The organism is Dietzia sp. 111N12-1, assembly GCF_001658045.1.
GTDB lineage: Bacteria > Actinomycetota > Actinomycetes > Mycobacteriales > Mycobacteriaceae > Dietzia > Dietzia kunjamensis.
In genome coordinates, this window is sequence record NZ_LSSV01000030.1 from 1 (window position 1) to 54916 (window position 54916).

Sequence of the window (54916 nt, forward strand, 5' to 3'; positions counted from 1 at the left end):
CCCACGGATGCAGCAGAAGAGCCCGATTTGCCGTTGCCCGCCCCGGTGACACCGCACTGTTCACTGACACCTCTGGCGTGTACGAGCTGGAGGTCGACTGACTCTGCGGCGAAAGGCGCCTGAGGACGAGCGGGGACAATGACACCATGGACGATCTGCTCATCGCGCCGGGGCCCGGGGCACCACACGGCCTCCGGATCCCGGCGGTCGAGCTCGTCGAGCAGTTCTCCCGCTCCTCCGGCCCCGGCGGCCAGGGCGTCAACACCACAGATTCGCGGGTCCAGCTCAGCCTCGATCTCGCCACCACCACTGCACTCGAAGAGACGCAGCGGGCCCGGGTGCTGCGCAATCTCGCCTCTCAGCTCGACGACGCGGTACTGACGATCGCGGCCTCCGAGGAGCGTTCCCAGCGGCGGAACCGGGCCGCGGCCCGCGTCCGTCTCGCCGGGCTTCTTCGTGAGGCCGTTGCCCCGGCGGGTCCCCGTCGACCGACGCGCCCGACCCGGGGTTCGCAGCGCCGCCGACTGGAAGCCAAGAGCCGGCGCGATGCCATCAAGGAAAACCGCCGACGTCCCGACTCCGACTAGGCCCGCCCGGGCGTTCACGGGCGTCGAGCAGGTCGATTCCGTAGTCGGCCACGACGGCCCGCATCTCGGCCAGGTAGCGCTGCGCCTGTTCGGTGAGCGGGATTCCGGAGTGGCTGATCCATCCGATCTCGATGCTCTGGTCCACTTCGAGGGGGATGGCGACGATCTCGGGATCCAGGTCGTCACTGATGATGCCGGTCGAGATCGTGTAGCCGTCCAGCCCGATCATGAGGTTGAAGATGGTCGCACGGTCGGACACCCGGATCTCCCGGGCACTGGAGAGTGTGGAGAGGATCTCCTCGGCGAAGTAGAACGAGTTGTTCGCGCCCTGGTCGAACGTCAGCCGCGGAAGGTCTGCGAGATCCTCGAGCGTGACGTGGTCCCTGGTGGCCAGGGGGTTCTGCCGGGAGATGAACACGTGCGGGGTCGCCGTGAACAGCGGGTGGAACACCAGCCCGGAGTCCCGCAACAGCTTGTCGATGACCTTGCGGTTGAAGTCATTCCGGTAGAGGACTCCCACCTCACTGCGGAGTGTCCGGACGTCCTCGATGATGTCCCACGTGCGGGTCTCCCGGAGCGAGAACTCGTACTGCTCCGCGTCGCCGGACCTGACCATCCGGATGAACGCCTCCACGACGAACGAGTAGTGCTGTGCGGATACCCCGAGCAACCGCCGTGAGGGTGGCTGGCCGAGGTAGCGCTGCTCCAGCAGCGACATCTGTTCGACGACCTGTCGGGCGTAGCCGAGGAATTCCGCGCCCTCGTCGGTCAGCGTCACTCCCCGGGCGGACCGGGCAAGCAGGGTGCGCCCCACCCTGGATTCGAGGTCCTTCATCGCGGCGGACATGGTCGGCTGGGCGACGTAGAGCAACTCCGCAGCGCCGGTGATCGAGCCCTCCGCGGCGACCTCGATGAAGTAGTGCAGCTGCTGGAGTGTGATACCTCTGGATTCCCGGCGCATAGCTACAGCCTATAGAGATCCATAGCAAACGTTAGTTACCCGATACCTGAACTGGGACTGCAGGATGGGGATACAGAATTTCCGCAGCGCCGAGCCCGGCCGACCAAGCCCTGAATTGGACGTACATGTCGAACGAACTCACGTTCAGCATCACCACCACCCGCTTCGACGAGAACTACTCTCCGTCGGAGAGCTCTCGGACCACCACGAACTTCGCGAACCTGGCTCGCGGCGAGCATCGGCAGCAGAATCTCCGCCGAACCCTGTCGATGATCAACCACCGATTCAACGACCTCGCACGCCGGGATAACCCGACCGGGGACCGCTATTCGGTCGAACTCGAGATCGTCTCCGCGGACCTGCAGTTCTATACGGACGATGCCGATCACGGGTTCCCCCTGATCGAGGTACTGGATATCCAGATCGTCGATCACCAGACCGGGCACCGCCTGCCGGGCATCGTGGGCAACAATTTCTCGTCCTACGTCCGCGACTACGACTTCAGCGTTCGGCTGCCGTCGGTCAATGAAGGAAGCTCCGAGTTCACCGTGCCCAGCGACTTCGGTGTCCTGCACGGAAAGCTGTTTCAGCACTTTCTCGACTCCGCGGCGTACGGGGAACGATTCGAGGTGGATCCCGTGATCTGCATCAGCGTGTCGACGAGCAGGACCTACCACCGGACCGGCTACCAGCACCCGGTCCTCGGCGCCGAGTACCAGCAGGACGACTACTCGTTGACCGACGAGTACTTTCACAAGATGGGGCTCCAGGTCAGGTACTTCATGCCACCCGGCGGGGTCGCCCCGCTCGCGTTCTATTTCCGCGGCGAACTGCTCAACGACTACTCGGACCTGCAGCTCATCGGCACGATCAGCGTCATGGAGACGTTCCAGAAGATCTATCGGCCGGAGATCTACAACGCGCACTCGGCCGCAACTGACGTCTACCGGCCGTCCTTGGATCAACAGGACTACTCGCGCACCCCGATTGTCTACGACCGTGACGAGCGCAGTCAGCTCGCGAAGAAGCAGGGCGCGTACACGGAAGAACACTTCATCAAGCCGCACCGAGAACTCCTCGAGCAGTGGGCCGCCCGCCACGCCGTTCTCGTCGGATGACCACCGGAGGAAAGTCGACCATGAACCGGATCCTGCCCACGTCCACCGTCGGCAGCCTGCCCAAGCCCTCGTGGCTCGCCCAGCCTGAAGTCCTCTGGTCGCCCTGGCGGTTGCAGGGCGACGAGCTGAGCGAGGGCAAACAGGACGCGCTGCGTATCGCAGCCCACGAACAGAGCAACCGCGGCATCGACATCGTCAGCGACGGCGAGCAGACCCGTCAGCACTTCGTCACGACCTTCATCGAGCATCTCGACGGCGTCGACTTCGATCGGCGCGAGACCGTCCGGATCCGCAACCGCTACGACGCGAGCGTGCCCACAGTAATCGGCGACGTGAGCCGCTCAAAGCCCGTGTTCGTCGACGACGCGAGGTTCCTCCGGCAGCAGACCGATCAGCCGATCAAGTGGGCGCTCCCCGGCCCCATGACGATGATCGACACGCTCTACGACGGCCACTACAAGAGCCGTGAGAAGTTGGCGTGGGAGTTCGCGACGATCCTCAACCAGGAGGCCCGAGATCTCGAGGCCGCGGGGGTCGACATCATCCAGTTCGACGAGCCCGCGTTCAACGTCTACTTCGACGAGATGAAGGACTGGGGCGTGGCGGCACTGGAACGAGCAGCCGAGGGACTCCGCGCGGAGACCGCGGTACACATCTGCTACGGCTACGGGATCAAGGCCAACACCGACTGGAAGGCCTCCCTCGGGTCGGAATGGCGACAGTACGAGGAGTCGTTTCCACTACTGCAGCAGTCCAGCATCGACATCATCTCGCTGGAGTGCCACAACTCTCGTGTCCCGATTGACCTCGTCGAGCTAGTCCGGGGCAAGAAGGTCATGCTCGGGGCGATCGACGTGGCAGACGAGCGCGTCGAGACCCCGCACGAGGTCGCCGCCACTCTCCGGCGGGCACTCGGGTTCGTCGACGCGGACAAACTCCTGCCGAGTACGAACTGCGGGATGGCGCCCTTCCCACGGGACATCGCGCTCGCGAAGTTGAGCGCGCTCAGCGCGGGCGCTCGCATCGTTCGCGAGGAGATTTCTGCCGCGTCCCTCACCGAGGCAGTGAGGTAGCCAGGGTTCAGTCATCCGGATCCCGGGCGACCCCGTGGCACAGCTCGCGCGTTCATCACGTCAGCTGGGCTGAACCGCGCGCAATTTCAAGGGCTTGTCAGTGGCCCCTGGACGTCGTACCGGACCACCACGAAGTCACGGTTCCGCTCGCACCCCGTGAGTTGGAGATCGAAGGCACCGCCGAACAGCGGCTTTCCTGAACCGAGGGTCACGGGCGCGATCGAGACCACCACCTCGTCGAGCATCCCGGCCCCCGCGAATTCTGCCGCGATGCCACCACCCCCCATCACCCACACATCGCGGCCGCCGGCCGCGGATTCAAGAGCTCCGCGATGATCCACAGGGTCCCCGGCGACGAAGGAGACATGTTCGTTCGCCGCCTCCAGACTGCGGTGGGTGAACACGAAGGTGGGGATCTCCGGCAGCCACTCACGGTCGTGCTCGAGCACCCACATATACGTGGACGAGCCCATGACCTGGGCTCCCACATCGACGAGGAACGCCGCGGTGCTGCCCGGCCCGTTCTCGTCGATATCGTGCTTGAAAAGCCAGGCCAGGGAGTGCTCATCGTCGGCCAGGAACCCATCGAGGGTCGAGGCTGCGAAGTAGCGGTAGCGGGTCATGGAAGCCCTCCTGAGGCGCGGCGGTTCCGCGTGATCGGATCCGGACCGAGGTGTGCGATGTCCCGGTTTCCGCATGGTAAACCCGCATCCCACCGAGCCCCGGCACACACCGTTCTCTTGTGCGGCGAATCGCGGAGGGCGATGGTGCTGTCATGAACATCGAACGCATCGTTCCCGATCTGACGGTCTGAGTCTGATCACCGCCGATGACACAAGCCCCGGAGAACCCAGACGTCTCAATCTTCGTGGACGACGTTCAGACCGCGTACGACCGCACCGTGGCGGCAGGTCTCCAGATCGTGCACCGGCTCAGATCAGAGAAGTGGGGCGTCGTCCGGTTCTTCTACCGCGACGCATCAGGCAATGTGGTCAACGTCGGCATGCATGCTCGGTGACCGGCCGACTCACACGTTGAACCGGAACTATCTACTGGGACTTTGCCGAGACGGTCGCTTGATGGCGGTTGCTGAAAGATAGGGCTTGACCTGCGGTCACGTAGTGGCCGGTGTTGGTCCGCGCAATCCCCGGGTGGATCTCCTGCGTACTCTCTGCGTACCGGGGACACGAGAGCACCCCCCGGCGTAGTGCTGGGGGGTGTCTCCGCACCGGTGACGGGTACCGGTGCAACCGCCGCCGTGGAAGGGTCGACGACGGTGGTCTGTTATCCGGTCGTGCGCTTCAAGATCACCTCGAAGTGATGGTCCCGGCCGGCCACGGTGTGCCGCTCCACGTCACCGTCGACGTCGTAGTCGACTCCGCGCCACACGACACGGTCGGCGGGCTTGATCTCCGTCCGTGGCCCGGTCAGCATCCGGTACCGGGTCGACACCATGTCACGGTGCGCCACAGTCTCGGTGGAGCCGAGCGGCGACATGGTGCACCGGACGGGGATCTCCACGTCGGCGTAGATCGGGGAACCGTACCGGTCGCGGTCGACGATCTCCCGCCGCTCGAGGACGGCCCGGTCCTGGAACACGATCACAGGGCACGCACCCTGTACCGGTTCAACACCGCGAGCTCCACGAGGGTGAAGCCTTGGAACGCGCCGCGGATGGACACCCCGCCGGTGTCGTACGGGATGCCGGTCGGGTTGGTGACCAGTCGTGCCGCGGCGGTGAGGATGACGTCGTCGATCCCCTCCCGGTGCGTGTGGACGACCGTCAGGTCGACGCCTTCGCCGATGTACTCGTCGCCGTTGGGGTCGATGTGCCGGCCGCGGGTGTACGCGGCGACCATTGACGTCACGGTGCGTACGGCGGCGTCGGCCTGGGCCACGAGTACCTCGTCGGTGTCGTCGTGGCCCAGGAACGCGAGGACGTCGGTGCCGGTGGTCATCACGGGGTGGCCGCGGTGAGGACGACGACCCCCTCGGGGTGGATGAGGCCGAGGTCGTAGCGGGTGACGACGCGGATGCCGGTCTCGTCGGTGTCGGCGTACTTCTGGTCGAGGATCTTGACCTGCGGGTCGATGTCGCGGACGACGGCGAGCTGCTTGGTGTCCATGAGCAGTCCCTTGCCGGCGGGCATCCGGTTCGACACCGTCACGGGGACACCGAAGAGGCGGTACTGCGTGTCGGAGGTGATGTCCGACTCGAGGATGTACCGGCCGTCGCCGTCCTTGACCTTGCGCAGGGTGTAGAAGTCGCCACCGTTGAAGATCCACCGGTTCGGCTGGACCTCGGCGGCGGTGGCGAGCGCCAGGGCGTCGAGGAGGCTGTCCGGGTCCGCGAGGTCCAGGACCGCGTCCTGGGTGCCGGCCTGGTTGAGGACACCGGTCACGGTGTTGTCCGTGCCGTCGCCGTTGAGGAGCGCGTCGTCGAGCTTGGTCTTGACGTCGTGGACGAGACGCTGCTGGAGAACACCGGAGACACCCATCTTCGCCTGACGGATCAGCTCATTGGTCACGCGGACGATCGCCTTGATGGACTTGCGGTTCGTCGGCATGAGCGACAGTTCGTCGAAGTCGGCGGTGTAGTCGTCGGGGATCTGCTCACCCTCTCCGACCCATGCGACGGCGGTGGAGCCGGTCAGGCGCGGGATGCGCAGCGGCTCGGAGGAGTTGAAGATCGTGGCGCCGCTGGAGAGGACGACGGACGCGGCCTCGAGGGGCTGCACGAGCATCGTGGAGACCTGGTCCTGGATGGTGGACGAGGCGGAGGTGGTGGTGTTGACCATTGGGGTCACCCTTTCGGTTGCGTGAACGGATAAGGCACGTTCACCGCCGGGGTGACAGACGAGGGGGACGCCGGGTCCCACATAGTGAGATTGTACCCGACGTCCCCGACATTGTCGTCACGTGACGTCTACAGCGTGCCTCTCATGGCCTCGAGGAGATCCGGTCCCCCTCCGGTCTTGCCGCGGTTGCCCTGCCCGACGTCGCCAGCCACCCGGCGGGCCCGGAGGTGGGGCTTGCGGGTGAGGAGGTCGTCGACCGCGGCGGCGAGGGCGTCCGGGTCCTCGAGGTGGGCCTCGTCGAACTCGAGGTCCGTGGGGTCGGCGAGCTTCCCGGTCTGCCCGACGAGTGCGGTGTGGAGCCGTTGGGCGAGCTGGTCGGCCTTCTGGGCGCGTTCCCGGTAGCGGGCGTTCTCCTTGCGGAGATCCTTGACGACCTTGGCGGGAAAGGTCTCCGGCTCGGTCTCCTCGGTGTCACCACTTGGTGACACTCCGTCGTCATCTGGCTCGTTCTGGATGGCGCTGTTAACGCCATCTAGCTCGGTCACGTTCTTCTCGTCTGCTAGAGGTGCGGAGCGCAACTCTTCCAGATCGGCCTTCTCTTCTGGAGCAGTTGCGGTCTGCAACTGCTCCAGATTGGCCTTCTCGTCTAGAAGAGCTGCAGGCTGCAGCTCTTCTAGAGCAGATGGGGACCCCATCTGCTCTAGATCGGTGTCGTTCTCGGTCATGGTTTCCCTCTCGTCGCTCATGCCACACCCGCCCGCTCGCGGGCCTCGTCGTCGTCGATCACGCCGTCGTTGTGGAGCTTGACGGTCGCGTCGGCCTCCGCTGCTACCGAGCGGGCGGACGGGTCTGCCCACCGCACTCGGACGTCGTACACCTCCGGGTCATGCCCATCCGCCACAGCGAGGAGGAGTCGGCCCACCTGCTCCCAGGACCTGCCGAACGCCTGCTGGCGGGCCTCTGCCTTCGCGGTGAGCGCGGCCTCGGCTGCCCTGGTCTGCTCCGCGCTGGCCGGGTTCGCCGTCATCACTCCGAGGTAGTGGCCGGGGAGCCCGGTCACCGCTGAGATCGACTGGACGATCACGTCCACCGCGGTCCGATAGCTGTCCAGGCCGGCGCCTGAGAGCTGCCCGAACTTCGTCTCCGGGGCCTCCGAGATCATCGTCTTGTCCGACTCCGGGATCGGGTTGATCGGGTTCCCCTCGTCGTCCTCCGCGACCTCGAGGCCGGTGGCCCACCGGCGGGGGCGGGCGTAGGACTCGCTCGTGACCATCATGTCCGCGAGGATCTTGTTCAGCGCGTCCACCGGGCCGATCACGTCAGCGAACTCGGACGTGCCGTCCACGACTCCGGGCCGGTCAGCGTTGACCAGCGGCACCACCGGGACGACACCGAGGTCGTTGGGGACCGAACGGACCGCGGACAGGGCCTCCGGGTTCAGCGGCTCCCCGACGAAGTGGACGATCTCGTCGTGCCGGTACACCACGACGTGCGTCTGCTCGGTCCGTCCGTCCGGGGTCGGTTCGATCCATCGTTTCACCGCGCCGACGACTTCACCGGTTGCCGGGTCGCGGGCCACGCTCATGGAGTGCGGGGACTCGATGGTGACGCGGGGCCGGCCACGACGGTCCGCCCACACCAGCGCGTAGGCCGATCCGAGGACGAGCGCCTCCCGGTGCGCCTGGGCGGCGAGCTGGTCCAGGTCCGATCCGGTCCAGAGCTGCCACAGCTTGTCGGAACGCTGGCCGGCGACGTCAAACCCGGACACCGTCAGGCGTTCGGAGATCGCGGACACCAGGAGCCGAGGGACGTTGACGGCGAGCCGGTCGAACTTCGTGCCGATAGCCTCCCGCGCCTCCGGGGTCAGGTACGCCAGCGGCTGACGGCCGGCGTAGTAGCGCTCGAGGAGGGACAGGGCCGGTGCCCTGTTGTCGATCTTCTGGAGCATGTCTTTCACTGCTGGTCTCATCTGAAACTCACCACTTTCTTTCGTTGCTTCTGGGTTGCGTGCCATGCCGCTCGGTCGAGCGCCACGATTGCCGCCACGGCGGCGTCGATCTTCCGCGGGCTACCCCGCTTGTCTTTGGAGACGAGATCCCCCTGCGGGGTGCGTTTCGCTACGCAATGCGCGAAGTGCGAGGCCATGCGGGCATCCCCGTCATGCGTCACCTCTCCGGTAGCGATTGCCTGGAACATGCGGTCGGTTGCCGGGGCCATACGGCCAGCGTGCGCCGTGTTCCATTCCAGGACTTTCTTCTCCCCGTGCCGGTCGGCCCACCCCTCGATCTCGGATCTCCATCCCCACGGATCGGCGGCGAGCTCGAGGACGTCGAAGTCCTGGAACGCCACGTCCACCGCCGCGTCCACGTCGGAGCGCGGCACCCGCCACCGCGGATCTCCGGGATTTTCCCAGAGCCCCACGACGAACAAGTGCGGGTCGTCGACCGTGCAGCCGATCAGCGCCGTCGAGTCACCCGACGCGCTGCCGTCGAACGCCAGGACCACCCGGTCACGCTTACCGACCCGGCGGTCCTCGTCGGCACGCTGGTCGAACACACCGAACGGGAGCCACGACTCCGACCCCGACACCCACTGGCCCAACCTGAGCTGACGGAACACCGGCTCCCGTAACGTCCGCTGAGCCGACGCCAGACCGTCCTCGGAGAGGAAGTCACCGAGGGCCGGGTTCGCGGCTGCCCACGCCTTCCGGTCGTCCGTCGCGCACCCCTCCGGGGCCATGAACTCACGGAGGAAGAACGACGGGTCGTCACCCTTCCGGCCATGCTCCACAAGCGACCACATGATGCAGTCGGGCGTCGTCGAGGGAGTCGAGATCGCCAGGACGAGACTCTCCGGCCGCTTACCAACGACCGAGGTGACCGCCTCCCAGACCTCCGGAGTGACCACATGTAACTCATCCACGACGAGGAGGGACGGGTCCCACCCATGCAGCGCGGCCGGGTCCGCCGGCAACGCCCGGATGCTCGAGTCGTTCTCCGGGACCTCGATCCGATCCCGATACACGTGCGCACGCTCCGCGAGCTCCGGCGACAACTCGATCATGCGACGCGCCAGGTTGAGGACGATCTTGGCCTGCCGCTCATCCGAGGCCACGACGAGGATCTCGGCGGACGGCGGACCCACCCACAGCTCCGCGACCGCGAGCGCAGCGGCCAAGGCACTCTTACCGTTCGCTCTCGGCAGGCTGACCACCGCGGTACGCACCCCATCGGCGTACGCGCCACGCACGATCTCCGTCTGCCACGGCCGCAACCGCAGCGGCTTCAGCGCACCGACCCCCTTCGGCACATTCACGTACGTCTTGACGAACCGCTCCCGACGACGAGCACGGTCAGTCGGCCACCCCTTGAACGACAGCGGCGCCGCCTCGATCTTCGATTTTGGCCCGGCCTTGATAGCCACTCATCCCACCCCCTCGGAGGTACCCCTCGGGGTATGTGAGGCAAACTTAGCCTCCCGGCGTGGGTCCGGGTCGCTATCCGCTGGGGGTGTCCCCCCTGGGGTCTGGTTGGGTCGCTGACGGCCTCTCTCGCGGTTGTGGTACCCACATACCACTTCGACGGTTGCGAGCGTTACAGGCAAGCCTGCGGCTTTCCGTCGCCATGCCTCTTCGGAGTGGTCGAGTTGGAGGTCGTGCGGGGTTCCGCAGTCTGCGCAGAATGGTTGGAGCTTGCGGGCTCGCTTGGAGAGCCGGTCCCACTGGGAGTCGTAGCCTCTCGCTCTCGGGCTTGTCTTGCGGTTGTGGCGTTCCCGTTCGACGGGTGGCGCGCACTCGGAGCACCGCGGCGTGTCGACCGGTGTGCCGCAGTCGAGGCAGGGGCGGAGGGTCATGCCGGGTCCTCGAGTCCGGCCACCTTGTGCAGGTAGCTGGAGAGGAACTGGAGACCGAGCGGGGTGTGGACCGCGGGGACCATCTCCTGGTAAAGGGCATGGACCGCGGGGACCATCTCCTGGTAAAGGGCATGGACCGCGGGGACCATCTCCTGGTAAAGGGCATGGACCGCGGGGACCATCTCCTGGTAAAGGGCATGGACCGCGGGGACCATCTCCTGGTAAAGGGCATGGACCGCGGGGACCATCTCCTGGTAAAGGGCATGGACCGCGGGGACCATCTCCTGGTAAAGGGCATGGACCGCGGGGACCATCTCCTGGTAAAGGGCATGGACCGCGGGGACCATCTCCTGGTAAAGGGCATGGACCGCGGGGACCATCTCCTGGTAAAGGGCATGGACCGCGGGGACCATCTCCTGGTAAAGGGCATGGACCGCGGGGACCATCTCCTGGTAAAGGGCATGGACCGCGGGGACCATCTCCTGGTAAAGGGCATGGACCGCGGGGACCATCTCCTGGTAAAGGGCATGGACCGCGGGGACCATCTCCTGGTAAAGGGCAAGGACGGCGAGCACGAGTTCGGTGGGCCGGTGGCAGTCGTTGACTTCACCGAGGATTGCGCTGATGCCGTCGGTGTCTCCTCGTCCGTGGTGCGCGACGAGAGCGGCGGCGCGACGATGGTCGGCGGCGGTGATGGTCAGGTGTTCTTGGTCGTCACTCATTGGGGGTCTCCTGCTCGGCGTGGTCATGAAGTTGATCGGCGAGGGCGACGGCCTCGTCCGGGGGAATGAGATAGGTGGTGCCGCCGATGGTGAGGATCACCCACCTGTGTCGGCGGGAAACCTCGGGGTGGACGACCGTTTCTCGGCGGATCACGAGGCGGCTCCTCGGGCTCGGCGGGCGATGTAGTCGGGGCAGGTGTCGTCGTGGTGGATCTCCATGACGTAGACGCCGGGGGCGTGGGTGACGAACCTGGTCTCGGAGTCGCAGTCGGGGCACCCTCCCGCGATGGGGTGGGGGCCGAGGGCTTGGAAGATGTCGCTGATGCTCATGCTGGGACCCTTTCGGTGGCGAGGAGGTACTTGGTGCCGTCCTGGACGACGTGGCCGTCGGCGAGGACGACGGGCCGGCGGCGGTCGGCGCTGGTCGACACTCTCGGTGTGGGGTTGCTGCGCATGAGCCTCACGCCGTCTCCCTCCCGTATGCCTCGACACCGACCAGGCAGGCGTCGCATTCGCCGCTGTTGGTCACGCGGTCGACCGGGTGGTCGGGGCATCGGCGGATGAGCAGGGCGGTCAGTCCGTGCTTGAGGGGCCGGGACTCGACGAGGCGGATCTCGGGGTGCGGGGTGGTCATGATGCTCTGCGCCTCTCTAGGCGTCGGATGATGAACGGGGACAGGAAGCCGTCGCCGACGAGCCGTGTGGCGATCTGCTCTTCCTCGGCGCTGAGGTCCGGGATGGCGTCGGAGACCTTGAATAGCTCCTTGAGGACCTTGGGGTCCGCGAGCCGCTCGTCGACCGCGACGAGTTGCGTGGCCGGTGCTCCCTCGCGCGCGCCTGCGCGCGTTGGTGAGCTTTGATTTGATCCTTTGATCTGATCAGGATCTGTTGGGTGGACATCTAGGTGTCCTCTGTTCCTGTCTCTGAATGTCCTCTGTTCTGTCACGGATGTCCTCTGTTCTTCCGCGAATGTCCTCTGTTCCGGGCTCGGAAGTGGGGACACTGATGTCCCCTGTTCTTCGGCCGGGAGTGGCGCTTCCGGGGGCGTCTGCTGGGTCGCCGAGGGGTAGCTGAGCCGATACTCCGAGGCGAGCCCTCGACGTCCCCCGGAGCGGCCTTCCCGGGTGCGTTCGATCCACCCGGACTTGATCAACTGGTCGATGTGCCGCGTGATGGTCCGCGGGGTTGTGCCCTGCGCTTCGGCGAGTGCGGTCCGGCCGGGGAAGGCGTGCTCGCCGAGGGCGTCCGAGTAGTTGAAGATCCCGATGCCGGTCGTGAACGCGGGAGACTGGGCCATCTCTGCGTAGAACGCCTTCATCCAGTGGAACTTGTATCCGTGGCCGGCCAACGTTGTCCCCCCCTCGGGCCTGGTCGTGTGCGGGTCTCAGTGAGTGCGGCTGGTCGAGCGGTCCCGGTCGGCGGCGGGATCGCCGGTGTGCCGCATCACGAGGCCGTGCCCGGGTCGGTCCGGCGGCGCGCGTGCTCGCTCATGCCTGCCCCTCCTGGATCTCGGCCCACTGCCCCGCGAGGGCGAGGAGGTCGAGCGCCCACCGGCTCAGCTCGGCGGGGCTCTCGGCCAGCCCCTCACCGATGCGGACACGCATGTCCATCCGGGTGGAGACGGCGTGCTGGTCGACCTCGAGCGAGGCGGTCATGCCCTTGTGGTCGGCGTAGATGGCGTCCAGGTAGCGGACGCAATCGGTGCCGTCCGGTGTCAGTTCCCAGTCGGTGTGCTTGTGGACGGTGGCGAACTCGGGCAGAGGCACCTCGGCGGGTCCCATGACTCGGCGGACGCGGGCCTGGTCTCGAGCGCAATCGCGCATGTACTCGACGAGGTCGATTCCCAGGCTGGCGGCGTGGTCCTCGGGCCAGCGAGCGAACTTGGCGTCGAGGTCGTCGAGGTCGGTGTCGGTGAGGTGCTTGGCGGTTGCGCTGTCGAGCCAGGGGCGGCTCGGGGTATGGTTGGTCATCACGATCTCCTGTGCATGGGTGGTCGGTCGGACGCCTTCGGTGGGCGACGGAGTTGCAGCTCCGCCACCGGGGGCGTTCTTTGTGTCCGTGGGCATTAGCTGGCCTCCTCGAACTGGCGGTCAATCCAGTCCAGGACGTCCTGCTCGCGCCAGTAGCGGCGACCTCCGATGAGTGCCGACTTGGGCGCGGTGCCGGATTGGATCATCCAGTTGAGGCCGGCTTCCGACTTGCGGAGCATCGGTGCGACCTCCTTCTTCGTAAGCAACTTGGGTGCCACGGGGTTACCTCCTCCTTCCCCAACACCTTGTTGGGGCTTCCACGAATCAGCATACACCACAACAAGTGGCAGGGCGCAACATCATGTGGCATCCTTCTTGCATGCCCAGCCCTGATCCGCATGAGATGCCCGACACTGACAAGGTTTTTGGGAGACGCGTTGAACGTCTCCGAGAACGTAATGGCTGGTCACAGACGGAACTCGCCAGGAAAATGAAGGAGCGTGGTTTTGACGCCTTCCACCAGACGACAATCTCGAGGGTTGAGAAGGGCGAGAGGCCTGTGCGTCTCGGGGAGGCTGTGGCATTCGCCGACATCTTCGGTCGGCCGCTGGAGTCGATGCTTGCCGCTCCCTCTGGGGAGGTTGCACCCGACTCCGAGATCATGGCCGCCTTCATCCGGCGAACGGTGAACTGGCAGAACGACGCCATTCAAGCGATCACAAAGCACATGTGGTGCATTGCGAATATCCGGGAAGCGCGAAAGGAGTTCTTGGAGCTAGGGGGAGAACGAGCCCCGGACGATGAACTCCTCGCCCTTCTCAAGGAGTACGACGGGCTGTTCGACCGGGACAACGAGTTCCTCGTCGGACAAGCAGAGAAACTCTACGAGGAGGTCCGAGAACTCGAGTACTTCACGCTAGTCGACAAGAAGCTGGACGAACTGTGGCCAGGCTCTCGGGCCGCCGCCCGGATGCGAGCTGAACGCAGACGGATGCGAAAGCGAGTGGAAGCGGAGATCGAGGGTCCGCACGATGCGGAGGAGTAGGCGGTCTGGGGTCGAGGATCTGTGGACCTCTAAGCGCACCGGCGAACCGACCCGGCTCCACGGTCAGGGCAAGCGGTGGCGTGCCCGCTACGTGGACGACAGCGGGCAGGAACACACCAAGCGGTTCCCGCGGAAGCGTGACGCGGAAGCATGGCTCGATGAAGTGACCGCAACTCTCGTTGTCGGGAGCTATGTGCCCCCGGACCGCGGGCGCATGACGTTCAGCGCGTACTACGCCGACTGGGCCACCCGGCAGGTGTGGGAGTCCAGCACCGTGAAGGCTATGGATCTCGCGGCCGGCGGGGTGACGTTCGGGGACGTACCGTTCCCAGACCTCCGGCCGTCCCATATCCAGACGTGGGTCAAGTCGATGCAGGACCGGGGCCTCGCGCCGGGGACGATTCGCACCCGTTTCAACAACGTGCGCACGGTGTTGAAGGCTGCGCACCGAGACCGGTACCTGGGTGCCGACCCGACTGTGGGCGTGCCTCTCCCCCGCCGGCGTCGCGCCGACATGGCGATGACTATCCCCACCGAGGTAGAGGTGAGCACGCTACTCGAGAAGTCGGAGGAGGTGTTCTCTCCGTTCGTCGCCCTATGCGCGTTTGCGGGTCTCCGGCTGGGTGAAGCGGCCGCGCTACAGACCGGGGACGTGGACTTCCTCCGCGGCGTGATCCATGTGCGGCGTCAGGTCCAGCGGGCGAACGGTGGAGAGGTGGAGCTGCGTCTGCCGAAATACGGATCGGAGCGCGACGTGGCGGTCCCGCGGGCGCTGACCGACATGCTCGCCGTACACACCACGAAGGTGCTCGCAGACGGTGAGCCGGAAGCGTGGCTGTGGCCGGGTGAGCGCGGTAATCCGTGGCACCAGAACACGGTGACTTACTACTGGCGGAAGGCCAGGGAGAAGGCGGGGCTGGAGTATCGGCTGCACGACCTCCGGCACTTCTACGCCTCGGGCCTGATCGCCTCCGGGTGTGACGTGGTGACCGTCCAGCGGGCGTTGGGGCACCGCTCCGCCACGGTCACGCTGAACACCTACAGCCACTTGTGGCCGGACGCCGAGGACCGTACGCGGGCGGCGTCGAAGTCGCTCATGGAGTCGGTGCTGGAATCTCCTGCGTACTACCTGCGTACCGGAGGGCCTGTTTCGTAGTCTGACCAGCGCGTTAGTGCCGGTATCACACGTTGAACCGGAACTCCACCACGTCGCCGTCGGCCATGACATAGTCCTTGCCCTCCATGCGCACCTTGCCGGCGGCCTTGGCGGCGGCCATCGAGCCGGCGGCGTCGAGGTCGTCAAAGGAGACGATCTCGGCCTTGATGAAGCCATTCTCGAAGTCGGTGTGGATGACGCCGGCGGCCTTGGGGGCGGTGTCGCCCTTGCGGATCGTCCAGGCGCGCGACTCCTTGGGGCCGGCGGTGAGGTAGGTCTGCAGCCCGAGGGTGTGGAAGCCCGCGCGGGCCAGTGCGTTGAGGCCCGGTTCGGTCTGGCCGATCGACTCGAGCAGCTCCATGGCGTCCTCCTCGTCGAGTTCCTGCAGCTCGGCCTCCACCTTGGCGTCGAGGAACACGGCGTCGGCCGGCGCCACGGCGGCGCTCAGCTCAGCCTTGCGCTCGTCGCTCGTGAGCACCGACTCGTCGGCGTTGAAGACGTAGAGGAAGGGCTTGGCGGTCATGAGGTGCAGGTCGCGCAGGAGGCCGCGGTCGATCTCGTCCTGGGCCTTGAACAGTGTGCGCCCGTCCTCGAGCACGGCCTGCGCCTTGCGGACCTCGTCCAACAACGCCACGAGGGACTTGTCCTTGCGCGAGTCCTTCTCGAGCCGCGGGATCGCCTTCTCGATGGTCTCCAGGTCGGCCAGGATCAGCTCGGTGGCGATCACCTCGATGTCGGCCATCGGATCGACCTTGCCGTCGACGTGGATGACGTCCGGGTCGTCGAAGACGCGCACGACCTGGCAGATCGCGTCGGCCTCACGGATGTTGGCGAGGAACTTGTTGCCCATCCCTTCACCGGTGCTGGCGCCCTTGACGATGCCCGCGATGTCGACGAACGACACGACGGCGGGCAGGATCCGCTCGGAGCCGAAGATCTCCGCGAGTCGGTTCAGGCGTGGGTCCGGCAGATCGACCACGCCGACGTTGGGCTCGATGGTGGCGAACGGGTAGTTCGCCGCGAGGACGTCGTTGTTCGTCAGGGCGTTGAACAGGGTCGACTTACCGACGTTGGGCAGTCCGACGATTCCGAGGGTGAGGCTCACGAGGGCACAGTCTACGGACAGCACCCCGGCTCCTCCCCCGCGGCCGTCGGGCGCCTCGTCAGGGAGCACACCACCGTGACCTCTGACATCATGTGACCCATGACCGACGAGCCGAAACCGCGTCCCCCCGTCGAGGACCAGGAGCAGCACGTCGACCGTTCCGTCCTCATCGGACTGGGCGGGCGCTGGGTCACCGACTGGGCCCTGCGACTGGCCATCCTTCTCGTCGCGGGCTGGTTGGTATCGAGGATCGGTGGCGCCCTGTGGGTCGGCATCCTCCCGATCCTGTTGGCGCTCATCGTCTCCACGGTGCTGTGGCCGCCGACGGGGTGGATGGTGCGGCACAGGGTCCCCAAGACGCTGGCCTCGCTGTTGTCCATCATCGCGTCACTCGGCCTCGTCTCGGGCGTGGTCGCCCTCATCGCCCCGTCGATCGTCGAGCAGAGCGTGCAGCTCGCCGACCAGACCTCGGAGGCGATCACCCAGGTCCAGGACTGGTTGCGCGGACCGCCGCTGAACATCCGGGACGAGCAGCTCGACGGGGTCCTCGAGCAGCTCAGCTCCACCCTGCAGGACCGCGGTGACCAGATCGCCTCGGGTGTGTTCAGCGGTGTCAGCGCGGTGGGGTCCTTCGTGATCACCCTCGTGCTGGTTCTGGTCCTGACGTTCTTCTTCATCAAGGACGGGCCGAGGTTCCTCCCGTTCGTCCGCCGCATCTCCGGGCGCACCGCCGGCCGTCACCTGACCGAGGTCCTGACCCGCGCCTGGAACACCCTCGGCGGCTACATCCGCGCCCAGGCGATCGTGTCGTTCGTCGACGCGGTGCTCATCGGTCTGGCTCTGGTGATCCTGGGCGTACCGCTGGCGTGGGCGTTGGCCGTCATCACGTTCATCGCCGGGTTCATCCCCATCGTCGGCGCCTTCACCGCGGGTGCGCTCGCAGTCCTCATCGCCCTGGTCGCCAACGGCTTCACGACCGCGATCATCGTCCTGGTCGTGATCATTCTCGTGCAGCAGCTCGAGGGCAATGTTCTCCAGCCGATCGTCCAGTCGCGGGCGATGAACCTGCACCCGGGGGTCATCCTGCTCGGCGTGGCCGCGGGTAGCACGCTGTTCGGCATCATCGGCGCGTTCCTGGCCGTCCCGCTCCTCGCGGTACTGGCGGTCGCGCTGCGCTACATCAACGAGCAGATCGACCTGCGTACCGGTGATGTGACCGCGTCGGATCTGGCGTCGGCGACAGACGAGGGACGTCTGACCGCGTGGCTCGCCGAGCTGTCGAGCTCGCGCTTCGCACCTCTGCGCAAGAGCAGTACCGCGATCATGGCCGGGATGATCGACGAGCGCCCCGACATCGCCGGGCCCCGGCGCCCGGTCCCCACCAGTGCGGGCGCAGGGGTCACCGTGGAGGCCGACGACGACGAGGTGGGCGGCGGCTCCACCACCGCCGCCCCGGGGTTGTCGGATGAACCCCCGCCGGCGGCGGGCCCCGTCGATCCGAAGGCGGTCGACGGCTACCGCCCGTCCCCGCAGGAGCAGGAGGCGGAGAAGCCCAACCCGCTACGGCGGTTCGGCCGTTTCCTCGCCCGCCGACTGGGAGGTTAGAGTCTTCTCCCGTGACTAGACGCAGGAGTGGACGGGTACCCGCGGACGAGCGGTCCGTGCTGTCCTCGACGCGGGGGCTGCCTGCCTGGACCGCGGTCCTCCTGGCGGTGGCGATCTCGCTGACCGGCGTGGCCATCGACTCGGTTTCCGGGGACCTCGGCGCGGGCTTCACGGTCGCGTTCTTCCTCGGCTGCGTGGTGTCCGTGCTCGCGGTCGCGCGGCGCTCGGTGTTCGTCGCGGGGGTGCAGCCACCGATCATCATGGCCCTGCTGGTCCCGCTGGTCTACGTCGTCTCCGGGGTCGGTTCGGGCGCGGACGTCTTCTCGCGGTCCCAGCTCGTGTCGATCATCCTGCCGCTGGCGACCCGCTTCCCTCTGATGATCACCACGACCGTCGTGGTGGTGGCGATCGCCCTGATCCGTGCTCTGGTGCTGGAGCCGCGGCCGCGGGTCGCCCGCCCCGCGGCGCCGCCCATCCAGCGCAGCGCCCCGGCACACGCCCGCCGTTGAGGCGGGGTGCGACGGGGCGCTGACGGCTACCGCGTCCTCCCCGCCACCTACCGTCGGGCGGGGGCGCGTATCAGACCTTCTTGGGAACCCGCAGTTCGCGGGGCAGCGAGAACGTGATGGTCTCCTGCGCCGTCCGGACGGTGGAGACGTCACCGAAGCCGTGGTCGGCGAGCAGGTCCACCACTCCGCGGACGAGGATCTCCGGCACGGACGCGCCCGAGGTCACGCCGACGGTGGTGACGCCCTCGAACCAGGACGTGTCGATCTCCTTGGCGTAGTCCACCAGGTGCGCGTCGCGGGCTCCCGCCTGCAGCGCGACCTCCACCAGTCGCACGGAGTTGGACGAGTTCTGTGACCCCACCACGATCAACAGGTCGCACTGCGGGGCCATGGTCTTGACCGCGACCTGACGGTTCTGCGTGGCGTAGCAGATGTCGTCGGACGGCGGGTCGATGAGCGTGGGGTACTTCTGCTTGAGGCGGCGCACCGTCTCCATGGTCTCGTCCACGCTGAGCGTGGTCTGCGAGAGCCAGATCAGCTTCTCGGTGTCCACGGGGATGTCCAGCGCGTCCACGGACTCGGGGCCGTCGACCAGCGTCACCACGTCGGGCGCCTCACCGGCGGTCCCCTCGACCTCCTCGTGGCCCTCGTGGCCCACCAGCAGGATGAGGTAACCCTCGCGCGCGAAGCGCTTGACCTCGGTGTGGACCTTGGTCACCAGGGGGCAGGTGGCGTCGAACGTCTTGAGTTCGAGCTGGAGAGCGCTCTCCCGGACGGCGGGCGAGACGCCGTGCGCGGAGAACACCAGGTTCGCCCCGTGCGGGACCTCGTCGGTCTCGTCGACGAAGATCACGCCCTGGTCGGTGAACGACTCGACCACGTGCTTGTTGTGGACGATCTCCTTACGGACGTACAGCGGCGCCCCGTGCTTGGCCAGGGCTTTCTCGACCGTCTCGACGGCTCGGTCGACGCCGGCACAGTAGCCGCGCGGTTCCGCGAGAAGTACCCGCTTGGTAGCCGGTTCGGCGATCATGTCGGTCTGCTCGGTCATGTCCCCAGGGTACGGTTCATACTGGATTTCGACCATTACGCCTCCCTTCACGCCCCCCGGCAGAGAGGTCCGCATGCTCCGACCCCTGTTCCTGACCCGTGCCTCGATCGGTCTCGCTGCCACCGCGGCGGAGCGTGTCGTGGCCCTGCCCGGCCGTGCGGTCGAGGCGGTCACCACGCTGCCCGCGATCCCCGTGCGGGTCGCCGGCGGCCTGGTCCAGTCCTATCTCCACGCCGGTCAGACCCTCACGGACCTGGCCGTCAAGGGCGACAAGGTGCTCGCCTCGGTGTTCCCGGCGCGGTCCGACCAGCCGGAGTGGGCGACGTTCGACGAGGACGAGGCCGACCCCGACGAGGTCTTGGACGTGTCCTACCGGGTCTACGGGTCGTCCTCGAGAGCCGCCCGCGACCGGGACGACGACCCCGACGTGCCGACCGGCCGCGTCGCCCCCCGCGACGCGTGACGGCCTCGTCCCCGCGCACGCCGAGCAGCGCCGAGCAGCCGTGGCCGGTCCGGGTGGTCTCGGACCAGATAGCGGCGTGGATCCACCGGCTCGGGGCGGTGTGGGTCGAGGGTCAGATCACCCAGCTGAGCCTGCGCCCCGGCACCCGCACCGCGTTCCTCACCCTGCGTGACCCCTCCGTCGACAACTCGCTGACGCTCACGTGTCCGCCCAGGCTCATCTCGGAGTCGCCGGTGCCGGTCACCGAGGGCAGCCGGGTGGTCGTGCGGGGGACGCCCCGCTTCTACACGGGCCGCGGGTCGTTCTCCCTGCAGGTTTCGGAGATCCGCCCGGTGGGCGTGGGCGAGCTCCTCGCCCGCATCGAGCGGCTCAAGCAGGCGCTGTCGGCGGAGGGGCTGTTCGATCCCCGACTCAAGCGGCCCCTGCCGTTCCTGCCCACGTGCGTCGGCCTGATCACCGGTCGGGCGAGCGCCGCCGAACGCGACGTCGTGGAGGTGGCCCGCGGCCGCTGGCCGGACGTGCGTTTCGCCGTGCGCAACACCCCGGTGCAGGGGGTGTCGGCTGTGCCCCAGATCCTGGACGCGCTGGCCGAGCTCGACGCCGACCCCGTCGTCGACGTCATCATCCTCGCCCGCGGCGGCGGGTCGGTCGAGGACCTGCTCCCCTTCTCCGACGAGGCTCTCATCCGCGCGATCTCGCGGTGCCGCACCCCGGTGGTCTCCGCGATCGGCCACGAGCCCGACTCGCAGTTGTCGGATCTCGTCGCCGACCTGCGGGCGGCCACCCCGACCGATGCGGCCAAGCGGGTCGTGCCCGACGTGATCGAGGAGCGTCGTCGTATCGCCGAGGCCCGGTCCCGTACCGCCCGGGCGCTGCGCGGTTGGGTGGACCGGGAGCGCAACCAGCTGGCGGCCGTGCGGTCGCGGCCGTGCATGGCGAACCCGTACGGGATCGTCGAGTCGCGGGCGGAGATCGTCGCCGAGGCACTGCGCGCGGCCCGACGCGACATCACCCGGATCATCGACTCGGAGTCCACGTCGCTGGGCCACCTGTCGGCGCGTCTCACCACGCTCGGGCCCGCCGCCACCCTGGCCCGTGGCTATGCCGTGGTGCAGTCCGTCGCCGGGAGTCACGACGGCCGGGTGGTCTCGTCGATCGCCGACGCCCCCCCCGGATCGCAGCTGCGGATCCGCGTCTCCGACGGCTCCATCTCCGCGGCGGCACTCGGGTCGACACCCGCCGCCGGCCGCCCCACCCCTTCCACCGAACCGACCGAGGAGCAGTCCTGATGTCCGACGAGCAGACCCCCGTCTCCGAGCTGGGATACGAGCAGGCCCGCGACGAGTTGATCGAGGTGGTCCGCATCCTCGAGGCCGGCGGTCAGGATCTGGACGCCTCACTGGCGTTGTGGGAGCGGGGCGAGGAACTCGCCGAGCGGTGCACCGAACACCTCGACGGCGCGCGTGCGCGCATCGACGCCGTCCTGGGTGACGACGACGAGGGCGACTCCGGCCGGGGGTGATCCCGTCGCCCGGCCGGGCGCGAACGCCTACCGCCGCCCCGGTGCGATCACCGCGGGCACGGCACGCCGGGCGTCTACGGCGCGGGCAGCGGCTCGACGTCCTGTACGGCGGCGGCGAGTGACTCGAAGTCGGACGTCGGCGCGGAGCCGGTGACGGCCACGCGGACGTCGTCGAGGTCGAGCACCCACACCGGTCGGACGTCGTCCCCGGTGAGGACGGCCCACTCGCGCCCGGAGACGGGCACCATGGTCCGGCTGGGCCGCGGCCCGCCGCCGAGCGACCGGAACGCGTCCTCGGGGGCGTCGGACTGGACGAGTTCGATGTAGCTGCGCTCGCCCGTCACCCAGCCGACGTGGCTGGAGGTGGTCCCGGCGAAGCCCTGGACACGGCCCGAGTTGGCGGTCCACCCCTCCGGGACCTCCGGCGAGCGGATCGGGAAGTCCAGGCTCCGGGCGTCCTGCTCCAGCGACGCCCGCGCGTCGAAGTCGGGGATCTGGCCCTGCTGCGGGCCGGACGGGCTGAAGGTGCACAGTCCGGCCACTCCGGCGAAGACGCCGCAGATCACCATGAGCACCACCACCGACCAGAACATGTCGCGGTTGCCCTGCAGGATTCTCGGTTTCGCCTCGGCCACGCCTGCGAGTATCCCACCCACCCGGGGCGAGTCCGGCGCGTGGCCCCCGGCGGGGTGGCCGAGGTGGAACAATGGGCGCCGACATCCCACCGCGGCCGTGCGCGCCACCGTCGCGCCCGTGCCACCTTCAACCCCAGCCAGCGTTCACGAGGAGCCAGACCACCTATGTCACCCACCAAGCGTCCCGATCGAAACCTCGCAATGGAGCTGGTCCGTGTGACCGAGGCCGCCGCCCTGGCCGCCGGGCGGTGGGTCGGTCGTGGCGACAAGAACGGTGGCGACGGTGCCGCGGTGGACGCGATGCGCGAGCTCATCTCGACCGTCGACATGGACGGCGTCGTGGTGATCGGCGAGGGCGAGAAGGACGAGGCGCCCATGCTCTACAACGGTGAGAAGGTCGGCACCGGCGAGGGGCCGGCCGTCGACGTGGCCGTGGACCCGATCGACGGCACCCGCCTCATGGCGGAGGGTCGGCCCAATTCGATCGCGGTGATCGCCGTCGCCGAGCGCGGTTCGATGTTCGATCCGTCGGCCGTGTTCTACATGCGCAAGATCGCCGTGGGCCCGGACGCCGTGGGCAGGATCGACCTCGCCAAGTCCACTGAGTGGAACATCCGCTCGGTCGCGGAGGCCAAGAACATCGACGTCGGGGACATGACGGTGTGCGTGCTCGACCGGCCGCGCCACGCCGAGCTCATCGCCGAGATCCGTGCCGCGGGCGCCAAGGTCCGGCTCATCATGGACGGCGACGTCGCCGGCGGTGTGGCCGCGGCCTCCGACGACAGCTCGGTGGACATGCTCATGGGCATCGGCGGTACCCCGGAGGGGATCATCACCGCGTGCGCGCTGAAGTGCATGGGCGGCGAGATCCAGGGCCAGCTGTGGCCGCAGGACGAGGCGGAGCGCCAGAAGGCGGTCGACGCCGGACTCGACGTCGACGCGATCCTCGGCACGGATGACCTGGTCAAGGGCGACAACTGCTTCTTCGCCGCCACCGGCATCACCAACGGCGACATGGTCCGCGGTGTGAGCTACCGCGCCAACGGCGCCGTCACCCGCTCGCTGGTGATGCGGTCCAAGTCGGGCACCGTCCGCCACGTCGAGGGGCGCCACAAGATGGAGAAGCTCCGCGAGTTCTCCGCCGTCGACTACGGCCAGGCCGCCGGCGGCAACTGATCCCTCCCGGCACCCCGCGCCCGCCGCTTCCGTCCTCCTGCACGGTGCGGCGGGCGCGCCTAGTCTGACCGGTATGGCCGATCAAACTGAATTCCGTATCGAACACGACACGATGGGCGAGGTCCGGGTCCCCGTCGACGCTCTCTGGCGGGCACAGACCCAGCGTGCCGTCGAGAACTTCCCCGTCTCGGGCAGCGGGCTCGAACGAGCGCAGATCCGCGCGCTCGGTCTGCTCAAGTCCGCCTGTGCGACGGTCAACGGTCGGCTGGGACTGCTCGACCGGGACAAGGTCGACGCGATCGTCGCCGCAGCCGGCCGCATCGCCGAGGGTGAACTGGACGAGCACTTCCCCGTCGACGTGTTCCAGACCGGCTCGGGCACGAGTTCCAACATGAACACCAACGAGGTCATCGCCTCGCTCTGCGCGGCAGAGGGCGTCACCGTGCACCCCAACGACGACGTGAACATGTCACAGTCGTCCAATGACACCTTCCCGACGGCGACCCACGTCGCGGCCACGGAGGTCGTGATCGCCGATCTCGTGCCCGCGCTGAACACCCTCGCCGAGTCCTTCGAGACCAAGGCCGGTCAGTGGCGCGAGGTGGTCAAGCCCGGGCGCACCCACCTGATGGACGCCGTGCCGGTGACGCTCGGACAGGAGTTCGCCGGCTACGCCCGGCAGATCCGCGCCGGGGTCGAGCGCGTCTGCGGGACGCTGCCCCGTGTCGGCGAGTTGCCGATCGGTGGAACCGCCGCCGGAACGGGCCTCAACGCCCCCGACGGCTTCGGCTCCGCTGTGGTCGAGGAGCTGCGCTCCCTCACCGGTCTGGAGGAGCTCCGTCTGGCGGCGGATCCGTTCGAGGCCCAAGCCGCCCGCGACGGCCTTGTCGAGCTGTCCGGGGCCCTGCGTTCCGTCGCCGTCTCGCTCACCAAGATCGCGAACGACATCCGGTGGATGGGGTCGGGCCCCATGACCGGGCTGTCGGAGATCCACCTTCCGGACCTGCAGCCGGGGTCGTCGATAATGCCCGGCAAGGTCAACCCGGTGCTGTGTGAGACGGTCGCGCAGGTCGCCGCGCAGGTCGTGGGGAACGACGCGGCCGTGGCGTGGGCCGGTGCGAGCGGCGCCTTCGAGCTCAACACCGCGATCCCGGTGATGGCGCGCAACGTGCTCGAGTCGGTCCGGATCCTCGCGAACTCGTCCACGCTGTTCGCCGAGCGCTGCATCGACGGGATCGAGCCGGACACCGATCGCATGCGACGGCTCGCCGAGTCCTCCCCCTCGATCGTCACGCCGCTGAACTCGGCGATCGGCTACGAGGAGGCCGCCCGGGTCGCCAAGCACGCCCTCGCCGAGGGGATCACCATCCGCGAGGCCGTCATCGCGCTCGGCTTCGTCCCCGATCCACTGTCCGAGTCCGAGCTCGACCGGCGCCTCGACGTCCTGGGGATGACGGGTCTCGACCGCGAGCGCTGACCCGACGGTCTCGCCATGAGTGCGTACCGCGATGTGCGCCGCGGCCCGGGCTCGGCGCGCCCGGCCCGCGGCGCGTCGCGTTCCGGGGTCAGCCGGAGTGCTCGACCACCCGGATGGCCTGGTCCTCGAGGCGGATCTGTCCGCGTTGGAAGTCCGAGTAGATGACCTCGCCCTCGGCGATCTCGTCGCTCACCGGCCACCCCAACCGACCGGCAGGTCCACCGTTGTCGCGGTAGGTGGCGAGGATCTGCCCGCGGACGATCTGCGCACCGGTCTGCGGTGACCAGAAGATGGCCCCGTCGGCGAAGTCCTGCTTCTTGCCACCCTCGAGCGCCTCTGCCGGGGCGACCGGGGCCCCGAGCGCGAGCGGGGTCTCCTTGGCGTCGTCGTAACGGCGATAAATGGCCATGTTCGTGAGGAACTCCTCCTCGCCGATCTTCACCACGATCGGGTCGTCCGCATCGGCCCCCGCGGCGGGAGCGGCCGCGCCCGGGTCCGCGCCGGTCTGGCCCGCACCGACCTGGCCCGCACCGACCTGGCCCGTACCGACCTGGCCCGTACCGACCTGGTCCGCAGCGCCCTGGTCCGTAGCGGTCTGGGACTGCGCCTCGGCCGGCATCCCGCCCGGGATCTGCTCGCCACACGCGGCCAACCCCAGGACGCAGGCGGTGAGCAGCCAGAGCGCGGGCGCCGGCGACGAGCGTCGGGACATGGGAGACCTCCGATACGGCATGCTTGATGCGGGCCCGGGCTCGCTCGCCCGGACCCGCATCATCCCACGGTCGCCGGAGCCTGCAGTCAGGCGGCGTGGATGCGTCGCAGCTCCCCGGAAGCTCCCTCGGGGTGGAATTCCTCCAGCATCGTGGTGACGAGTTCGGCGATGGCGGAACGCTCCGAGCGGTTGAGGGTGACGTGGGCGAACAGTGGGTGCCCCTTGAGCTTCTCCACCACGGCCTGGATGCCGTCGTGCCGACCGACACGGAGGTTGTCCCGCTGGGCCACGTCGTGGGTGAGGACGACCCGCGACCCGGTCCCCAGCCGCGAGAGCACGGTGAGCAGCACGTTCCGCTCGAGCGACTGCGCCTCGTCGACTATCACGAACGAGTCGTGCAGGCTCCTGCCGCGGATGTGGGTCAGCGGCAGCACCTCGAGGATGTCCCGGTCCATGACCTCGTCGATGACGTTCTCGCTGACCAGTCCCTCGAGGGTGTCGAACACGGCCTGGGACCACGGCGACATCTTCTCCGACTCGCTGCCGGGCAGGTACCCCAGTTCCTGCCCGCCCACGGCGTACAGCGGGCGGAACACGACGATCTTGCGGTGACGACGCCGCTCCAGGACCGACTCGAGGCCCGCGCACAGCGCCAGCGCCGATTTGCCGGTGCCCGCCCGGCCGCCGAGGGAGACGATCCCGATCGACTCGTCCAGCAGGCAGTCGATCGCAATGCGCTGCTCAGCCGAGCGGCCGCGCAGGCCGAAGACCTCGACGTCGCCGCGGACCAGCCGGAGCCCGCCGTCGTCGGCGACGCGCGCCAGAGCCGACGACGACTCGGTCTGGACGCGGACGCCGCAGTGCACCGGGGTCCCGCTCTCCAGTCCCGCGGCCCGGGCTGCGAGGCCCGACGCGCGGCCCTCCGAGAACAGGGTGTCGACGAGGTCCTGGGTGGCCGGCAGGTCGGCGACCCCGCTGTACCCGGTCAGCACGACGTCCTGGGCGTGGTACTCGTCGGCCGGCAGGCCCACCGAACCCGCCTTGACCCGCAGGGGGACGTCCTTGGACACGAGCACGGTGTCGGCGCCCTCGGCCCGCAGATTGAGCGCACACGCCAGGATCCGGGAGTCGTTGCCGGTGTCACGGAATCCGGACGGCAGCACCGCCTGGTCGGTGTGGTTGAGCTCGACCCGCAGGGTGCCGCCGACGTCGGTGACGGTGATGTCGCCGTCGAGGCGCCCGTGCCGCAGCCGCAGGTCCTCGAGCAGCCGGAGGGCCTCCCGCGCGAAGTAGCCCAGCTCGGGATGATTGCGTTTGCCCTCCAGCTCGCTGATGACCGCGATGGGGAGCACCACGCGGTGCTCGGCGAAGCGGGTGACGGCCCACGGGTCGGACAGCAGAACCGAGGTGTCGAGGACGTAGGTACGTACGGTGTCGGTCACGGCGCGCTCCTCGCCCGCGGCACCCGCGAGCGTGTTGGGTTGGACCGGCCGGCCCAGGTCACCTGGTGGTGACGGGGCCGGGTGCCGGCCCCCTCCCGATCGAGACAGACGATCATCGGCTGGGACCTCCCGACGGTCGGCTTCCCCACCGACCGTTGCCGATGACGCTACGCCCGAATCACATCCCTGTAGTTAAGTCTGGGTGAAATATCAGGTGACCCGTCACGCCACCCGCTCGAAGGCCGCCGCCAGCCCCTGCCCACCGCCGAGGCACATCGTCTCCAGGGCGAGCCGGCCCTCCCGGCGCGCCAGTTCGCGCGCCATGGTGGTGAGGATGCGCGTACCGGTGGCCCCGACGGGATGCCCGAGCGAGATGCCGGATCCGTGGACATTGAGCCGCTCGCGGTCGGCGGCGGTGAACCCGTGGTCCGACTCCCACTCCCGCAGGCACGCCAGCACCTGCGCGGCGAACGCCTCGTTGAGTTCGATGAGGTCGAAGTCCGCCAGCCGCAGGTCGAGTTGCCGGAGTAACCGGGCCGTCGCGGGGACGGGGCCGATGCCCATCCGCGCGGGGTGGACGCCGGTCACCGCCCAGCCGAGCGGACGGACGTAGGCGCGCAGCCCCAGCTCCTCCGCGCGACCGCGGGTGGTCACCACGCACACCGCCGCGCCGTCGTTCTCCCCCGACGCGTTGCCGGCCGTCACCGTCGCGTCGGGGTCGACGCGGAGGCGGACGGGGCGCAGTGCGGCGAGGGAGTCGGCCGTGACGCCTCGCCGGGGGTGTTCGTCGGTGTCGACGACGACGAGCTCTCCCTTCCGCTGAGGGACCTGCACCTGCACGATCTCCTCGTCGAACACCCCCGAGTCCTGGGCGGCGATCGCGCGCCGCTGGCTCTCGGCCGCCAGTTCGTCCTGCTCCGTCCGGGAGATGGAGTACTCCGCGCGGAGGTTCTCGGCGGTCTCGAGCATGCCGCCCGCCACCGGGTGGTCGCGGCCGCCGGAGGTCACCCGGCCACGAGCGATGCGGTCGATGAACTCGACCCGGTCGCTGCGGACCCCGCCGCGCAGACCCAGGGAGTAGAACTCACTGTTCGACATCGACTCCGCGCCACCGGCGATCACCACCTCGCTCACGCCGACGGCGACCTGCATCGCCGCGTTGAGCACGGCCTGAAGTCCCGATCCGCAGCGGCGGTCGATCTGGATCCCCGGCGTGCTGATGTCGAGCCCGGCATCGAGTGCCGCCACCCGCCCGATCGCGGGCGCCTCACCGTTGGGGTAGCACTGGCCCAGGATCACGTCGTCGATGTCCGTCGTTCCGAGGCCGGTGCGGTCGACGAGTCCGGCGATCGCGACCGCGGCGAGGTCGGCGGCCTGCAGTGGCGCCAGGACACCGCCCCGGCGGCCCACCGCGGTCCGCACGGGTTCACAGATCACCACGTCGGCCAGCGCCTCGGCCATCCTGGATCCGGGCCCCGGCGCCTGTCGCCTCACTCGACCATCATCCGCACGGTCTCGGCCACGACCGCCGACCGGTCGGAGCCCTCGACCTCGACGGTCACCAGACTGTTGAGTTGCACCCCCGACGACTTCCGCTGGAGCGACGTCAACTCGATCCCCGCACGGATCCGTGACCCGACCGGTACCGGGGCGGGGAACCGCACCTTGTCGACCCCGTAGTTGATCATCATGGCGAAGCCCCGGATCTCCATGACCTCGGCGCCGAGCACTGGCAACAGCGACAGGGTGAGGTACCCGTGCGCGATGGTGCGGCCGTACGGTCCCTCGGCCGCCCGCGCCGGGTCGACGTGGATCCACTGGTGGTCCCCGGTGGCCTCCGCGAACGCGTCGATGCGCTCCTGGGTAATCTCCATCCAGTCGCTGTACCCGACATGCCGGCCGAGCTCGGCCTCGAGCTGCTCCAGCCCCTCGAACACCTTCATGACAGTCCTCTCCTCATTCCAACCCGCCACGTGCCACCAGTTGCGATGCGATGACGTTGCGCTGGATCTCGTTGGTCCCCTCGCCCACGATCATGAGCGGGGCGTCGCGGAAGTACCGCTCGATGTCGTACTCCGTGGAGTACCCGTAGCCGCCGTGGATCCGGACGGCGTCGAGCGCGATCTCCATCCCCACCTCGGAGGCGAAGAGCTTGGCCATCCCCGCCTCCATGTCGCAGCGCTCGCCGGCGTCGGCCTTCTCGGCGGCGAACAGGGTGAGCTGGCGGGCGGCGGTGAGCTTGGTGGCCATGTCGGCCAGGTGATGCCCGACGGCCTGGTGCTTCCAGATGGGTTGTCCGAAGGATTCGCGTTGCTGCGCGTACGCGAGGGAGTCCTCGAGCGCCGCGGCCGCGACGCCCAGCGCGCGGCAGGCCACCTGGATCCGGCCGGTCTCCAGGCCCTTCATCATCTGCGCGAAGCCCCTACCCGGTTCTGCTCCGAGGATTCGGGAGGCGGGGGTGCGGTACCCGTCGAAGGCGAGTTCGCAGGTCTCGACTCCCTTGTACCCGAGTTTGGACAGATCCCTGGAGACCGTCAGTCCGGGACCGTGCTCGACCAGGACGATCGAGATGCCCTTGTGTGTGGGCGTCGCGGACGGATCGGTCTTGCACAGCAGCGCGATGAGGCCGGAGCGTCGCGCGTTGGAGATCCACGTCTTGGTGCCCGTGATCACGAGCTCCTCGCCCTGAGTCGTGGCGGTGGTGGTCATCGCCTGGAGATCGGATCCCCCGCCGGGCTCCGTCAGCGCCATGGTGGCCCGAATCTCACCGGTCGCCAACCGGGGAAGGTAGGTGGCTTTCTGCTCCTCGGTGCCGAACTCGGCGAGCAGTGTGGCGACCACGGTGTGCCCGCCCATGGCGCCGGCGAGTGACATCCACCCGCGGGCGAGTTCCTCGGTGACCCGCACGTAGCACGGCATCGAGACCGGCGTCCCCCCGAATTCCTCGGGCACCGCCAAGCCGTAGATGCCGATCGCCTTCATCTGCTCGATCCAGCGTTCGGGGTACTCGTTCGCGTGTTCCATCTCGCGCACGGACGGCTTGACCTCGCGATCGATGAACCGACGCACGGTCGCGACGAGGTAGGCCTCGTCATCGTTCAGGTCCGGCACGCAGAACACCTCGTCGTCGTCGTCACTTCGATCCGCCGGTCAGGCGGGCTCCGGACCTCATCGTCGCAACGCACCGCCCAATAGTCAATAATGATGCGCATGGTTTTATGTAGAGTGTGAACGGTCAGCCGTCGGGCGCGCTGCCGCGCGACGCACGCCACCCGCGCCGGAAGGAGGCCGCGATGACCGGGAACCCCTCCCCGCAGGGGCCCGTCGTGGAGATCGGCGGCCCCTACTTCGACCAGCTCGAGGTGGGACAGGTCGTCGACACGGCCCCCGCGGTCACCCTGACCGACGGGCTGGCGGCCGCGCACCAGGCCGTCCTCGGCGACCGCCTGCGCCTTCCCCTGGACCGCCACCTGTCCCACGCGGTCACCGGCGTCGCGGTGGCGCACCCCGGGCTGGTGACCGACATCGCGATCGGTCAGTCCACCGTGGTGACCCACCGGGTGAAGGCCAACCTGTTCTATCGGGGCCTGCGCCTACTCACGGCTCCCCGGATCGGTGACACCCTCTCGACGCGGACCGAGGTGGTCGGTCTCAGGACCAACTCCCCCAGACCCGGCCGCGCGGCCACCGGGCTGGCCGCACTCCGGATCACCACCACCGACCAGGACCGCCGGACCGTCCTGGACTTCCACCGCTGCGCGATGCTGCCGCTGTCGCCGGGTGTCGATCCCGGGTCCTGCGTCCACGACGACGACCTGTCGGCCATCGGCGGGGACCACCGGCAGCCGTGGGCGACGCCGCAGGGCTGGGACCTCGACGCCTACCGAGCCGCGCTCCCGCGCGGACTCACGCCGATCCCCGCGGCCGGCACCGTCCTGCGCGCCGGCGCCGACGTGGTGTCCGACGCGCCGGAGCTGGCGCGACTGACCATGAACATCGCTGAGACCCATCACGACGGCCGCGCCTCGGGCTCCGGTCGGTTGGTCTACGGCGGCCACACCATCGGACTCGCGCTCTCGCAGGCCACGCGCGCCCTGCCGTCCATGCTCACGGTGCTCGGGTGGCACTCGTGCGATCACGTCGGCCCGGTCCGCGAGGGCGACACCCTGAGCAGCGACATCGTGGTGGGCGCTGCGGTGGAGGCGGCAGGCGGTGGCACGGCGCTCGACCTCCGGTCGCTCGTGACCGCGCACCGGCAGGACGGCGACGCGCCCGTCCTGGACTGGACCTACACCGTGCTCATGCCCTGAGCCGGGAGACGGGGATGATGGTTGTCATGAGTTCAGGCAGCGGCGGCGGTCGCCCGGGGGTCGGCAGGCCCAAGAAGACGGCCCTGCTCGTCGCCCAGCAGATCGTCGAGGACATCTCCCGCCGCGGGAACACCGTCGGCGACCGGCTGCCCCCCGAGCACCTCATGTTGGAGGAGTACGGGGTCGGGCGCGGCACCCTCCGGGAATCGCTGCGCTACCTGGAGCTCCAGGGCGTCATCATGCTCAAGCCCGGCCCGGGCGGCGGCCCGGTCGTGCAGCAGCCCGACGGCGGCACCCTCGCCGCCACCCTGAGCCTGCTCCTGCAGTTCGAGAACGCCCCGTTCTCGACGATCATGGAGGTCCGCGCGGCCCTCGAGCCGGGTATCGCGCGACTGGCCACCACGCGGATCGACGACGCCGGTCTGGAACGACTCGCGGAGAACCTGCGTCAGACCCGGGACCGACTGGGCGACCCGGCGGCCTTCTCGGCCCACTCCGAGCTGTTTCACGAACTCATCGCCTGGAGCTCCGGCAACGCCCTCTTCGGGTATCTCTTCGACGCGCTGACGGGCCTCATCGCCGGCGCCTCGATGGGGATCAGCTACCCGAAGCGCCAGCGCGAACTGACCTGCGACATCCACGGGGACATCTACGCCGCGATCGCCGATCGCGACGCGGACACCGCCTCCCGGCTGATGTCCGTGCACATCGACGAGCACACCACGTACCTCGAGAAGCGGTTCCACTCCGAGCTCGCCCAGCCGATCCGCTGGGACCTCGGCTGAGCGGCCCGGTCCCGCACACTCAGATGTGCCGCCCGCCCGTGATCTCCAGGACGGTGCCGGTCATGTAACTCGACATGTCGCTGGCGAGGAACAGCACCACCTGCGCGACCTCGCTCGGCTCGGCTGCGCGCCCCATGGGGATCTCGGCCAACTTCTCCTCCCAGACGTGCTCGGGCATGGCCAGCGTCATGGCGGTGCGGATGAGCCCCGGCTGGACCGCGTTGACGCGCACCCCCGCGAACGCCACCTCCTTGGCCGCCGCCTTGGTGAGCCCCACGATCCCGGCCTTGGCTGCGGAGTAGTTGGTCTGGCCGACGAGACCGACCTTGCCGGAGATCGACGAGAGGTTGACGATCGCCCCTCCCCCGTGCCCGCGCATCCGGCCGGCGGCGGCGCGGGTGCCGTTCCACGTGCCCTTGAGGTGGATGGCGATGATGTCGTCGAACTGCTGCTCGGTCATCTTGCGCATGGTCGCGTCACGGGTGATGCCCGCGTTGTTGACGAACACCCCCAGCGGCCCGAACGCCTCCTCGGCCACGTCGATCATCGCCTCGACCGCCGCTCCGTCCCGGACGTCGCAGTGGACGTAGCGCGCGGTGTCCTGCCCGCCCAGGTCGGAGACGGCCGCGGCGCCCGCCTCGTCGTCGATGTCGCCGATCACCACCCGCGCGCCCTGGTCGACGAACGTCCGGGCGATCTCCAACCCGATGCCGCGTGCGGCCCCGGTGACGACTGCGGTCTTGCCCTCAAGTAGTCCCATGATGCGTGTCCTCTTCTCGTGCGTTCGCGCCCAGTTCCGCCAGGATCGCGTCGGTGTGCTGCCCCAGTGCGGGAACGGGCCCCATGGGCAGCTCTACATCGGTGAAGGTCATCGGCGGGAGCAGGCCGCGGACCGGGCCCGCGGGCGTCTCGACGTCCCGCCACCGATCCCGCGCCGCGAGCTGCGGGTGGTCGACCAGCCCGGCGACGTCGTTGAGCCGGGCCGCCGGGACGCCGAATTCGTCGAGCCGCCCGGCCAGCTCCACCGAGCCGAACCCCCTGGTCAGGGACCCGATCAGCGCGTCCACCTCGGCCCTCCGGGCGACGCGAGCGATGTTGGTGGCGTACCTTTCGTCGTCGACCAACTCCGGCCGCCCCAACACATCGCGCACCAACGCGGCCCATCCCCGGTCGTTCTGGACGCCGATCAACACCTGCCCGTCGCGGGTCCGGAACGCGTCGTACGGGCAGATCGACGCGTGGGACAGTCCCATCCGCTCGACCTGTCTCCCCGCATACATCCGGGTGTACATGGGGTGGCCCATCCACTCGGCGGTGGCCTCGAACATGGACACCTCGACGGTGGCCCCGCGCCCGGTCCGTTCCCGCCGGAAGAGCGCCGACTGGATCGCCGACAGGGCGTACATCCCGGTGGCGATGTCGGACACCGGGACCCCGGTCTTGGCGGCGGCCTCGGGGGTGCCGGTGATCGAGCACAGCCCGGACTCGGCCTGCACGAGCATGTCGTAGGCCTTGCGGTCCGTGTACGGACCGCCGTCTCCGTAGCCGGAGATGGTGACGACGACGAGGTCCTTCCGTCGCTCACGTAGCGCCGTCGCCCCGAATCCCAACCGGTCCATCGCCCCGGGCGCCAGGTTGCTGATCACCACGTCTGCCCGGTCGACCAGGGCCAGCGCGGTCTCCCTGCCGCCCGGCGAGGCGAGGTCGAGTTCGATCGACTCCTTGCCCCGGCCCAGCCACACGAAGTGGGAGGCCAGCCCGTGCACGGCGTCGTCATAGGCGCGGGCGAAGTCACCCTCCCCCGGGCGTTCGATCTTGATGACGCGCGCGCCGAGGTCGGCCAGGTGCCGGGTGGCCAGGGGCGCGGCGACGGCCTGCTCCACCGCGACCACGGTGATACCCGCCAGCGGAAGGGGCTCGGCGGTCACCGGGGACCCGCGTCCCGCATCGCCCCGCGCACGAGGCCACCGCCGATGATGAGGCGCTGGATCTCGCTCGTGCCCTCGTACAGGCGGAGCAGTCGGACGTCACGGTAGATCCGCTCCACCGCCACGCCCCGCATGTAGCCCGTGCCGCCGTGGATCTGGACCGCCTTGTCCGCGACGTCGGCGACCATCTCGGTGCAGTACAGCTTGGCCACCGAGGGGGCGATCCTGCGGTCCTCGCCGGAGACGTACTTGGCGGCGGCCTCGCGGACGAGGGCACGGCCCGCCATGACGCCGGTCTGCTGGTCGGCGAGCATCCCCTGGACCAGTTGGAACCCGCCGATGGCCTCGCCACCCTGGGTGGTGGTCGCCGCGAAGGCGAGCGACTCGTCGAGCGCCCGCTGCGCCGATCCCACGGCGACGGCGGCGATGTGGATGCGGCCGCGGGCCAGCGAGGTCATCGCCGCCCGGTACCCGGCGTCCTCGTCGCCCCCCACCAGGGCGGTGGCGGGTACGCGCACACCCCGGAAGTCCACCTCGGCGGTCCACGCGCCCTCCTGCCCCATTTTCTTGTCCCTGGGGCCGACACTCACGCCCGGGGCGTCCGCCGGGACGAGGAACACGGCGATCCCCGTCCCGCCGGCATCGGCGGGACGGGTACGTGCGAACACGATGAACAGATCCGCCAGCGGGGCGTTGGTGATGAAACGCTTGGTGCCGTCGATGATCCAGTCACCGCCCTCACTGCCCGCACCGCCGTCTCGCACGGCCTTCGTGGTCAGCCCGGCGGGGTTCGAGCCGGCGCCGTCCTCGGTCAGGGCGAACGAGGCGATGACCTCGCCGGAGGCGATCCGCTCGAGCCATTCAGCCTTCTGGGCGTCGGTGCCGAAGTTCACGAGAACCTGGCCGGCGATCCCGTTGTTGGTTCCGAACAACGACCTCATGGCCAGCGTCGTGTAGCCGAATTCCATCGCCAACTCGACATCCTGGGTCAGGTCGAGGCCCAACCCGCCCCACTGCTGTGGGATCGCGTACCCGAACAAGCCCATGTCGGCCAGGTCTGCACGGATGCCGTCGGGGACCGCGTCGGTGTCGGCGATCTCCCGCTCTCGGGGCACGACCACCGAACGGATGTATTCACGCGTGGTCGCGAGGATGGCCGCGAAGTCTTCCGCGTCGACCTCCGTGTCTGTGTCGACCACGGGGGTCGCGCTGCTCGGCTGCTCGCTCATGGTCTCGCCCCTGTCCGCCGCCGATGAGTGTCGCGGAACACAATCCACGCTGTATGCTTCACACTATTATCAGGATTTGCACCGCGGGGCAACCGGCCCGCCGCACCACCGGGAGCCGTTGATGACAGAGCCCTCCGCGTCCCGACCGCTGGACGGGATCCGCGTCGTCGAGCTCTCGAGCTTCGTCGCCTCACCCTTGTGCGGACTCACGCTGGCGCAGCTCGGCGCCGAGGTCATCCGGGTCGACCCGGTGGGTGGCGCGGCGGACGTGAACCGGTGGCCCCTGGCGCCCGACGGGACGTCGATCTACTGGACCGGGCTCAACCGGGGCAAGGCCTCGGTCACTCTCGATCTGCGCTCCGACGACGGCCGGCGGGCGTTCCGCGAGCTCGTCACCGCGCCCGGCGAGGGTGGGGGGATCCTCGTGACGAACTCGGGCGGGCGGTCGTGGATGAGTCACGACGTCCTGGCCGGATCCCGGCCCGACCTCATCAGCCTGGAACTCCTCGGTCGCCGCGATGGCCGCCCGGCGGTCGACTACACCGTCAACGCCGCCCTCGGTTTCCCCGCCATCACCGGCCCCGGCTCGGGCCGCGTCGTCAACCACGCCCTGCCGGCCTGGGACGTCGCCGCCGGACTGCACGCGGCGCTGGCCGTGGTGGCCGCCGTCCGCGAACGTGAGCGGACCGGCCGCGGGCGGCGGATCGTCCTGCCCCTCGACGACGTCGCGCTGGCCACCGCGGGGACGCTCGGGTACCTCACCGAACCACAGCTCGACGGGTCGTCGCGGCCTGCCGTGGGCAATCACGTCTACGGGACCTTCGGCACGGACTTCACCACCTGCGACGGCGGTCGGTTCATGATCGTCGCCCTGACCACCCGGCACTTCCACGACCTGGCCCGCCTCACGGGCACCCGGGAGGCCGTCGACGCGCTCGAGACCGCGACCGGCGCCGACTTCACGGAAGAGTCCGACCGCTACTCCTATCGCGAGGTCCTCGCCGCACTGTTCGCCCGCTGGTTCTCCGCCCACACCACCGACGAGGTCGCGCGGGCCCTGGACGACTCGGTGGTGCTGCACGAGCGCTACCGCACGTTCGCCGAGGTCGTCTCGGAGGGCGAACTCGAGGCCAACCCCCTCTTCTCCCGCCTCGACCAACCCGGCATCGGCCCCTATCTGGCCGCCGCGTATCCGGCGACGTTCGACGGGGACCACCTCGCCACGGGCCCGGCGCCCTCCCTCGGCGCGGACAACGACCGACTCACACCGGGAGGACGATCCGGATGACCCACAAACCCACCGCCCGCGAGGACGTTCCCGTCTACCTCACGGAGGAGCGCCTCGCGATCAGGGACCTCGCACGCGACTTCACCGCCAGAGAGGTCCTCCCGGTCGCGAACCGCCTGGACCCGGAGAAAGGCGACATCCCGGACGAGCTACGGCAGAAGATGGCCGACATGGGCTTCTTCGGGATCATGATCGACGAGGAGCACGGCGGCCTGGGACTGGGCGTCTTCGAGTACTGCCTGGTCGCCGAAGAGCTGGCCCGCGGGTGGCTGTCGGTGTCCGGTCTGCTCGCGCGGGGAAACGGCATGGGCGGAGGGTTCACCGCCGAGCAGCAGGCCCGCCTGCTCCCCCGCGTCGCCCGCGGCGAATGGCTGGGTGCGTACGCGCTCTCGGAGGCCGAGGCGGGATCCGACGTCGCCAACATCTCGTGCCGCGCCGTCCGCGACGGCGACGCCTGGGTGATCAACGGGACCAAGATGTGGTGCACCTACGCCGACCAGGCCGACTACCTCGTCCTGTTCGCCCGCACCGATCCGGACCGCGACCCGGACAAGCCGCACCGGGGCATCTCGACCTTCCTGGTGGAGAAGGAGCGCGGCTCCTTCCCCTCCGGCATCAGCGGCAACCCGGTCCGCAAGATCGGTTACTTCGGCTGGCAGACCTGGGAGTTGTCCTTCGACGACTTCCGGATCCCCGCGTCGTCGCTGCTCGGCGAGGAGGGCAAGGGCTTCTACATGGCGGTGTCCGGTCTCGAAGTGGGGCGTGCCCACACCGCGGCCCGCGCGATCGGACTCGCCCGCGCCGCACTGGAGGACTCGATCGCCTACGTCGCCACCCGGGAGCAGTTCGGTCAGCCGATCGGCCAGTTCCAGTATCTGCGCTTCGAGATCGCCAAGATGGCCGCGGACATCGAAGCCGCGCGTCAGCTCATGTACTCGGTGGCCACCGCGATCGACTCGGGACGGCGGTGTTCGCTCGAGGCCGCCATGTGCAAGCTCGTGGCCACCGAGATGGCCGAGCGGGTCACGTCGCAGGGCGTCCAGATCCACGGGGGTGCCGGCTACACCACCGACTTTCAGGTGGAACGGCACTGGCGCGACGCCCGCCTCACCAGGATCTTCGAGGGCACCAGCGAAATCCAGATGCGGATCATCTCGGACGAGCTCCTCGGCCGCTGAACGCTGCGTACAGTCGGCCCCATGAGAGCTGCGGTGTGCGTTGAGACCGGGTCCCCGCTGGTGATCGAGGACATCCCGATCCCGGAACCGCGCGCCGGCGAGGTCCTGGTCCACAACCACGCCTGCGGGGTCTGCCACACGGACCTGCACGTGATGAAGGGCGAGGTCGGGTTCCCGCTGCCGGGAGTCCTGGGCCACGAGATCTCCGGCGTCGTCGCCGAGGTCGGCGCCGGGGTCACCCACGTCCGGCCCGGCGACCGGGTGGTCGGCTCGTTCATCATGCCGTGCGGATCGTGCGAGAACTGCGCCCGCGGCATGGAGGACATCTGCTCCACGTTCTTCGAGTACAACCGCCTGCGCGGCACCCTGTACGACGGCGAGACGCGCCTGCACCGGGCCTCCGGCGAACCGTTGTCCATGTACTCGATGGGCGGGCTGGCCGAGTACAGCGTCACGCCCGCCACCGCGGTGTTCGCCCTCCCCGAGCAGCTCGACCTCACCGATTCCGCCATCCTCGGGTGTTCGATGTTCACCGCCTACGGAGCGGTCCGCAACGTGGGCGACGTCCGGACCGGGGAATCCGTTGCGGTGGTGGCGGTCGGTGGGGTCGGTCAGAACATCGTCCAGCTGTCGGCGGTCAGTGGCGCGGAGTCGGTGATCGCGATCGACGTGGACGACGACAAGCTCGCCCTCGCGCGCCGCATGGGCGCCACCCACACCGTCAACTCGCGTGAGGCCGACGCCACCGAGGCGATCATGGAGATCACCGGCGGACGCGGGGTGGACGTCGCCTTCGAGGCGCTGGGGTCGGCGGCCACCACCCGGCAGGCGACCGACATCGCCCGCGAGGGCGGGCGGGTCGTGGTCGTGGGCATCCCCCCCGCGGGCACCACGCTCGACGTGGACCTGGCCCGCATCGTGCGTCGCAAGATCCAGATCAAGGGCTCGTACGGCGCCCGCGCCCGTCAGGACGTTCCGGCGCTCGTGCGCCTGTTGGCGGCGGGGAAGCTCGACCTGGGCGGCATGATCTCCCGGCGCGTCCCGCTGGCCGAGGCTCCGGAGACCTACCAGGCGCTCGACCGCGGTGAGGTGCTCGGCCGGGCGGTCGTCCTCACCGGCGACTGAGCCGCCCGCGCACCCGGCGACTGAGCCGCCCGCGCACCCGGCGGCATCCGCGCGCGCCCCTGCCCGCAGCCGCACGAGCGCCTGTACGCCCACAACACAGCCGCCCCCGACGCTGAACGCCGGCCTGCGCATCTGCGCACGCCAGACGCCATCGTCGGGAGCGGCTGTGTCTCCAATGGCAGCCGCTCGCGCGGCTGCCCGGTGGGGGCTCGGATCAGAGCAGTTCGATGATGGTGGCGTTGGCCTGGCCGCCGCCCTCACACATCGTCTGCAGGCCGTACTTGATGCCCTCGTTCTTCATGTGATGGACGAGGTCGGCGAAGATCCGGGCGCCGGAGCCACCGAGCGGGTGCCCGAGGGCGATGGCGCCGCCGTTCGGGTTGAGCTTCGCCGGGTCCGCCCCGGTCTCGGCCAGCCACGCCATCGGCACGGACGCGAACGCCTCGTTGACCTCGTACACGCCGATGTCGTCGATGGACAGTCCGGACTTGGCCAGCGCCTTGGCGGTGGCGGGGATCGGAGCGGTGAGCATGATGACCGGGTCGTCACCGGCGAGCGTGGCGGTGTGCACCCGCGCGATCGGGGTGCACCCGTACTTGGCGGCCGCCTCCTCGCTCATCACGAGGATCGCCGCGGCGCCGTCCGAGATCTGCGAGGCGTTGCCGGCGTGGATCACGCCGTCTTCCTTGAACGGGGTCTTGAGCCCGGCCAGCCCCTCGACGGTGCTGCCGCGGCGGATGCCCTGGTCGGTGTCGAAGACGCCGTCCGGGGTGGTCACCGGCACGATGTGCCCGGCGAAGAACCCGGCGTCCTGCGCGGCGGCGGCCTTCTCGTGCGACGCCACGGCGAACTCGTCGAGCTGGGTGCGGTCAAAGCCCCACCGCTCGGCGATCATCTCGGCACCGACGCCCTGGTTGGGGGCCGTGCCGTCGTAGCGGTCGAGGAACGCCTGACCGTAGGGGAACGACTCGGAGGAGACGTGCGAGCCCATCGGCACCCGCGTCATCGACTCGACGCCGCCGGCCACCACCACGTCGTGGAAGCCTGCCTCCACCACGGCCACCGCGAAACTCAGCGCCTGCTGCGACGAGCCACACTGCCGGTCGATCGTCACGCCGTTGACCGTCTCCGGCCATCCCGCCGACAGGGCGGCGGTCCGGGCGATGTCCCCGGCCTGCTCCCCGGCCTGGGTGACACAACCCCAGATGACGTCCTCGACGATCGATCCGTCGATCCCGGCGCGCTCGGCCAGCGCCGTGAGAACGGTCCCCGACAGATCGGCGGGATGCACCCCGGCCAGTCCACCCTTGCGCTTGCCCACCGCGCTGCGCACGGCCTCCACGATTACTGCACCCATGTTCTGCACTTCCTTGTCTCTGCGGTCCCGGCGCCGGGCGGCACCGACCGTTACTGGGACATCCTAGTTTTATCCGACGTACGGCGGGGTCTTCTTCAGCTCTCCGCGCGCGATGGTGCGACGGTGGACGGCGTCCGGTCCGTCGACGATCCGCAGCGCGCGCGCCCAGGCGTAGAAGTACGCCAGCGGGGTGTCGCCGGAGACGCCGGCGCCGCCGAAGATCTCGATGGCCCGGTCGATCACGGCACAGGCGACCTGCGGGGCGATCACCTTGATGGCGGAGATCTCGAACCGCGCCTCCTTGGCGCCGACGGTGTCGATCATCCAGGCGCAGTGCTGCACCTGCAGCCGCGCCTGGTCGATCTCGATGCGCGAGTTGGCGATGTGCTCCTGCACCACGCCCTGGCTCGCCAGCGACCCACCGAACGCGTGCCGGGACTTGGCGCGGTCGACCATCAGGGCCAGCGCCCGCTCGGCCATGCCGATGGCGCGCATCGCGTGGTGGATGCGGCCCGGCCCGAGACGGGCCTGGGCGATCGCGAACCCGGCGCCCTCCTCGCCGAGGAGATTCGACACGGGCACCCGCACGTCGGAGAACACGATCTCACAGTGACCGTGCTGGTCCTGGTATCCGAACAGCGGCAGGTTGCGCTCGATGGTCAGGCCCGGGGTGTCGCGGGGCACGAGGACCATCGACTGCTGCCGGTGGGTCTCGGCAGACTCGTCGGTCTTGCCCATGACGATGAGGATCTCGCAGCGGGTGTCGGCGATGCCGGTGATCCACCACTTGCGACCGTTGATCACGTACTCGTCGCCCTCGCGACGGATCACGGTCTGGATGTTCGTGGCGTCGGAGGACGCGACATCGGGCTCGGTCATGGCGTACGCCGAGCGGATCCTGCCCTCCTTGAGCGGCTCGAGGTACTTCGCCTTCTGCTCGTCGGTGCCGAACAGGTGGAAGGTCTCCATGTTCCCGGTGTCCGGGGCCTGAGAGTTGATCGCCTCCGGGGCGATGACGGGCGACCACCCCGTGATCTCCGAGACGGCGGCGAACTCGAGGTTGGAGATCCCGGACCACTCGGGCAGGAAGAGGTTCCACAGCCCACGGCGCCGGGCCTCGGCCTTGAGGTCCTCCATGACCGGCGGGTAGGCGTTGTCCCCGTGCTCACGCAGGTACTCGGCCCAGACGGGCTCGGCGGGGAAGACGTGCTCCCGCATGAACTCCCACATGTTCTCCTGCAGCTCGATGCTGCGCTGACTGTGAGCGAATTCCATGTCATTACTCCTGTAGAAGCGTGCCGCGGCGGCCCGCCGCGGGCGGGATGAGTGAAGTGGTGCCTGCGTCAGTGCTGAGTTGGTTCAGTGCTGAGTCGGTTCAATGCATAGTCATCCCACCGTCGACCACGAGCGTGGTCCCGGTGATGAACGATGATGCGTCGGAGGCGAGGAAAAGCAGCGCGGAGTCGAGCTCGGGCTGGAGCCCCAGTCGGCCGAAGATCGTGCTGCCGGTGATGTCCGCGAGCATCTTCTCCGGGATCTCGTCGGTCATCTCGGAGGCGAAGTACCCGGGGGCCAGCGCGTTGACGCGGATACCGCGGCGGCTGCCCCACTGCGCGGCGAGGTCGCGGGTCAGTCCGAGCACGGCCGCCTTGGTCGCCGAGTAGGCGGCCTGCGGTGCGAAGCCGGCGGTCAGGCCCAGGACGCTCGCGACGTTGACGATGCTCGCGCCCGGCTCCATGACGGCCGCGCACTCCTTGGCGGCCCAGTAGGCGCCGTTCAGGTTGACGTCCACCACCCCGCGGAACTGCTCGGGGGTCTCCTTGAGCGCGGGCACGGCGGTCCCGATGCCGGCGTTGTTGACCAGCACGTCGATGCGTCCGTGGGTGTCCATCGTGTCGCGGACCATCGCCGCACACGCCTCGGGGTCCGCGACGTCGCACGCCACGGTCGAGGCGGTGCCGCCGGCGGCACGCAGTTCCTCGGCGAGGGCGTCGAGCCGCTCGCGGCGTCGGGCGGCCAGCACGACCGTGGCGCCTGCCGAGGACAGGGCCCGCGCGAAGCCGGCCCCGAGCCCCGACGACGAGCCCGTGATCACCACGACGCGGCCGTCCAGCCGGAAGCGGTCGAGCACGGGCAGCGCGGCCTGCGGACCCGTCCGGGGATCGACCGGGGTGGGCGCTGCGGATGAGGAGTCGGCCATCAGTTGGTCACCTTCCTGGAGCCGAGGATCGAGTGGCCGTGGTCGACCAGCTCGCGGATCTGCGGGCCGATGTCACCGAAGTCCTGACCGGCCATGTCACCGGCCTCGGAGCGCGTCGCCACGCCCTGGGCGATCGCCGCGAACTTGAACGTGGCGAACGCCAGGTACCACGGCATGTGGGACGGATCGGTGCCGGTGGCCGCGCAGTACCGGTCGAGCAACCGCTGCGGTCCGGGCCAGCCCGGCTCGGTGGTGATGCTGGGGATGAGCGGCACGGTCGGCCCGTTCGGGTCGCCCCAGTACAGAACCGTCTGCGCGAGGTCGGCGACCGGATCACCGAGGGTGGACAGCTCCCAGTCGAGGATCGCCTTGATGCGCCCCGGGTCGTCGGGGTCGACGACGTAGTTGTCCAGGCGGTAGTCACCGTGGATGATCCGCGACGACGGCGAGGTGGGCATGCTCTCGCCGAGACGCGCGGCCAGCTCGGGCAGACGGTCCGCCCGGACGGAGGCACTGGATTTCTCCGACTGGCCCAGCCAGCGTCGCAGCTGCCGCTCCAGATAGCCGTCCGGGCGACCGAGATCCCCCAGGCCCACCGCGTTCTGGTCCACGGCGTGGAGCGCGACCATCGCGTCGATCTGGGCGTCCGCCATGGCCGCCTTGTCGTCGTCGGACTCGGCGAAGCCCGCCGGCAGCGCGTCACGGATGACGTGGCCGACCACCTTCTCCATCACGTAGTACGGCACCCCCAGGTCCTCACCGGTGGTCTCGTTGAGCACCACCTTCGCGACCGGCACGTCCGTGTCCGCCAACCCGAGCTGGATCCGCGCCTCGCGGCCCATGTCGTGCGCGCTGGGCAGGAGCTCGCCCGTCGGCGGCCGCCGCAGGATCAACTCCCCCGCCTCGGAGCGGAGCGTGAACGTGAGGTTGGACTTGCCGCCGGCGATGAGGTCGGCGTCGAAATCCGCCCAGGCCTGGTCACCGGTGGCCTCGGCGATCTTCGGCCCCACGACGTCGGGGCGGAGCAACTGGTCGACGGACAGTCCCGTGGACTCGGACGATGAAGGGGTCATGGCGTGGATCCTCGCGGTTGATGGGCGACCGGGCGGGCGGTTCGGGTGGATCAGTTGTGGCCGACGCTCAGTTGTGGCCGACACGGTGCAGGTCGTGACCCCGGGTCTCCTTCATGAAGGCGGTCGCGACCATCGTCGCCACGCACAGGGCGATGATGTAGGCGCTGATCATCCAGTACAGGTCCCACTGGATGAACTGGGCGTTGAGGTACGGCGCACTGCCGCCGAAGACCGCCACCGACAGGGAGTACGCGAACCCGATGCCCGCGGTACGCATCTTGGTGGGGAACGCCTCGGACATGAACGAGGACAGGATCGAGCCGGCGGCCGCGACCAGGGTCATGGCGACGAGCGAGGCGAGGAACAGCGTCCACGGGCGGTCGTCGATCATCCCCATGAGCATCGGCGTGGTGATGATCGTGCCGATGGCGAAGATGAAGATGACCGGGCGACGGCCGATGTGGTCCGAGAGCAGACCCCACAGCGGGAGGGTGCACAGGGCGATGAGCTGGCTGCCGAAGATCGCCCAGAACGCGGCCTCCGAGTCCATGTCACGCTGCGTGATGGCGAACGTCGAGGCGTACGAGCTCCAGGTGTAGTGCGCGACGGTGATGCCGGAGACCATGGCCACGACCAGCGCGATGGCGCCGGCGAGCTTGCGTCGCGAGAACGTGGCGACCGGCGAGGTCGGATCGGCGGCGGCGGCCGCGGCGGCCTTGTCGAAGACGTCGGACTCCTCCATGCCGGACCGCAGGTACAGCACGAACAGGGCGAACACGGCGCCGAGCAGGAACGGCACGCGCCAGCCCCACTCGCCGACGGCGGACTCGGAGAGCACGGCGGTGATGCCGCCGCCGATGCCGTAGGCGATCACGGTACCGCCCATGATGGCGACGAACACGAGGCTGCCCCACATGCCGCGACGGTGCGGCGGTGCGATCTCGGCGACGTAGCTGTAGGCGGTGGCCGACTCGCCACCGTGGGCGAAGCCCTGGATCATGCGACACAGGAGCAGCAGCGCCGAGGCGAAGATCCCGAGCCTCTCGTAGCTCGGGAGCAGGCCGATGAGCAGGCTGGCGCCGGCCATCATGAGCATGGTGGTGATGAGGACGAACTTGCGTCCGCGTACGTCCGCGATCCGGCCGAAAACGATCCCGCCCAGCGGGCGCATGAGGAACCCGACCGCGAAGACGGCGAACGTGGCCAGCAGCGCCGAGACCGGGTTCTCGTTGTTGAACATCACCGCGGCGATGTACGGGGCGAAGACCGCGTAAGCGGTCCACTCGTACCATTCGAACAGCTGCCCGGTGGTACTGGCGGCCAACGAGCGGACGCTGCCGCGGCTCGCCTTGGCGGACTGGTGTGGGGCTGCGGTGGCGGCGGTGGCGCCGGCCCGCCCGCGGTCGTCGGGGTCGATGGTGGCCTCGGCCATGTCAGTTCCCTTCGGTGGGAGTAGAGGAGTGGGAGGGGGTGTGCTCGTCGCGGAGTTCGCGACGGCGGATCTTTCCGGTCTGGGTCTTGGGGAGCTCGCCGACGACGTGGACCTCGCCCGGCCGCTTGTAGGCGGCGAGCCGATCCGAGGCGAACGCGATCAGCTCGTCCTCGGTCGCCGTCCGCCCGGCCTTGAGCGAGACGAACGCGACGACCTTCTCGCCGCGGTACTCGTCCGGCAGACCGACGACGGCGGCCTCGAACACCGCGTCGTGCTCGTACAGGGCGTCCTCGACCTCGCGCGGCCAGACTTTGTAGCCGGAGGCGTTGATCTGGTCCTTGAGGCGGTCCACGAGGTACACCCAGCCGTCGGCGTCCATGACGGCGACATCGCCGGTGTGCAGCCGACCGCCGGGCATGGTCGACGCCGTGGCGGCCTCGTTGCGCCAGTAGCCGGACACGATCTGCGGACCCGACAGGACGAGCTCGCCCTGCTCGCCCGGGGCGACCGGCTGGTCGTCGACGCCGACGACCTCGGCGCCGATCCCCGGCAGCGGCACTCCGATGGACAGGGTGCCGCTGGTCTCGTCGACCGGCGCCCGCAGCCCGGGCGGCACCGCGATGACCCCGGAGGTCGTCTCGGTCATGCCGTAGCCGTTGTGGATGTAGTGGCCGAACCGCTCCGCGAAGCGCTCGACCGTCGAGGGCGGGATGGGCGCGCCCCCGCTGTACAGGGTCTTGACCGACGCAAAGTGCTCCGGTCCCGCCTCGTCCAGGCGCATGAGCGCGTTGTAGGCGGTGATGGAACCGATGGTGAAGGTGACCCCGTGTTCGCGGAACGCGTCCAGCATGACACCGGGCCGGAAACGTCCGGCGAAGACGAGGGTGGAGTCGGTGACCAGCGCGACGGTGGCGTTGATGACGGCGCCGGTGATGTGGAACAGCGGGGCGATCGCCAGCACCACGTCGCCCGGCACGAGACCGACGAAGTCGGCGAAGCTCCGCGCGACCGCGATGACGTTGCCATGCGAGTTCATCGCCCCCTTGGGCGGCCCGGTGGTTCCCGAGGTGTAGGTGAGAAGCGCGAGGTCGTCGGGGGCGACCTCCGCCGGCTCCGGGGTGCGTCCCTCGAACTCGCGGATCAGGGAGATCAGGTCGCCGTCCGGCGAGGGCTCGACCTGCTGGTCGTCGCCGAACGCGCGGGGGTCGTTCCGGGTCTGCAGGTCGCGCTCGCTCGTACTGACGACCCATGCGACGTCCGTACCGCTCACGGCGTCGCGGATCGCCGTGGCGTCCCGGTCGGTGGCGATGATCCCCACGGCACCGGAGTCCTCCACGGGCAGCCTGAGTTCCCGGCCGAAGTACATCGGGTTGAGCACCACGGCGGCGGCGCCGATCTTCCACAGCGCCAGCATCGCCAGCGCGTACTGCGGGATGTTCTGCAGGTGGATGCCGACGCGGTCACCCGGCGCCACCCCCCGGACCTGCAGTGCGGTGGCGAGCGCATCCGCCATCGCGTCGACCTCGCGGGCCGACAGCGTGGTGTCGAAGTAGGCGACGGCCGCCCTGTCCGGCGAGGAGTCGACACGCTCACGCCAGGCGTCCACGAGCGTCGACCGCCGCGTCACGAGGCTTTCGTCGAGGCCCGGTGGGTACAGCGTGCGCCACGGCCGCGGGTCTTCCTGGCTCATCCTCGCTCCTCTCGTTCACGATCCTTGTGCGATCCACCGACCGATCGATCGCTCGGTGTGCCATAGTGTTACCCACACCACAACCGGTGTCAAGCGAAGGGTGGCTAGTGTTGTGACGATGAGTGAGGAGACTGCGACGTTGGAGGCCGCGTCGTTGGAGGCCGCGTCGTTGGAGGCCGCGACGTTGGCGCAGTGGCGCGAGTTCGGCACCGACGAACTCTCCCCTCCGCTCCGCGCGGCCCTGGTGGTCTTCGCAAGGCACGGTTATCACGGAGCCTCGATTCGGTCGATCGCCGAGGCCGCCGGACTGTCCGTGCCGGGCCTCTACCACCACTACCGATCGAAGCAAGCCATCCTCGCAGCGGTCGTCGACCAGGCCATGGCGGAGATGCTCACGCACACGCAGGCCGCGGCCGACGACGCCGGCGACCACACCGTCACCAGGTTCGAGAACATCGTGGAGTGCCTCGCCCGATTCCACATGGCGCGGCGCGACCACGCGTTCGTGGCGTCCACCGAGATGCGCAGCATGGACCCGGACGTGCGCGCACGCCACATCGCGCAGCGCGATGCGCAGCAGAAGATGCTCGAGGACGCCATCCGCGCCGGTGTCGACTCCGGGGAGTTCTCCTGCGCCCACCCCGAGGACGCGGCCCGCGCCATCGCCTCACTGTGTGTGTCGATCGCTTCCTGGTACCGGCCCGACGGGCCGCTGTCGGCCGACGACGTCGTCGCCCGCCACCTCGAGTTCGCCCGCGGGATGGTCGGCGCGGCACGCGGCTGAGATCGACCGCGCCGCACGCGGCTGAGGTCGACCGCGCGGCACCCGGCTGAGGTCGACCGCGCCGCACGCGGCTGAGACCCACCCGGTCAGCGTCTGCGCTGCCCCCGACCCACCGGCTTCGGCGCACGTTCGGCGCGGGCCTTCGCCTTGGCGGCGGCCTTCTCCTTCGCGGTCCGCTTCTCGCGCGGGGGCTCGCCCGCTCCGCGCGAGGTGCCCGCCCTGCGACCCCGCACGATCCCCACGAACTCGTCGATCAACTCATCGGTCTCCCTCGCGGGCGACCAGGCGATGCCCATCCGGGTCGCGGGGACCCCGTCGACGGGCCGCGCCACCACGTCGCGCCGACTCAGCGCCCTCGCGTACGGCGCCGGCAGGACGAGCAACCCCACGCCGGCGGCGACGAGGTCCACCGCGGCGGACACCTCCTCGGGCGATGCCGTGATGGGGTCCACCGGCTCGAGCCACCGCTCCCCCTCGAGGTCGGCGATCCCCAGCGAGTCGAAGGCGGCGAGTTCGTGGTCCTTCTCGGCGAGAACGGCCGTCGTCTCGGTGTACAGCGGGACCCGGAGCAGGCCGGCCGGCGCCGAGCGCGGTGCATCGTCGGGCTCGCGGAGGAAGATCACGTCGAAGCCGTCGTCGCCGGCGGAGCCCGCGAGCTCCGCGCGTGGGTCACCGGCGCGCCGGGCCGAGATCGGCACGCGCGGATTCCGCTCGCGCCACCGCGCGAGCCACTTGTCCGGCTGGACACCGGGGACGTAGCCAACCCGTAGACGGGGGCCGTTGCCCGTGTTCTCGTCGGTCATCGGCCCCCGCCTGTCGTTTTCTCGACCCGCGTCAGCCCAGGATCTTCCAGTCCTCGAGTCCCTCGTACAGCGGCTTCGACGCGGCCAGCGCAGACACGCGCTCACGCAGGGCGGTGACGTCGGCGCCCGTCCCCGCGGCCAGCGCGGTGCCGATGATGTCCGCGACCTCACGGAAGTCCTCGGCTTCGAACCCGCGGGTGGCCAGGGCGGGCGTGCCGATGCGCAGGCCGGAGGTCACCATCGGCGGACGCGGGTCGAACGGCACCGCGTTGCGGTTCACCGTGATCCCGACCTCGTGGAGGAGGTCCTCCGCCTGCTGGCCGTCGAGCTCGGAGTCACGCAGGTCCACCAGGACGAGGTGCACGTCCGTGCCGCCGGTGAGGACGGAGACGCCGGCGTCCCGGCAATCCTGGGCGGTGAGCCGCTCGGCGAGGATCTGGGCACCCTCGATCGTGCGCTGCTGACGCTCGCGGAACTGCTCCGTGCCGGCGATCTTCATCGCGGTGGCCTTGGCGGCGATCGCGTGCATGAGCGGTCCGCCCTGCTGGCCCGGGAACACCGACGAGTTGAGCTTCTTGAACAGCTCGAGGTCGTTGGTGAGGATCATGCCGGAGCGCGGCCCGCCGAGCGTCTTGTGGACGGTCGTGGAGACGACGTCGGCGTGCGGGACGGGGCTCGGGTGCAGGCCGGCGGCGACCAGGCCGGCGAAGTGGGCCATGTCCACCCACAGCTTGGCGCCGACCTCGTCGGCGATCTCGCGGAACTTCGCGAAATCCAGGGTCCGCGGGTAGGCCGACCAGCCGGCGATGATGACATCCGGCTTCTCCGCCAGCGCCATCTCGCGGACGGTGTCCATGTTGACCTGCATGGTCTCCGGATCCACCTCGTAGGCGGCGACCTCGTAGAGCTGGCCGGAGAAGTTGAGCTTCATGCCGTGCGTGAGATGCCCGCCGTGGGCTAGCGATAGGCCCATGATCTTGGACCCCGGCTTCGCGAGCGCCATGAGCACCGCGGCATTGGCCTGGGCACCGGCGTGCGGCTGGACGTTCGCGTACTTGGCGCCGAAGATCTCCTTCGCGCGGTCACGAGCCAGGTTCTCCACCACGTCCACGTGCTCGCAGCCGCCGTAGTAACGGCGACCCGGGTACCCCTCGGCGTACTTGTTCGTGAGCACGGAGCCCTGCGCCTGCAGGACCGAACGCGGCACGAAGTTCTCCGACGCGATCATCTCGAGTGTGTCTCGCTGTCGGGCGAGCTCGCCGGCCATCGCCTCGGCGACCTCCGGATCGAGCTCGGTCAGGGAGGCGGTGAACACGTCGGTGTTCGGGTCGGTCATCGTTGCTCCTCGCACGTGGGCTTTGCACTTCGTACGAATCGTGTGGGGCCACGGCTCGTCTCGTCGTCGTCAGTCTAGTGCCACGCCACCCTGACACCCCCTCCCCCGTGGCCACCTGCCACAATCGGGAACCGTGAGCAGACAAGCCGGCGACTACACGCCGTACGTCGAGTTCGACCGTCGGAGCTGGCGGCGCCTGCGGCGTGCGATGCCCATGGTGCTCACCGAACAGGACCTTGAGGGCCTCCGGGGCCTGGGCGAACACCTCGACCTCGACGAGATCGCGGAGATCTACCTGCCGCTGAGCCGGCTCATCCACCTGCAGGTATCCGCCAGACAGCGGTTGTTCCAGTCGACCAATCTGTTCCTCGGCGAGACCGTGGACGCCCCCATGCCGTTCGTGATCGGCGTGGCCGGATCGGTGGCGGTCGGCAAGTCCACCTCCGCCCGTGTGCTGCGCGCGCTGCTCACCCGCTGGGACTCCCACCCCCGGGTGGACCTCATCACCACCGACGGCTTCCTTCACCCCAACCGCGAACTCCAGCGGCGCGGACTGATGCACCGCAAGGGCTACCCCGAGTCGTACGACCGGCGCGCGCTGCTGCGGTTCGTCACCGAGGTCAAATCCGGAGCCCCGGTCGTGCGCGCGCCGGTGTACTCACACACCAAGTACGACATCGTGCCCGGCGAGTTCATCGAGGTCCGCCGACCCGACATCCTCATCGTGGAGGGCCTCAACGTCCTGCAGACGGGTCCGCGCCTCATGGTCTCGGACCTGTTCGACTTCTCGCTCTACGTCGATGCGCGGATCGAGGACATCGAACAGTGGTACGTCGAGCGGTTCCTCGAACTGCGGAGCACGTCGTTCTCCAACCCCAACTCGCACTTCGCGCACTACGCCGACCTGTCCGACCAGGCGGCCCGGCTCGCCGCCCGCGAGATCTGGATGTCGATCAACCGGCCGAACCTGGTGGAGAACATCCTGTCCACCCGGCCGCGCGCGACGCTGGTGCTCCGCAAGAACTCGGACCACTCCATCCAGCGGCTGCGCCTGCGCAAGATCTAGAGCGGCGGCGCGCCCGTCTCCCCCTCCGGAACACCGCGCCGCCGCAGCTCGGCCTCGGCGCGGTCGAGCCCGCCGTGTTCGAGCGCGGCCAGGGCGCTGCGGTCCGACCACACCAGCCGCCCGTGCCGTCGCACCTCCACCTCGAGCTCGCCCGCGAGGTGTTCGATCGACCCGGCGGAGTTGCGCTTCTCCGATGGCAGCGGGACCGGAAGCACGTGTGCGCGGTCCAGGGGCGAACGCCCGCTGATCCGGACCTGCCAGCCGTAACCGCGGCCCTGGAACTCCCACCGCTCGTCGGTCACCTCTGCGCGGACCGGCGAGACGACCGGGTTGCCCAGCCGGATGACCTTCCCGCCGGGCAGTCGCACGACAACTGCGGTCACCTCGGTGCGCAGGGGCCCGGAGTGGATCTGCCCGCCGGCGAACGCCACGCACGTGTTCGGCTCGGAGAACGCCTGCGCCTGCCCCCACCACCACGAGTCGGGGAACCCCTCGGCGCCCCAGTTCTTCTCGCCGTACACCTCGGCGCCGTCGAACTCCCAGTGCTCGCCGTCGAGTTCGGCCCATCCGCTGGCGCGACCGCCGAGAAGCCAGGGGTGCCAGTACTGATTGAGGGCGGGCACTGACTGGAAGATGCTCGAGCCGCCGACGGCGCGGTGCGGCCACCGCACCGGGTCGGTGATGGTCACCTGCAGGCGGGCGCCCTCCCCCATGTCCACGCGGACCCCGTCGGGTCGGTAGTCGAACAGTTCGCCGGAGCGGGCGCCGATCCGGTCCGGATCCGCCCAGCCGTCGGGCACGGCCATGAGGCGGAGGGTGGACGACGACGATGACGACGACGAGGAGGAGTTCCCGTCTCCGTTCCGGCGCGATCCACCGGCCTCGATCGGGATGGGCGCCTCGTCGGAGGCGAGCCCGAGCGTCGCCCAGTGCCCGTCGGGTCCCCGGTTGACCCGATGAGGGCGATCACCACGCGCCCGCGCTCGCGATCGGTGACGCGGAGGAAGTACCCCTCCATGGCCACGTCGTGTGCGCGCAGCGGATCGCCGAAGGGCAGGTCTGCGCCGGTCGCCCGGTATCGCCGGAGGAGTCCCATGCGGTTCAGCGTCCCACAACCGGCTTAGGGTGGAGCCGTGAATGCGACGCAACTCGGGACCACACTCGGCCTCCGTCCGCCCAGGGAACGGGTCGATCCCCGGTGCCGACGATGGTGGACGGCGCAGGTCGCCCTGTGGATGGTCGGGCCACTGCTCGTACTGGCGGTATCGACGCTGATCGTGGGCCCGTGGATGCTGCTCGCCACCGCCGTATGGGCGTTACTGACAGCGGCGGCCCTGGTGGTGGTGCCCCGGGTGCGGTGGGCGATCCACCGCTGGGAGGCCACCGACACCGCCGTCTACAGCCGTAGTGGACTGTTCTGGGAGGAGTGGCGCGCTGCTCCCCTGTCGCGCGTCCAGACCGTCGACAAGACCCGCGGCCCGCTCCAGCGACAGTTCGGCCTCGCCACCGTCGTGGTCACCACCGCCTCGTCCAAGGGCGCGGTGCGCATCAGCGCCCTCGACGCCACGCAGGCCGAGGAGATGGCCGACCGCCTCACCCTCCTCGCCGAGGACGATCAGCGGGACGCCACATGACCGGCCCGACCGATCCGGGCGGCCCGCACCACCCCTCCGACCTCGCCGGTCCGGTCGGCACCGCGGGCGCGGACCACTCCGCCGGCGCGGGCCACGACGACTGGCTGCCGCTGGACCGTCGGACGATCACCTCCACGACCGTGGTGGTCGCCGCGGCACTCGTCGCCGCGGCGGTGCCGACGGCGATCGGCATGCTGGTGGGCGGCCTGGCCATCGGCTGGGTCCTCCTCTGGACGGTGGGCGGGGTGGTCGTCGGGACCGTCGCCACCGCGATCGCCGAGTCCGCCCGCCTGACGGTGACCCGCTACCGCGTCGACGCCCACCGGATCGAGCGCCGGGTCCGCTTCCTGTCGAGCACCACGTCGTCACTGTCGACGCACCGGGTCCGCAACGTGGAGATCACCGCCGACGTCGTCCAGCGTCGCCTCGGTATCGCCACCCTCAAACTGGCCAGCGGTGAGACCGACGGTTCGAGGATGACGCTGGCCGCGCTCGACCGCTCCGAGGCCGAGGACCTGCGCCGCCGACTACTGGCCGACCGAGCCGGCGCGGACACGCACGAACTCGCCCGCCTCGATCCCCGGTGGGTCCGCTACGCCCCGGCCAGCCTCATGACGCCGGTGTTCGGCCTGGTGGGCTTCGGCATCGTGCTCCAGGTGGCCGACTGGTTCAACGCGGTGCCGACGGTGCTGGAGTGGGTGTGGGACCGCGTCGGCGGGCTGCCGCTGCCGGTCCTCGCCATCGGCGTGGTGGCCCTGACCCTGGCCATCGGCACCGTCGCCGCCACAGTGCTGTTCGTGGAGAACTGGTGGGGCATGCGCCTGGAACGTCACCGCGACGGTTCTCTCGAGCTGCGCCGAGGCCTGGTCGTGGGCCGGCACGCGACATTCGACGGCCGACGCGTCCGTGGCGTGACGCTGCACGAGCCGCCGGGGTTCCGCGCGCTCGGGGCCGCCCGGCTGGACGTGATCGCCACCGGAGTGGGTATCGGCAACGACGAGAACGGCAAGCCCAAACAGAGCCCCGCGCTGGTCCCCGCCTCCCCGCGCGACGTGGCCGCCGGCGTGGCGGCGGAGATGCTGGGGACACCGGTGCCGGGTACGGCGGCGGGCACGGCAGCCGTGAGGACGGAGGCCGCGAAGACGGCGGCGGCGGGCACACCGGGGCCGGACGCGCTGCGCTCCCATCCGCCTGTGGCGCGACGACGACGAGCCGTCCGCGCGGTGGCCGCCACCCTCGCCCTCACCGGGATCGCCCTCGTACCCGCGCTCGTGTGGCCGTGGCTGTGGTGGGTTCCCGTCGCCGTGGCCGCGGTCGGTGGGACGGTCGCCGCGTGGGCCGCGGTCGACAACTACCGCGGACTCGGCCACGCGGTGGGCGGCACGGTGGTCACGGTCCGTAAGGGTTCGCTCCTGAGACGGACCGATGTCCTGTACCGCGACGGGATCCTCGGCTGGAACGTGCGGCGCACCCCGTTCCAGCGCCGGGCCGGGCTGGTGACGCTGGTGGCGACCTCGGCCGGCGGCGGCGGTGCGTTCCGACTGCCGGACGTCGCAGAGGCCGAGGCGCACGAGGTGTGGTCGACCGCCGGCGACGTGTGGGACCACCTGGCCGAGCCACGCGACTGAGCGACTCTGCAGCTGAGCGACTCTGCAGCCGAGCGACTCCGCGGCCGAGCCACCCCGCGCGGGCGCGAACCCGGTCAGTCGGCGTCCACGGGCCTGTCGTCGGTGGCCGGATCCAGCTTCCGGACCAGACTGGGCGCCAGGTCGGACAGCGCGTACTCGTCGAGGAGCCGCCGGGCCTCGTCGTCGTTGACCCCGGCGAAGACCCGCCCGATCGTGACCCCGTGAGTGGGCACGGCGACCACCCGGATCTCATCCCCGGCCTCGACGGGGCCCGCGGCGAGGACCCGCGCGTACGCGCCGGGTCGCCCGCCCTCGGTGAAGCGCCGCACCCAGCGCGGCTTGCCCACGTGGTGGCCGAAGGTCTGACACGGGATCCGCGGCGTCGTGACCTCCATGCGCAGGCGACCCACCTCCAGCACGGTGCCGATCTGCAACTGCGAGGTGTCGACGCCGGTCACGCGAAGGTTCTCGCCGAAGTACCCGGGCGGGATCGGGCCGCCGAACTCGGGCTCCCACTGCTCGACGTCGGACTCCGAGAGCAGGTAGACGGCCTTCCACACCCCGCCGTGGTGCTGGCGGTCTGCCTGGACGTCGCCGTGGAGGCCGTACTCGCGCACCTGGACGGGCCCGTCGACGGGCCGCTTGTCGATCGCGGTGACGCCGACCCGGCCGGGCACCTCGAGCAGTTGGTCCACCACGCACACGGCGCGGACGGTGATCACCTCGCCCACGGTGATCGGCCCGCGCTCCGCCTCCGCGCCGACCATCACTGACCGAACCGACGGTTGCGGGCTCCGTACTCGCGCATCGCCCGGAGGAAGTCGACCCGCCGGAACGCCGGCCAGTACGCCTCGGTGAACCAGATCTCCGAATACGCGCTCTGCCACAGCAGGAAGCCCGAGAGCCGCTGCTCGCCCGAGGTGCGGATCACGAGGTCCGGGTCGGGCTGGCCCGAGGTGTAGAGGTGCTCGCCGATGCCGTCGACGGTGATCGCGTCGACCAGCTCCTGCCCGCTGCAGCCCTTGTCGATCAGCTCCTGGACCAGCTCGCGGGCGGCGTCGGCGATCTCCTGCCGCCCGCCGTACCCCACCGC

59 protein-coding genes and 1 pseudogene (1 of these 60 cut by a window edge) are annotated in these 54916 nt (G+C 69.4%); 23 read left to right on the top strand and 37 right to left on the bottom strand.

What is annotated here, in order from left to right; genetic code table 11:
• The first annotated feature begins 146 nt into the window (after nt 1–146).
• The gene (gene arfB / locus AYO52_RS07790; protein ID WP_067715542.1) at nt 147–587 is read left to right on the top strand and encodes an alternative ribosome rescue aminoacyl-tRNA hydrolase ArfB; all 441 of its coding nucleotides are present in this window, start codon (nt 147–149) and stop codon (nt 585–587) included.
• On the opposite strand, the gene AYO52_RS07795 is transcribed toward arfB, so the two are convergent.
• Nucleotides 553–1548, bottom strand: a complete 996-nt coding sequence (locus AYO52_RS07795) for a LysR family transcriptional regulator (protein ID WP_067715545.1) — start codon at nt 1546–1548, stop codon at nt 553–555. The two genes, arfB and AYO52_RS07795, sit on opposite strands and share 35 nt — an antisense overlap.
• A 125-nt stretch (nt 1549–1673) precedes the next feature.
• On the opposite strand from AYO52_RS07795, the gene AYO52_RS07800 reads away from it, so the two are divergent.
• Nucleotides 1674–2666 carry a putative oxygenase MesX gene (locus AYO52_RS07800; RefSeq protein WP_067715548.1) on the top strand — a complete coding sequence of 331 codons (993 nt, stop codon included), beginning with the start codon at nt 1674–1676 and terminating at the stop codon, nt 2664–2666.
• 20 nt (nt 2667–2686) lie between these two features.
• The gene (locus tag AYO52_RS07805; protein ID WP_067715552.1) at nt 2687–3739 is read left to right on the top strand and encodes a methionine synthase; all 1053 of its coding nucleotides are present in this window, start codon (nt 2687–2689) and stop codon (nt 3737–3739) included.
• 86 nt (nt 3740–3825) lie between these two features.
• On the opposite strand, the gene AYO52_RS07810 is transcribed toward AYO52_RS07805, so the two are convergent.
• Nucleotides 3826–4362 (bottom strand): dihydrofolate reductase family protein, encoded by a 537-nt coding sequence (locus AYO52_RS07810; RefSeq protein WP_067715554.1) that lies wholly within the window; start codon nt 4360–4362, stop codon nt 3826–3828.
• A gap of 206 nt (nt 4363–4568) precedes the next feature.
• On the opposite strand from AYO52_RS07810, the gene AYO52_RS18230 reads away from it, so the two are divergent.
• A complete protein-coding gene (locus AYO52_RS18230) occupies nt 4569–4757 on the top strand; it encodes a VOC family protein (protein WP_143337675.1) in 189 nt (62 codons plus the stop codon).
• A gap of 266 nt (nt 4758–5023) precedes the next feature.
• On the opposite strand, the gene AYO52_RS07815 is transcribed toward AYO52_RS18230, so the two are convergent.
• From AYO52_RS07815 to AYO52_RS07840, 6 genes are all read right to left on the bottom strand, one after another.
• Nucleotides 5024–5344, bottom strand: a complete 321-nt coding sequence (locus AYO52_RS07815; RefSeq protein WP_067715556.1) for a head-tail adaptor protein — start codon at nt 5342–5344, stop codon at nt 5024–5026.
• On the bottom strand, nt 5341–5697 hold the full coding sequence (locus tag AYO52_RS07820; protein WP_067715559.1) for a hypothetical protein: 357 nt from the start codon (nt 5695–5697) through the stop codon (nt 5341–5343). Before AYO52_RS07820 ends, AYO52_RS07815 begins: the two co-directional genes overlap by 4 nt.
• A complete protein-coding gene (locus AYO52_RS07825) occupies nt 5697–6536 on the bottom strand; it encodes a phage major capsid protein (RefSeq protein WP_067715561.1) in 840 nt (279 codons plus the stop codon). Before AYO52_RS07825 ends, AYO52_RS07820 begins: the two co-directional genes overlap by 1 nt.
• A gap of 128 nt (nt 6537–6664) precedes the next feature.
• Nucleotides 6665–7261 (bottom strand): hypothetical protein, encoded by a 597-nt coding sequence (locus tag AYO52_RS19250; protein WP_371517474.1) that lies wholly within the window; start codon nt 7259–7261, stop codon nt 6665–6667.
• Between the two features lie 17 nt (nt 7262–7278).
• Entirely contained in the window at nt 7279–8484 is a 1206-nt protein-coding gene (locus tag AYO52_RS07835; RefSeq protein ID WP_172812133.1) for a phage portal protein, read from the bottom strand.
• A gap of 17 nt (nt 8485–8501) precedes the next feature.
• Nucleotides 8502–9959, bottom strand: a complete 1458-nt coding sequence (locus tag AYO52_RS07840; RefSeq protein ID WP_253701993.1) for a terminase large subunit domain-containing protein — start codon at nt 9957–9959, stop codon at nt 8502–8504.
• A 427-nt stretch (nt 9960–10386) separates the two neighbouring features.
• Between AYO52_RS07840 and AYO52_RS19255 the strand changes: the two genes are divergently transcribed.
• Complete coding sequence (locus AYO52_RS19255) at nt 10387–10992, top strand: hypothetical protein (RefSeq protein ID WP_371517489.1); 606 nt, start codon at nt 10387–10389, stop codon at nt 10990–10992.
• A 110-nt stretch (nt 10993–11102) separates the two neighbouring features.
• Here AYO52_RS19255 and AYO52_RS18235 read toward each other — a convergent pair whose 3' ends face one another.
• The 7 genes from AYO52_RS18235 to AYO52_RS07865 all read right to left on the bottom strand — a co-directional run bounded on the left by AYO52_RS18235 (nt 11103) and on the right by AYO52_RS07865 (nt 13357).
• Nucleotides 11103–11264 (bottom strand): hypothetical protein, encoded by a 162-nt coding sequence (locus tag AYO52_RS18235; RefSeq protein WP_156523565.1) that lies wholly within the window; start codon nt 11262–11264, stop codon nt 11103–11105.
• The gene (locus tag AYO52_RS07850; protein ID WP_067715574.1) at nt 11261–11440 is read right to left on the bottom strand and encodes a hypothetical protein; all 180 of its coding nucleotides are present in this window, start codon (nt 11438–11440) and stop codon (nt 11261–11263) included. The genes AYO52_RS18235 and AYO52_RS07850 overlap by 4 nt, the downstream gene beginning before the upstream one ends.
• Nucleotides 11437–11565 (bottom strand): hypothetical protein, encoded by a 129-nt coding sequence (locus AYO52_RS19130; RefSeq protein WP_256388220.1) that lies wholly within the window; start codon nt 11563–11565, stop codon nt 11437–11439. The genes AYO52_RS07850 and AYO52_RS19130 overlap by 4 nt, the downstream gene beginning before the upstream one ends.
• 5 nt (nt 11566–11570) lie before the next feature.
• A complete protein-coding gene (locus AYO52_RS18240) occupies nt 11571–11744 on the bottom strand; it encodes a hypothetical protein (RefSeq protein ID WP_156523566.1) in 174 nt (57 codons plus the stop codon).
• Nucleotides 11741–12427, bottom strand: a complete 687-nt coding sequence (locus AYO52_RS07855; protein ID WP_067715577.1) for a MarR family transcriptional regulator — start codon at nt 12425–12427, stop codon at nt 11741–11743. Before AYO52_RS07855 ends, AYO52_RS18240 begins: the two co-directional genes overlap by 4 nt.
• Nucleotides 12428–12596: 169 nt before the next feature.
• Nucleotides 12597–13079 (bottom strand): hypothetical protein, encoded by a 483-nt coding sequence (locus tag AYO52_RS07860; protein ID WP_067715580.1) that lies wholly within the window; start codon nt 13077–13079, stop codon nt 12597–12599.
• 95 nt (nt 13080–13174) lie between these two features.
• Nucleotides 13175–13357 carry an AlpA family transcriptional regulator gene (locus AYO52_RS07865; RefSeq protein WP_067715583.1) on the bottom strand — a complete coding sequence of 61 codons (183 nt, stop codon included), beginning with the start codon at nt 13355–13357 and terminating at the stop codon, nt 13175–13177.
• Between the two features lie 101 nt (nt 13358–13458).
• Here AYO52_RS07865 and AYO52_RS07870 point away from each other — a divergent pair, with 101 nt between their 5' ends.
• Both AYO52_RS07870 and AYO52_RS07875 read left to right on the top strand, forming a co-directional pair.
• A complete protein-coding gene (locus AYO52_RS07870) occupies nt 13459–14124 on the top strand; it encodes a helix-turn-helix domain-containing protein (protein WP_172812134.1) in 666 nt (221 codons plus the stop codon).
• The gene (locus tag AYO52_RS07875; RefSeq protein ID WP_082923868.1) at nt 14111–15280 is read left to right on the top strand and encodes a site-specific integrase; all 1170 of its coding nucleotides are present in this window, start codon (nt 14111–14113) and stop codon (nt 15278–15280) included. Before AYO52_RS07870 ends, AYO52_RS07875 begins: the two co-directional genes overlap by 14 nt.
• A gap of 25 nt (nt 15281–15305) precedes the next feature.
• Here the strand turns inward: AYO52_RS07875 and ychF are convergent, their stop codons facing one another.
• Nucleotides 15306–16385, bottom strand: a complete 1080-nt coding sequence (gene ychF, locus AYO52_RS07880) for a redox-regulated ATPase YchF (protein WP_067715705.1) — start codon at nt 16383–16385, stop codon at nt 15306–15308.
• 99 nt (nt 16386–16484) lie between these two features.
• Between ychF and AYO52_RS07885 the strand changes: the two genes are divergently transcribed.
• Complete coding sequence (locus AYO52_RS07885; protein WP_067715587.1) at nt 16485–17990, top strand: AI-2E family transporter; 1506 nt, start codon at nt 16485–16487, stop codon at nt 17988–17990.
• Nucleotides 17991–18001: 11 nt separating this feature from the next.
• Nucleotides 18002–18499, top strand: coding sequence for a DUF6542 domain-containing protein (locus AYO52_RS07890; protein WP_181694249.1), 498 nt, complete (start codon nt 18002–18004; stop codon nt 18497–18499).
• A gap of 70 nt (nt 18500–18569) precedes the next feature.
• On the opposite strand, the gene AYO52_RS07895 is transcribed toward AYO52_RS07890, so the two are convergent.
• The gene (locus AYO52_RS07895; RefSeq protein WP_067715591.1) at nt 18570–19550 is read right to left on the bottom strand and encodes a 4-hydroxy-3-methylbut-2-enyl diphosphate reductase; all 981 of its coding nucleotides are present in this window, start codon (nt 19548–19550) and stop codon (nt 18570–18572) included.
• A gap of 73 nt (nt 19551–19623) precedes the next feature.
• On the opposite strand from AYO52_RS07895, the gene AYO52_RS07900 reads away from it, so the two are divergent.
• From AYO52_RS07900 to AYO52_RS07910, 3 genes are read left to right on the top strand one after another with little or no spacing between them, the layout of a single operon-like run.
• A complete protein-coding gene (locus tag AYO52_RS07900; RefSeq protein WP_067715593.1) occupies nt 19624–20013 on the top strand; it encodes a hypothetical protein in 390 nt (129 codons plus the stop codon).
• Nucleotides 20010–21302 carry an exodeoxyribonuclease VII large subunit gene (xseA, locus tag AYO52_RS07905; RefSeq protein ID WP_067715596.1) on the top strand — a complete coding sequence of 431 codons (1293 nt, stop codon included), beginning with the start codon at nt 20010–20012 and terminating at the stop codon, nt 21300–21302. The genes AYO52_RS07900 and xseA overlap by 4 nt, the downstream gene beginning before the upstream one ends.
• Nucleotides 21302–21535, top strand: coding sequence for an exodeoxyribonuclease VII small subunit (locus tag AYO52_RS07910; RefSeq protein ID WP_067715599.1), 234 nt, complete (start codon nt 21302–21304; stop codon nt 21533–21535). The genes xseA and AYO52_RS07910 overlap by 1 nt, the downstream gene beginning before the upstream one ends.
• Nucleotides 21536–21609: 74 nt before the next feature.
• On the opposite strand, the gene AYO52_RS07915 is transcribed toward AYO52_RS07910, so the two are convergent.
• The gene (locus AYO52_RS07915; RefSeq protein WP_067715601.1) at nt 21610–22170 is read right to left on the bottom strand and encodes a DUF4245 domain-containing protein; all 561 of its coding nucleotides are present in this window, start codon (nt 22168–22170) and stop codon (nt 21610–21612) included.
• A gap of 165 nt (nt 22171–22335) precedes the next feature.
• On the opposite strand from AYO52_RS07915, the gene glpX reads away from it, so the two are divergent.
• A complete protein-coding gene (gene glpX / locus AYO52_RS07920; protein ID WP_067715604.1) occupies nt 22336–23346 on the top strand; it encodes a class II fructose-bisphosphatase in 1011 nt (336 codons plus the stop codon).
• A 73-nt stretch (nt 23347–23419) separates the two neighbouring features.
• Nucleotides 23420–24823 (top strand): class II fumarate hydratase, encoded by a 1404-nt coding sequence (locus AYO52_RS07925; protein ID WP_067715607.1) that lies wholly within the window; start codon nt 23420–23422, stop codon nt 24821–24823.
• An 88-nt stretch (nt 24824–24911) separates the two neighbouring features.
• On the opposite strand, the gene AYO52_RS07930 is transcribed toward AYO52_RS07925, so the two are convergent.
• The 5 genes from AYO52_RS07930 to AYO52_RS07950 form a co-directional block, all read right to left on the bottom strand.
• Nucleotides 24912–25535 (bottom strand): LGFP repeat-containing protein, encoded by a 624-nt coding sequence (locus tag AYO52_RS07930; RefSeq protein WP_067715610.1) that lies wholly within the window; start codon nt 25533–25535, stop codon nt 24912–24914.
• An 86-nt stretch (nt 25536–25621) separates the two neighbouring features.
• Nucleotides 25622–26977, bottom strand: coding sequence for a PhoH family protein (locus AYO52_RS07935; protein WP_067715613.1), 1356 nt, complete (start codon nt 26975–26977; stop codon nt 25622–25624).
• 222 nt (nt 26978–27199) lie between these two features.
• Entirely contained in the window at nt 27200–28438 is a 1239-nt protein-coding gene (locus AYO52_RS07940; protein WP_067715616.1) for an acetyl-CoA C-acetyltransferase, read from the bottom strand.
• A gap of 29 nt (nt 28439–28467) precedes the next feature.
• A complete protein-coding gene (locus AYO52_RS07945; RefSeq protein WP_067715619.1) occupies nt 28468–28920 on the bottom strand; it encodes a MaoC family dehydratase in 453 nt (150 codons plus the stop codon).
• A 13-nt stretch (nt 28921–28933) separates the two neighbouring features.
• Entirely contained in the window at nt 28934–30088 is a 1155-nt protein-coding gene (locus tag AYO52_RS07950; protein WP_067715707.1) for an acyl-CoA dehydrogenase family protein, read from the bottom strand.
• Nucleotides 30089–30270: 182 nt separating this feature from the next.
• Here AYO52_RS07950 and AYO52_RS07955 point away from each other — a divergent pair, with 182 nt between their 5' ends.
• Together AYO52_RS07955 and AYO52_RS07960 are read left to right on the top strand one after the other, a co-directional pair.
• Entirely contained in the window at nt 30271–31287 is a 1017-nt protein-coding gene (locus tag AYO52_RS07955; RefSeq protein ID WP_067715621.1) for a MaoC family dehydratase, read from the top strand.
• 26 nt (nt 31288–31313) lie between these two features.
• Nucleotides 31314–32072, top strand: coding sequence for a FadR/GntR family transcriptional regulator (locus tag AYO52_RS07960; RefSeq protein ID WP_067715625.1), 759 nt, complete (start codon nt 31314–31316; stop codon nt 32070–32072).
• A 19-nt stretch (nt 32073–32091) separates the two neighbouring features.
• On the opposite strand, the gene fabG is transcribed toward AYO52_RS07960, so the two are convergent.
• Genes fabG through AYO52_RS07975 form a run of 3 tightly spaced genes read right to left on the bottom strand, consistent with a single transcriptional unit; the run spans nt 32092 to nt 35229 of the window.
• Nucleotides 32092–32832 (bottom strand): 3-oxoacyl-ACP reductase FabG, encoded by a 741-nt coding sequence (gene fabG / locus AYO52_RS07965; protein ID WP_067715628.1) that lies wholly within the window; start codon nt 32830–32832, stop codon nt 32092–32094.
• Entirely contained in the window at nt 32819–34000 is a 1182-nt protein-coding gene (locus AYO52_RS07970) for a CaiB/BaiF CoA-transferase family protein (protein WP_067715631.1), read from the bottom strand. The genes fabG and AYO52_RS07970 overlap by 14 nt, the downstream gene beginning before the upstream one ends.
• On the bottom strand, nt 33997–35229 hold the full coding sequence (locus AYO52_RS07975) for an acyl-CoA dehydrogenase family protein (RefSeq protein ID WP_067715634.1): 1233 nt from the start codon (nt 35227–35229) through the stop codon (nt 33997–33999). The genes AYO52_RS07970 and AYO52_RS07975 overlap by 4 nt, the downstream gene beginning before the upstream one ends.
• 121 nt (nt 35230–35350) lie before the next feature.
• Between AYO52_RS07975 and AYO52_RS07980 the strand changes: the two genes are divergently transcribed.
• From AYO52_RS07980 to AYO52_RS07990, 3 genes are read left to right on the top strand one after another with little or no spacing between them, the layout of a single operon-like run.
• Nucleotides 35351–36517, top strand: a complete 1167-nt coding sequence (locus tag AYO52_RS07980) for a CoA transferase (protein WP_067715637.1) — start codon at nt 35351–35353, stop codon at nt 36515–36517.
• The gene (locus AYO52_RS07985) at nt 36514–37695 is read left to right on the top strand and encodes an acyl-CoA dehydrogenase family protein (RefSeq protein WP_067715640.1); all 1182 of its coding nucleotides are present in this window, start codon (nt 36514–36516) and stop codon (nt 37693–37695) included. Before AYO52_RS07980 ends, AYO52_RS07985 begins: the two co-directional genes overlap by 4 nt.
• Before the next feature lie 21 nt (nt 37696–37716).
• Nucleotides 37717–38820 carry a zinc-binding dehydrogenase gene (locus tag AYO52_RS07990; RefSeq protein ID WP_067715642.1) on the top strand — a complete coding sequence of 368 codons (1104 nt, stop codon included), beginning with the start codon at nt 37717–37719 and terminating at the stop codon, nt 38818–38820.
• A gap of 214 nt (nt 38821–39034) precedes the next feature.
• On the opposite strand, the gene AYO52_RS07995 is transcribed toward AYO52_RS07990, so the two are convergent.
• The 6 genes from AYO52_RS07995 to AYO52_RS08020 form a co-directional block, all read right to left on the bottom strand.
• Nucleotides 39035–40177 carry a thiolase family protein gene (locus AYO52_RS07995; protein WP_067715645.1) on the bottom strand — a complete coding sequence of 381 codons (1143 nt, stop codon included), beginning with the start codon at nt 40175–40177 and terminating at the stop codon, nt 39035–39037.
• A gap of 69 nt (nt 40178–40246) precedes the next feature.
• Entirely contained in the window at nt 40247–41452 is a 1206-nt protein-coding gene (locus tag AYO52_RS08000) for an acyl-CoA dehydrogenase family protein (RefSeq protein WP_067715648.1), read from the bottom strand.
• A 100-nt stretch (nt 41453–41552) separates the two neighbouring features.
• Nucleotides 41553–42314 carry an SDR family NAD(P)-dependent oxidoreductase gene (locus AYO52_RS08005; protein WP_067715710.1) on the bottom strand — a complete coding sequence of 254 codons (762 nt, stop codon included), beginning with the start codon at nt 42312–42314 and terminating at the stop codon, nt 41553–41555.
• 62 nt (nt 42315–42376) lie between these two features.
• Entirely contained in the window at nt 42377–43450 is a 1074-nt protein-coding gene (locus AYO52_RS08010; protein WP_067715651.1) for a phosphotransferase family protein, read from the bottom strand.
• Nucleotides 43451–43517: 67 nt separating this feature from the next.
• Nucleotides 43518–44882, bottom strand: coding sequence for an MFS transporter (locus AYO52_RS08015; protein WP_082923870.1), 1365 nt, complete (start codon nt 44880–44882; stop codon nt 43518–43520).
• 1 nt (nt 44883) lies between these two features.
• On the bottom strand, nt 44884–46572 hold the full coding sequence (locus AYO52_RS08020; protein WP_067715654.1) for a class I adenylate-forming enzyme family protein: 1689 nt from the start codon (nt 46570–46572) through the stop codon (nt 44884–44886).
• 118 nt (nt 46573–46690) lie between these two features.
• On the opposite strand from AYO52_RS08020, the gene AYO52_RS08025 reads away from it, so the two are divergent.
• Nucleotides 46691–47356 carry a TetR/AcrR family transcriptional regulator gene (locus AYO52_RS08025; protein WP_082923874.1) on the top strand — a complete coding sequence of 222 codons (666 nt, stop codon included), beginning with the start codon at nt 46691–46693 and terminating at the stop codon, nt 47354–47356.
• Between the two features lie 86 nt (nt 47357–47442).
• Here AYO52_RS08025 and AYO52_RS08030 read toward each other — a convergent pair whose 3' ends face one another.
• A complete protein-coding gene (locus tag AYO52_RS08030; protein WP_067715656.1) occupies nt 47443–48159 on the bottom strand; it encodes a LysR family transcriptional regulator substrate-binding protein in 717 nt (238 codons plus the stop codon).
• Nucleotides 48160–48190: 31 nt separating this feature from the next.
• Complete coding sequence (gene glyA, locus AYO52_RS08035; protein ID WP_067715659.1) at nt 48191–49495, bottom strand: serine hydroxymethyltransferase; 1305 nt, start codon at nt 49493–49495, stop codon at nt 48191–48193.
• Between the two features lie 133 nt (nt 49496–49628).
• On the opposite strand from glyA, the gene coaA reads away from it, so the two are divergent.
• Nucleotides 49629–50561 carry a type I pantothenate kinase gene (coaA, locus tag AYO52_RS08040; protein ID WP_067715661.1) on the top strand — a complete coding sequence of 311 codons (933 nt, stop codon included), beginning with the start codon at nt 49629–49631 and terminating at the stop codon, nt 50559–50561.
• Here the strand turns inward: coaA and AYO52_RS08045 are convergent.
• A pseudogene (locus AYO52_RS08045) lies at nt 50558–51657 on the bottom strand (tocopherol cyclase family protein). The gene coaA and the pseudogene AYO52_RS08045 overlap by 4 nt on opposite strands.
• Nucleotides 51658–51694: 37 nt before the next feature.
• On the opposite strand from AYO52_RS08045, the gene AYO52_RS08050 reads away from it, so the two are divergent.
• Nucleotides 51695–52195: a PH domain-containing protein gene (locus AYO52_RS08050; RefSeq protein ID WP_067715664.1), complete on the top strand. Its 501-nt coding sequence runs from the start codon at nt 51695–51697 to the stop codon at nt 52193–52195.
• Nucleotides 52192–53823 carry a PH domain-containing protein gene (locus AYO52_RS08055; protein ID WP_082923871.1) on the top strand — a complete coding sequence of 544 codons (1632 nt, stop codon included), beginning with the start codon at nt 52192–52194 and terminating at the stop codon, nt 53821–53823. The genes AYO52_RS08050 and AYO52_RS08055 overlap by 4 nt, the downstream gene beginning before the upstream one ends.
• Nucleotides 53824–53897: 74 nt before the next feature.
• On the opposite strand, the gene AYO52_RS08060 is transcribed toward AYO52_RS08055, so the two are convergent.
• Together AYO52_RS08060 and AYO52_RS08065 are read right to left on the bottom strand one after the other, a co-directional pair.
• On the bottom strand, nt 53898–54590 hold the full coding sequence (locus AYO52_RS08060; RefSeq protein WP_067715666.1) for an MOSC domain-containing protein: 693 nt from the start codon (nt 54588–54590) through the stop codon (nt 53898–53900).
• Nucleotides 54590–54916 carry the end of an isoprenyl transferase gene (locus AYO52_RS08065; RefSeq protein ID WP_067715669.1) on the bottom strand. 441 nt of this gene lie beyond the right edge of the window, so the window shows 327 of its 768 coding nt (coding positions 442–768); its start codon lies off the right edge, out of view; its stop codon occupies nt 54590–54592. The genes AYO52_RS08060 and AYO52_RS08065 overlap by 1 nt, the downstream gene beginning before the upstream one ends.

Bases quoted from the DNA above. Each gene is read 5' to 3' on its own strand.
- AYO52_RS07895 (WP_067715591.1), bottom strand. From the start codon at position 19,550: ATGACCGAGCAGACCGACATGATCGCCGAACCGGCTACCAAGCGGGTA.
- AYO52_RS08000 (WP_067715648.1), bottom strand. From the start codon at position 41,452: ATGGAATTCGCTCACAGTCAGCGCAGCATCGAGCTGCAGGAGAACATG.
- fabG (WP_067715628.1), bottom strand. From the start codon at position 32,832: ATGGGACTACTTGAGGGCAAGACCGCAGTCGTCACCGGGGCCGCACGC.
- AYO52_RS19130 (WP_256388220.1), bottom strand. From the start codon at position 11,565: ATGCGCAGCAACCCCACACCGAGAGTGTCGACCAGCGCCGACCGCCGC.
- AYO52_RS08060 (WP_067715666.1), bottom strand. From the start codon at position 54,590: ATGGTCGGCGCGGAGGCGGAGCGCGGGCCGATCACCGTGGGCGAGGTG.
- AYO52_RS07990 (WP_067715642.1), top strand. From the start codon at position 37,717: ATGAGAGCTGCGGTGTGCGTTGAGACCGGGTCCCCGCTGGTGATCGAG.
- AYO52_RS08030 (WP_067715656.1), bottom strand. From the start codon at position 48,159: ATGACCGACGAGAACACGGGCAACGGCCCCCGTCTACGGGTTGGCTAC.
- AYO52_RS07810 (WP_067715554.1), bottom strand. From the start codon at position 4,362: ATGACCCGCTACCGCTACTTCGCAGCCTCGACCCTCGATGGGTTCCTG.
- AYO52_RS07885 (WP_067715587.1), top strand. From the start codon at position 16,485: ATGACCGACGAGCCGAAACCGCGTCCCCCCGTCGAGGACCAGGAGCAG.
- AYO52_RS07980 (WP_067715637.1), top strand. From the start codon at position 35,351: ATGACAGAGCCCTCCGCGTCCCGACCGCTGGACGGGATCCGCGTCGTC.
- AYO52_RS07925 (WP_067715607.1), top strand. From the start codon at position 23,420: ATGGCCGATCAAACTGAATTCCGTATCGAACACGACACGATGGGCGAG.
- AYO52_RS19255 (WP_371517489.1), top strand. From the start codon at position 10,387: ATGCCGGGTCCTCGAGTCCGGCCACCTTGTGCAGGTAGCTGGAGAGGA.
- arfB (WP_067715542.1), top strand. From the start codon at position 147: ATGGACGATCTGCTCATCGCGCCGGGGCCCGGGGCACCACACGGCCTC.
- AYO52_RS08020 (WP_067715654.1), bottom strand. From the start codon at position 46,572: ATGAGCCAGGAAGACCCGCGGCCGTGGCGCACGCTGTACCCACCGGGC.
- AYO52_RS07910 (WP_067715599.1), top strand. From the start codon at position 21,302: ATGTCCGACGAGCAGACCCCCGTCTCCGAGCTGGGATACGAGCAGGCC.
- AYO52_RS07975 (WP_067715634.1), bottom strand. From the start codon at position 35,229: ATGAGCGAGCAGCCGAGCAGCGCGACCCCCGTGGTCGACACAGACACG.
- AYO52_RS08010 (WP_067715651.1), bottom strand. From the start codon at position 43,450: ATGACCCCTTCATCGTCCGAGTCCACGGGACTGTCCGTCGACCAGTTG.
- AYO52_RS19250 (WP_371517474.1), bottom strand. From the start codon at position 7,261: ATGACCGAGAACGACACCGATCTAGAGCAGATGGGGTCCCCATCTGCT.
- AYO52_RS07850 (WP_067715574.1), bottom strand. From the start codon at position 11,440: ATGAGCATCAGCGACATCTTCCAAGCCCTCGGCCCCCACCCCATCGCG.
- AYO52_RS07795 (WP_067715545.1), bottom strand. From the start codon at position 1,548: ATGCGCCGGGAATCCAGAGGTATCACACTCCAGCAGCTGCACTACTTC.
- AYO52_RS07940 (WP_067715616.1), bottom strand. From the start codon at position 28,438: ATGGCCGAGGCGCTGGCCGACGTGGTGATCTGTGAACCCGTGCGGACC.
- AYO52_RS18230 (WP_143337675.1), top strand. From the start codon at position 4,569: ATGACACAAGCCCCGGAGAACCCAGACGTCTCAATCTTCGTGGACGAC.
- AYO52_RS07870 (WP_172812134.1), top strand. From the start codon at position 13,459: ATGCCCAGCCCTGATCCGCATGAGATGCCCGACACTGACAAGGTTTTT.
- AYO52_RS07985 (WP_067715640.1), top strand. From the start codon at position 36,514: ATGACCCACAAACCCACCGCCCGCGAGGACGTTCCCGTCTACCTCACG.
- AYO52_RS07900 (WP_067715593.1), top strand. From the start codon at position 19,624: ATGCTCCGACCCCTGTTCCTGACCCGTGCCTCGATCGGTCTCGCTGCC.
- AYO52_RS08055 (WP_082923871.1), top strand. From the start codon at position 52,192: ATGACCGGCCCGACCGATCCGGGCGGCCCGCACCACCCCTCCGACCTC.
- glpX (WP_067715604.1), top strand. From the start codon at position 22,336: ATGTCACCCACCAAGCGTCCCGATCGAAACCTCGCAATGGAGCTGGTC.
- AYO52_RS07835 (WP_172812133.1), bottom strand. From the start codon at position 8,484: ATGCTCCAGAAGATCGACAACAGGGCACCGGCCCTGTCCCTCCTCGAG.
- AYO52_RS18240 (WP_156523566.1), bottom strand. From the start codon at position 11,744: ATGACCACCCCGCACCCCGAGATCCGCCTCGTCGAGTCCCGGCCCCTC.
- glyA (WP_067715659.1), bottom strand. From the start codon at position 49,495: ATGACCGACCCGAACACCGACGTGTTCACCGCCTCCCTGACCGAGCTC.
- AYO52_RS07930 (WP_067715610.1), bottom strand. From the start codon at position 25,535: ATGTCCCGACGCTCGTCGCCGGCGCCCGCGCTCTGGCTGCTCACCGCC.
- AYO52_RS07875 (WP_082923868.1), top strand. From the start codon at position 14,111: ATGCGGAGGAGTAGGCGGTCTGGGGTCGAGGATCTGTGGACCTCTAAG.
- AYO52_RS07945 (WP_067715619.1), bottom strand. From the start codon at position 28,920: ATGAAGGTGTTCGAGGGGCTGGAGCAGCTCGAGGCCGAGCTCGGCCGG.
- AYO52_RS07955 (WP_067715621.1), top strand. From the start codon at position 30,271: ATGACCGGGAACCCCTCCCCGCAGGGGCCCGTCGTGGAGATCGGCGGC.
- AYO52_RS08015 (WP_082923870.1), bottom strand. From the start codon at position 44,882: ATGGCCGAGGCCACCATCGACCCCGACGACCGCGGGCGGGCCGGCGCC.
- AYO52_RS07800 (WP_067715548.1), top strand. From the start codon at position 1,674: ATGTCGAACGAACTCACGTTCAGCATCACCACCACCCGCTTCGACGAG.
- AYO52_RS07805 (WP_067715552.1), top strand. From the start codon at position 2,687: ATGAACCGGATCCTGCCCACGTCCACCGTCGGCAGCCTGCCCAAGCCC.
- AYO52_RS07960 (WP_067715625.1), top strand. From the start codon at position 31,314: ATGAGTTCAGGCAGCGGCGGCGGTCGCCCGGGGGTCGGCAGGCCCAAG.
- AYO52_RS07825 (WP_067715561.1), bottom strand. From the start codon at position 6,536: ATGGTCAACACCACCACCTCCGCCTCGTCCACCATCCAGGACCAGGTC.
- AYO52_RS07855 (WP_067715577.1), bottom strand. From the start codon at position 12,427: ATGAAGGCGTTCTACGCAGAGATGGCCCAGTCTCCCGCGTTCACGACC.
- AYO52_RS08025 (WP_082923874.1), top strand. From the start codon at position 46,691: ATGAGTGAGGAGACTGCGACGTTGGAGGCCGCGTCGTTGGAGGCCGCG.
- AYO52_RS07995 (WP_067715645.1), bottom strand. From the start codon at position 40,177: ATGGGTGCAGTAATCGTGGAGGCCGTGCGCAGCGCGGTGGGCAAGCGC.
- AYO52_RS07820 (WP_067715559.1), bottom strand. From the start codon at position 5,697: ATGACCACCGGCACCGACGTCCTCGCGTTCCTGGGCCACGACGACACC.
- AYO52_RS07860 (WP_067715580.1), bottom strand. From the start codon at position 13,079: ATGACCAACCATACCCCGAGCCGCCCCTGGCTCGACAGCGCAACCGCC.